The sequence below is a fragment of the Pseudomonas sp. S07E 245 genome, assembly GCF_019599025.1.
Lineage (GTDB): Bacteria > Pseudomonadota > Gammaproteobacteria > Pseudomonadales > Pseudomonadaceae > Aquipseudomonas > Aquipseudomonas shirazensis.
Genome location: NZ_CP080625.1, coordinates 113369 through 171039 on the forward strand (window position 1 = coordinate 113369; position 57671 = coordinate 171039).

Sequence of the window (57671 nt, forward strand, 5' to 3'; positions counted from 1 at the left end):
GGCATGGGCCTGGACAAGCTGATGCGCGACTGGGGCTGGGAAGGCTTTCGCCTGGACTGGCTGATCGACCCCGACCGGGTCGTGTACTGCCTGGTGATCGCTGCCGTTTGGCAAGCCTCCGGGTTCATCATGGCAATGTTTCTGGCCGGCCTGCGCGGGGTCGATCAGTCGATCATCCGCGCGGCGCAGATCGACGGTGCGAGCTTGCCGCGGATCTATTGGCAGGTGGTTCTGCCCAGCCTGCGCCCGGTATTTTTCAGTGCGGTGATGATCCTCTCGCACATCGCTATCAAGAGCTTTGACCTGGTGGCGGCGATGACCGCTGGCGGCCCGGGTTACTCGTCCGACCTGCCGGCCATGTTCATGTACTCGTTCACCTTCAGCCGTGGCCAGATGGGCATGGGTTCGGCCAGCGCGATCCTCATGCTGGGCGCGATCCTGGCGATTCTGGTGCCTTACTTGTACTCGGAGCTGAGGAACAAACGCCATGACTAGCCGCCTCGACAAACCGGCCATCAGCCTCAGTCGGCTGGCCATTCATGCGGTATTGCTGTTTGCCGTGCTGCTGTACCTGGTGCCGCTGGTGGTGATGCTGCTGACCAGCTTCAAGACCCCGGAAGACATCGGCAGCGGCAACCTGCTCAGTTGGCCGGCGGTGGTCACCAGCATCGGCTGGGCCAAGGCCTGGACCACGGTCAGTGGCTATTTCTGGAACTCGATCATGATCACCGTACCGGCGGTGCTGATCTCTACCGCGCTCGGCGCACTCAATGGCTACGTGCTGGCGATGTGGCGTTTCCGTGGCTCGCAGGTGTTCTTCGGCCTGCTGCTGTTTGGCTGCTTCCTGCCGTTCCAGACCGTGCTGCTGCCAGCCTCGTTCACCCTCGGCAAGCTCGGCCTGGCCAACACCACCGCTGGCCTGGTGCTGGTGCATGTGGTGTATGGCCTGGCGTTCACCACGCTGTTTTTCCGCAACTACTACGTGACCATCCCCGATGCGTTGGTAAAGGCGGCGCGGCTGGATGGTGCCGGGTTTTTCACCATCTTCGGGCGGATCATTCTGCCGATGTCGACGCCGATCATCATGGTCTGCCTGATCTGGCAGTTCACCCAGATCTGGAACGATTTTCTGTTCGGCGTGGTGTTCTCCAGCGGCGATTCGCAACCGATCACCGTGGCCCTCAACAACCTGGTCAACACCAGCACTGGGGCCAAGGAATACAACGTCGACATGGCCGCGGCAATGATCGCCGGCCTGCCAACCCTGCTGGTCTATGTGGTCGCAGGCAAGTATTTCGTGCGCGGCCTGAGCGCCGGCGCAGTCAAGGGGTAAGTCATGGCCACACTCGAACTTCGCAACGTCAACAAGACCTACGGCACTGGTGTGCCAGACACACTGAAAGACATCCAGCTGGCGATCAAGGACGGTGAGTTTCTGATCCTGGTCGGCCCTTCCGGCTGCGGCAAGTCGACCTTGATGAACTGCATCGCTGGCCTGGAGAGCATCAGCGGCGGGGCGATCCTGATCGATGGCGACGACGTCAGCGGCATGAGCCCGAAGGATCGCGACATCGCCATGGTGTTCCAGTCGTACGCGCTGTATCCGACCATGAGCGTGCGCGACAACATCGCCTTCGGTCTGAAGATCCGCAAGCTGCCCCAGGCAGCCATCGACGAAGAAGTGGCGCGGGTAGCCAAGCTGCTGCAGATCGAACACCTGCTCACGCGCAAGCCGGGCCAGCTCTCCGGCGGCCAGCAGCAGCGCGTGGCGATGGGCCGGGCGCTGGCACGGCGGCCGAAGATCTACCTGTTCGACGAGCCGCTGTCCAACCTCGACGCCAAGCTGCGGGTTGAGATGCGCACCGAAATCAAGCTGATGCACCAACGGCTGAAAACCACCACGGTGTACGTCACCCATGACCAGATCGAGGCGATGACCCTGGGCGACAAGGTGGCGGTGATGAAGGACGGCATCATCCAGCAGTTCGGCACCCCGCAGCAGATCTACAACGACCCGGCCAACCAGTTTGTCGCCAGCTTCATCGGCTCGCCGCCGATGAACTTCGTGCCGGTGCGCCTGCGCGAGCAGGGCGGCCGTGTGCTGGCGCTGCTCGACAGTGGCCAGGCGCGCTGCGAGCTGGCGCTGGGCGCGGCCAGCCAAGGCTTCGATGGCCGTGAAGTGATTCTCGGCATTCGTCCCGAGCAGATCAGCCTCGGTGCAGGGGAGGGCGACGGCCTGTCGCTGTTGCGCGCCGAAGTCCAGATCACCGAGCCGACCGGGCCGGACCTGCTGGTCTTCGTCACCGTCAACCAGACCAAGCTGTGCTGCCGGCTGGCGCCGGATATCAGCTGCCAGGTCGGCGACACCCTCAACCTGCAGCTGGACCCGGCACGGGTGCTGCTGTTCGACGCGCAAACCGGTGAGCGCCTGCACCTGGCTCGCCACGCCGCACCCTTGCAAGACAACGTTGCCCACATCGCGGGCCGTTGATTGGACCCTTCATAACAAGAAAAGAGGACGCACAGGGATGGAACATCGCAATCGCATCAGCACGTTGGGTTCGCTGGCCTTGCTGGCCGTGGTCGGCAGCAGCAGCGTACAGGCCGCCGAGGCCTTCTCCAGCGAATCGAAATGGATGAGTGGCGACTGGGGCGGCACCCGCACCGAGCTGCTCGACAAGGGCTACGACTTCACCCTCGACTACGTCGGTGAGGTCGCCGGCAACCTCAATGGCGGTTACAACGACGACAAGACTGCGCGCTACAGCGACCAGTTCGCCCTCGGCATGCACCTGGACCTGGAGAAAATCCTCGGCTGGCACGACACCGAGTTCAAGCTGGCGGTCACCGAGCGCAGCGGCCGCAACCTGTCCAACGACCGTATCAGCGACCCGCGCGCCGGTCAGCTCAGTTCGGTGCAGGAAGTCTGGGGCCGCGGCCAGACCTGGCGGCTGACCCAGATGTGGATCAAGCAGAAGTATTTCGATGGCGCGCTGGACGTCAAATTCGGCCGCTACGGCCCGGGCGAGGACTTCAACAGCTTCCCTTGCGACTTCCAGAACCTGGCATTCTGCGGCTCGCAGGTGGGTAACTGGGTCGGCGGCATCTGGTACAACTGGCCGGTCAGCCAGTGGGCATTGCGGGTCAAGTACAACATCACCCCGGAAGTCTTCGTGCAGGTCGGTGCGTTCGAGCAGAACCCGTCCAACCTCGAAACCGGCAACGGCTTCAAGCTCAGCGGCAGTGGCACCAAAGGCGCGATCATTCCGGTCGAGGCGGTCTGGCAGCCCAAGGTCAATGGCCTGCCGGGTGAATACCGCCTGGGTTATTACTACAGCACGGCCTCGGCCGATGACGTCTACAAGGATGTCAACGGCAACGCCCAGGGCATCAGCGGCGTCGGCTTCAAGTCGCACTCGAGCAAGCACGGCTGGTGGGTGGTGGCCCAGCAGCAAGTCACCGCACATGCCGGTGACGTCAACCGCGGCCTGAGCCTGTTCGCCAACTTCACCGTGCACGACAAGGCCACCAACGTGGTCGACAACTACCAGCAAGTCGGCATGGTCTACAAAGGCGCTTTCGATTCGCGGCCCAAGGATGACATCGGCTTCGGCATCGCCCGGATCCACGTCAACGATGACGTGAAAAAGCGCGCCGAGCAGCTCAACGCACAGAGCGGTATCAGTGATTACAACGACATGGGCTTTGTGCCGCTGCAGCGCACCGAGTACAACGCCGAGCTGTACTACGGCTTCCACGTCACCAACTGGCTGACCGTGCGGCCCAACCTGCAGTACATCAAAAGCCCAGGTGGGGTTGATGAAGTCGACAACGCGCTGGTCGCAGGGCTGAAGATTCAGTCGTCATTCTGAGGCTAAATGTTGTAAATTTACGCCATCGTAGCGACCGCACTGCGGTCGCTTGTCGCCCAGCCGTTGTCACGCAGGCTGTTTCAGCAGTGCGTGGCGACGCGTTTGGCCGGCAACCGCGGCCCTAATGACAACAAGAGTTACCAGCCATGCCCGAACATCCGCTCCACTGCTTGTTCACCCCGCAGCGGCCCAGGCCCGTCTTCGAGTGGGAGCGTCATCAACAGCGCGATGTCCTTATCATCGATCACCCGCACTGCCAGGCGGTGTTCAGCCGTCAGGGTGCGCAATTGCTGCACTTTCAGCCGAGCGGCGAACGGCCGTGGTTGTGGTGCGCCGAGCAATGGCCGCAAGTTGGCGCGATCCGCGGGGGAGTGCCGGTGTGCTGGCCCTGGTACGGGCGCCACCCCAGTGAAGACCTGTGGCCTACCCATGGTTGGGCCCGGCTACTGGACTGGAAGCTGCTGAGCAGCACATCCGACGATGATGGTGTGACCCTGGTGTGGCAGTTGCAGCTGTGTGAGTGGCAGGTCGACCTGCACGCGCGGCTCGGCAAGAACATGGAGCTCAAGCTCAGCACCGTGCATCAGGACAGTGAAACCTGCCAATTGAGTCATGCTCTGCTGGCTTACTGGCGTATTAGTGACGTTGCCAAGATAGCGCTGTCTGGGCTCGAAAACATTGAAGGTTATGACCAGCTCAGCCGGCAGAGCTGCCGGCAGAAGGGCGCCTTGAAGGTCGGTGGCGGGTGCCAGCGAGTGTATCCAGGCACCTCATCGGTGCAGTTGCACGACCCGACCTGGGACCGCGAGCTGTGCATCGATACCGGCGACAGCGACGACACTGTGGTCTGGCACCCCGGCAGCCGTCCGCTGATGGGCGTCAGTGGCCGCGAGAGTCAGCGCTTCGTCTGTGTCGAAGCCGCCAGCGGCAGCACCGCTGGCCTGAGCCTGGCGCCGGGCGAGCAGGCGCACCTGAGCCTGCAGGCGCACCGGCTCAATTGAGCTCGTCGTCCTCGATCGGGTAGCGGCTGGCGTTGAGGCTCTCTTTGATCTTGCGCAGGTGCGGCTGGAAGTCGACGCCGCGGCGCAGGGTCATGCCGGTGGCCAGGACGTCGAGCACGGTCAGTTGGATGATCCGCGAAGTCATCGGCATGTAGATGTCGGTGTCTTCCGGCAGCGGAATATGCAGGCTCATGCTGCAGGCGTTGGCCAGCGGCGAGCCGGCGGCGGTCAGGCCGAGCACCGAGGCGCCGTTTTCGCGAGCGACGCGGGCAACCTCGACCAGCTCACGGGTGCGCCCGGTGTAGGAGATGATCACGAACAGGTCGCCGGTGTGTGCTACCGAGGCGAGCATGCGCTGCATCAGCACGTCGGCGTGGGCCGACACGGCCAGGTTGAAGCGGAAGAACTTGTGCTGGGCGTCCAGTGCCACCGGGGCCGAGGCACCGAGGCCGAAGAAGTGGATCTGGCGGGCCTGGATCATCATGTCGACGGCGCGGCTGACCTGCTGCGGGTCGAGTTGCTGGCAGGCACTGTCGAGCGAGGCGATGGCGCTGCCGAAGATCTTCTGGGTGTAGGCGGCCGGATCATCATCAGCCTCGACCGCACGGCTGACGTAGGCGGCGCCGCTGGCCAGGCTCTGCGCCAGCTGCAGCTTGAGTTCCGGGTAGCCGCTGACGCCGAACGAGCGGCAGAAGCGGTTGACGGTCGGCTCGCTGACCTTGGCGGCCTGGGCCAGTGCGGCGATGCTGAAACGGGTGGCCTGTTGCGGGTTGAGCAGGATGACTTCGGCGACTTTGCGTTCGGCCTTGTTCAGCTCATCGAGGCGTCCCTGGATCTGTTCCAGGAGGTTGCGCACGCGGTCCATGGTATGTCCTTGGGTCGAGAAGACAGCCGGCTGGCGTTACAGCAGGCTTTTTGCAGGGTTGTCTATCGTACTGTCGGTAGGGGTTGATCTACCACTTGTCTGTAACACTTGTCGGTAATGTTGTGGTTTTTACTACATTACCTCTTGAAAAGTGCGGTTGAAAACGATATTCCTAGGTCAACTTTAGGAAAGAACCAACATCATGGCTGCGATCAGTGTTGAACCTTGCACCTTTGCCTTGTTTGGCGCCTTGGGCGACCTGGCACTGCGCAAGCTGTTCCCCGCGCTTTATCAGCTCGACCGTGCCGGCCTCCTGCACGCCGATTCGCGCTTGCTGGCGCTGGCCCGCGAGGCCGGTGACAGCCAGCAGCACCTGGCCAACATCGAAGCGCACCTGCGCCGGTTTGTGCCTGATGCCGATATTGAAGCGGCTACGCTTGGGCGCTTTTTGGCCCGGCTGAGCTACCTGCATCTGGATTTCCTCCAACCCGAGGGCTATCAGACCCTGGCTGAACAGGCCGCCCCAGGCGTGCCGCTGATCGCCTACTTTGCCACCCCGGCGGCGGTGTACGGCGCGATTTGCGAGAACCTCGACAAGGCCGGCCTGGTCGAGCGCACCCGGGTGGTGCTGGAAAAACCAATCGGGCACGATCTTGAGTCATCGCGGCGGGTCAACGACGCGGTGGCGCGGTTCTTCCCCGAGAGCCGGGTCTATCGCATCGACCACTATCTGGGCAAGGAGACGGTGCAGAACCTGATCGCCCTGCGCTTCGCCAACAGTCTGTTCGAGACTCAGTGGAACCAGAATTCGATCTCTCATGTGGAGATCACCGTGGCCGAAAAGGTCGGTATCGAAGGCCGTTGGGGCTACTTCGACAAGGCCGGCCAGCTACGCGACATGATCCAGAACCACTTGCTGCAGCTGCTTTGCCTGATTGCCATGGACCCGCCCAGCGACCTCTCGGCCGACAGTATCCGCGACGAGAAGGTCAAGGTGCTCAAGGCTCTGGCGCCGATCACTGGCGAGGCCCTCAGCACCGCCGTGGTCCGCGGCCAGTACATCGCCGGTTACAGCGATGGCAAGCCAGTGCCGGGCTACCTCGAAGAAGACAATGCCAACGCCCAGAGCGACACCGAAACCTTCGTCGCCCTGCGTGCCGATATCCGCAACTGGCGTTGGTCGGGGGTGCCGTTCTACCTGCGCACCGGCAAGCGCATGCCCGGCAAGCTGTCGCAGATCGTTATCCACTTCAAGGAAACCCCGCACTATATCTTCGCTCCGGAACAGCGCTTGCAGATCGGCAACAAGCTGATCATCCGCCTGCAGCCGGACGAAGGTATTTCGCTGCGGGTGATGACCAAGGAGCAGGGCCTGGACAAGGGCATGCAACTGCGCAGCGGCCCGCTGCAACTGAATTTTTCCGACACCTGGCGCAGTGCGCGGATTCCGGATGCCTACGAGCGCTTGCTGCTGGAAGTGATGCGCGGCAACCAGAACCTGTTCGTGCGCAAGGACGAAATCGAATATGCCTGGAAGTGGTGCGATCAGCTGATCGCTGGCTGGAAAAACGCCGGTGACGCGCCCAAGCCCTATGCGGCCGGTTCATGGGGTCCGATGAGCTCGATTGCACTGATTACACGTGATGGGAGGTCATGGTATGGCGATATCTGAACTGCAACTGCCAAGCGTCGTCACGACGCACCAACTGGCTGATGCCAAGGCGTTGGCTGCACGCCTGGCGGCGGATGTCGCCGAGCGTCTGCGCCAGGCCATTGCCAGTAAAGACCAGGCCTGCCTGGTGTTGTCTGGCGGGCGTAGCCCGGTGCCGTTTCTCGAACAGCTGGCCAGCGCCGAGCTGGACTGGGCCAAGGTCACCGTCAGCCTCGCCGACGAGCGCTGGGTGCCGGTCGAGCATGCCGACAGCAATGCTGGCCTGTTGGCCCGGCACCTGTTCAAAGGCCCGGCGGCCAAGGCCCGTTTCATCGGCCTGTATCAAAACGCCGGCAACCTTGAGGCCGCCGCCGAGCAGGCCGATCAAGCCCTCGCCGAGTTGCCGCCGATCGACGTACTGGTGCTGGGCATGGGTGACGATGGCCATACCGCCTCGCTGTTCCCGGCCAGCCCGTTGTTGCGTCAGGGCCTGGCCAAGGTCGGCGAGCAGCGAGTGTTGCCGATGCTTGCGCCCAGCGTCCCACATCAGCGCCTGAGCATGACCCGCGCCTTGCTGGCCAGCGCTGCCTTTACTGCTTTGTCTGTGCAGGGGGCCGGCAAGCTGGCGACCCTGCGCGCCGCGCTGGCGGGCGATGACCCCAGCGAAATGCCGATTCGCGCCTTTCTTCACGACCCCCTGAGCATCTACTGGTGCCCATGAGCCAAGGATCCACTGTCATGACCACCCTTGAACGCCCCCAGCCTTTGCTGTCGATGGCCGAAAAAACCGCGCGGATCGATGTGATCTGCGCCGCTGCACGGATCCTGCCGGTGATTACCATCGCCCGTGAGCAGGACATCCTGCCGCTGGCCGATGCGCTGGCCGCTGGCGGCATTCGCACGCTGGAAGTAACCCTGCGCTCGCAGCATGGCTTGAAGGCCATTGAAGTGCTGCGCGAGCAGCGCCCGGAACTGTGCATCGGCGCCGGCACTGTGCTCGATCGCGGTATGTTCACTGCTGTCCAGGCCGCAGGCGCGCAGTTTGTGGTGACCCCGGGGATCACTGCCGACATTCTCGCTGCCGGTGTAGAGAGTGACATTCCGCTGTTGCCAGGCATCAGCACGCCGTCGGAGATCATGCAGGGCTACGCCCTCGGTTACCGCCGCTTCAAGCTGTTCCCGGCCGAAATCAGCGGTGGCGTGGCAGCGATCAAGGCCTTTGGCGGGCCGTTTGGCGATATCCGCTTCTGCCCAACCGGCGGCGTCAATCCAGGCAATGTGCGCAACTACATGGCGCTGAACAACGTGATGTGCGTGGGTGGCACCTGGATGCTTGACAGCAGCTGGATCAAGAACGGCGACTGGAACCGCATTACCGAATGCAGCGCCGAGGCGCTGGCATTGTTCGACTGATTGAATTCGTTGTGTGCTGCACTGCTTATGGGGCGCTTGGTCAGCGCCCCTTTTTTTGGCCGATTGCACGCGAGAGCTCTGTGTAGGAGCGGCCTTGTGTCGCGAAAGGCGCGCGCAGCGGGCCCTCATTTTCAGCTTCGCCGCAGATATCCCCGGGCCCGCTTTGCGGGCCTTTCGCGACACAAGGCCGCTCCTACAGGCGGATTGGTCAGGCCAGGCGGAAGCGGCTGACCAGTTGCTGCTGATGCTCGGCCAGGCGCGCCAGTTCCTGGCTGGTGACGGCGGTCTGCTGGGCGCCGGCGCTGACCTGGATGACCAGGTCGTTGATCTCGTTGACGTTGCGGCTGATGTCTTCCGAGACCGCACTCTGCTCTTCAGCGGCCGAGGCGATCTGGATAGTACGGTCGTTGATGGTGGCCACGCCTTCGGCAATATTGCCGAGCAATTCGCCGGCCCGACCGATACGTTCGGCGCCTGACTGCGCCTTGCTCAGGGTCTCCAGCATCGAGGCGTTGGCGCGGTCCGAGCCTGCCTGCAGGTTGCTGATCATCTGCTGGATATTGCCGGTCGACTCCTGAGTGCGCTGAGCCAGCGTGCGCACTTCCGAGGCGACGACAGCGAAGCCACGGCCATGGTCGCCGGCGCGGGCGGCCTCGATGGCGGCGTTGAGGGCGAGCAGGTTGGTTTGCTCGGCGATGCCGCGAATCACGTCCAGCACCGAGGTGATGGCGTCGCTTTCGTCCTTGAGCTCATCGATGATGGTGGCGGTCTGCTGGGCCTGGCTGGACAACTCGCGGATCAGCGTGATGGTGGTTTCGATCTCCTCGCGGCCCACCACGGTGCTGCCGTGGATCTGCTGGGAGAGGTTGGCTGCATCGCTGGTGCTCTGGGCCACGTCGCGCACGGTGGCGCTCATTTCATTGATCGCGGTGGCGACCAGTTCGGTGCTCTGGCGTTGCTGTTCGACGCTGCGGCTGGTTTGCAGGGTGACGGTCGACGACTCTTCGGCAGCCGTGGCCACCTGAGCAGTCGCGCTGCCGATCTCCTGGACGATCTCGGTGATCTCCTGGGCCATGCGGTTGAGGTTGGCGGCGATCTGGCCGAATTCGTCCTGGCTGCGATAGTGGGTGCGTGCGGTCAGATCGCGGCCGGCCAGGGCATTCAGGGTGGCGTTGATGTCATGCACCGCCCGGCCCATGCTGCGGATGATCAGTGATGCCAGCAGCGCCACGCAGAGCAGCGCCAGCGCTGCACCGATAGCGGTCAGCCAGAGCGCCCGGGCGGCGCCGCTGCGGGCCTGCTCGGCAAGTTGGCCGACGGTCTGCGCCAGGCTGGTTTCGACTTCGCTCATTTGGTCGATGCGTTGGGTCGCAAGTTCAAACCAGGCTTCAGGCTTGGTATTCAGAGGCTGGCCCAGCGGTACGTCGAAACCCAGTTTCTGCAGTTTTGCCACTTCCAGCGCTGCCGGGCTTTGCAGAGCGTTCTGGTATTGGCTCAATACGCCGGCGGGTGCCTTGCGCATAAAACCTTCGCTATAAGCGGTGAATTCACCGAGGTTACGGCTAAAGCGCGATAACAGTGCCGCATCGAAGTGATCCTGATTGAATGCCAGGCCGAGGATAACGCGCTCACGGCCCGCGCGCTCCTTGAGTTCGATAAATTGATTGAGCGCGCTGAGCGCTTGTACCACGGCAGTATCGGTGACGCGGTTTTCCAATGAATGGGTATAGCCGATCAGCTGTTGAATAAGTTCGGTATAACGCAGACTGGATTGCGTGCTGTCGATGCTCAAACCGTCGACCTGGCCACGCAGCGCTGAAAGTTGCTCGAGGCTGCTTAGTGTCTGGCTCAACTCAGCGGATTTTTCCGGCAGGTTGCGCAGTGTTTCCAGTGCAGCGCTGCTGTCCTGGCGAAACTGACCAAGGCGATCGCCCATGTTCTTGCCCTGGCTACCGATGAACACGCCGCTGGCGCCACGCTCGCGTTGCAGGCGGGTGATCAGCTGGCTGATCGACTGGGCGGTGCCGCTGGCGCTGACGGTGGCCTGCATGTCCCGCAGGGTGCGCAGGTTGTCGTTCAGAAACAGGCCGGCTAGCACCAGAAAGCCGAGCAGGGGAAACAGCAATATCAACAACAGTTTCTGGCGTAGCGGTGCGTTGGTCAACATTGGCTTTGGCCTCGATATACTTGTGAGCAGAAGTAAATATGGCGAGTGCCGAAGCTGTTGTTGTCATTGGTGGCACGCAGCCACTATGTTAAATGTTTAATCAAATAAAGCGAAGGTAATAAGCGACGTATTTCGTCGGAGAATTTGCTGCCCAGCTTTAGTGCAATAAACAAAGTGTTGATCCATGTCAGTGCATGTTTAATTAGTTGTCGCGTCACAGTAAATAGCTGGACGTTTGGCGCTGCCAGGGTATGCGCGCGGGCGGTGTTTGCAGACAAATCCAGAAGCGGCCCCGGACGGGGCCGCCAGGTGGCGAGGTGTTACTGCGCTGCTTTGGTCAGCAGCGCAGAGAACGCACGCTTGGCATCTTCGACGGCGTCGGCGATTTCCTGCGCGGCTTTGGTCGACTCGGCGCGGTAGGTGGCGGTCAGGCCTTTCATTTCGCTCTGGAACTCCAGGGTAGCCTGGGCCAGGGCGCGCACCGATTCCACCCTCAGGGTCGAGCCATAGCTGGCTTTGACTGCTGCTTCCAGTTGCTTGCCGCCCGACTCGCCCAAGGTTTCCAGGCCCTTGTTGATGCCGTCGGTGGTGGCGTTCAGGGTGTGGGTGGCTTCGGCCATGCCCTTGTTGGCAGTGAACGACACGGCCAGGCTGGTGAGCACCACTTCGTTGGTGGCAAAGAACGACACCATGCGCTGGTACTGGCGCTCCTTGACCACATGCACCTGGCTGATGCGGGCAAACACCATCTCGGCGGTGTTGTAGCCCACGCGCAGATCATCGGCGATGTCCTTGATGATCTGGTAGCGCTTGTCTTCGTCCTGCAACGCCCGAACTGCCTCGTCGCGGCTCAGTTCCAGCGCGGCGCGGCGGGCAGGTTCTGCACCTTCGGCGGCCGTTACGCTGACGTTGGCTGCGTCCAGTGCCTCGGTGCGCTGCTGCAGTGCCTTGGCGGCCAGGGTGAGCACTTCCTGTGCGTCCACTTCGGCGGTTTTCATCGCCAGGCGGAAGTCCGTGTACGACTCCAGAATCTGGCTTTCGCGGCTGATCTGGTCGCTGGCGGCTGCGCTGACGTCCAGGTAGTGCTTGCGGATGTCCTCGAAGCGGCTCGGGATCGAGCCACGGACCATGTGCATCCAGCCCATCTTCAGCCGCTCGAGGGTGTCGAGGCGACCGTCGTCCATCCACGACGCCATGGCGGCGGCATCTTCACGAATCGAGGTGAAGCTGTCGGTGACGTTCATGTAGCGGTCGGAGATGTCCATGCCGGCGATCTGTTCACGCACGGTCTGGTTGAACAGGGTGGCCTGCTGCAACACTGCGGCGATGCCGGTGATGCGCTGGTTGTCATAGTGCGCGACCTTGTTCAGCAGTATCAGTACCGGCGCAGGTTGCGCTGGCTGGCCGAAGGAAATGCCAAGTTTGCGCAGGCCTTCGAGGGCGCGTTCGAGGTATTGGCTCATGGGAGTCCTTGCATGAGTAGGGGTCTGAATGGGATAGCCTAGAAACTGTCGGTGGTGCGGAATCCGCCGCCACCGGAACTGCGCGAGGTGCTGAAGCCGCTGCCGCTGCTGCTGCTGGAGCGGCCGGCAAAGCCTCCGGAGGAGTACGAGTTCGAGATGTAAAAAGATTTACGAGAGTACGGCGTCTCGTAGTCGCGGCCCTCATCGAGTATTTCTTCAACCGCCTCCTGATCCAGCGCGCCGCGCATGTATTCGCCGAGAATGTGCTTGATTGGCTGATCCAGCGTGTACTCGCATTCATCGTCCAGGAAGTCCTGGTCGCGCAGGCCGTGCTCGAGGGCCTTGGCGCGTTCGTAGTAGTGGCGTCGATCCGCTACCCGGTCCTGCAGGCTTTTCTGGCCTTGTCGGAACGCATTCAGGCGCCCGTGCAGCAGTTGCAGCTCGCTCACCAACACGTCGTCACGAGGGTCCGGCGTTTGTGCGGCGGCGGCGATCAGCTCGGCCATTGGGCGCGCCTTGAGCCGCTCGGTGATGGTCTGGCGGATGCCCGTCAGGTAGGGGTCGCGCTGTTCGGCGAATTCGATCAACTGCGCCTGCAGGGACGTGGCGCGGGCCTTGGATTCGCTCAGTAGAGTGCTCAGCGCCTGCTCCTCGGTCTGCAGTTTTGGCATGCCGAGCTTTTCGCAGGCTTGCTCCAGGTGCGGTTGATACTGCGCCTGCAGTTGCTCGCGTATCGCGCTGCGGGCTTGGCGCGCGCTTTCGTTGCGCGCCTGCATGGTCAGCAGGATCTGCTCGTTGGCTTGGTTGCGCTGAAAGTCGACGCACCTGGCCAGGTAGTTGTCGAGCGGGCGCTGCAGTGGCTTGGGGCGGTAGCGGTCGGTGCCGTAGTCGCGCGCTTTGAGGTAACTGTACAGCCGGCTGCCGGCGTAGCCTTGCAACTTGGTCTCGCACTCATCGCGAATCTCTTCGTAGCTGCTGTGGCCGCCTTGTTCGGCCTGCTGGGCGGCCTCAAGCTGCGTGAGCAACAGGCGCGCCTCAGGATTCTGTTCAAGCTGCTCCTGCACCTGCTTTTCGAGCTGGGCGATATCCTGGCGCAGCGCATCGTGTTTGGGCAGCGTATTGCCGATGACTTGCTCAGCCTGCTTCAAGGCTTGAACCAGTGCGGTCTGGGCCTGCTCGCGTTGTTCCAGCTGCTGGCGGGTGCGTGCATCCAGTGCGGCGGTGTCGTGCAATTGCAGGCTGGCGATGTCGCCCAGCTTCGAGGCTATCTGGTGTTCGAGCTGGGCCTCGTGCTCGGACCCTGCATATAGCGCCTGTTCGGCCTCGCGCAGTCGCTGTTCGGCCCGGTGTGAGTTGTCTTCGAGGGCGCGCGCGAGTTCGCTCGGTGTCATGGTTACCACTCCAGGATCATTTGAAGGGGAATGGTGCCCTTAGGGAAGTAAGGCACCAGACTGTTGACGGGTTTTATGCCCATCATCAGGTCGCTGATATGGCCGTCGTCGAGCTTGTCCTCGCGCACTTTGAGGTAGCTGTCATAGCCGACGCGCACGGCGAACAGTTTGCTCCAGCGGGTCTCACCGGTTTCTATGCTGGTCACCTCCATCAGCGCCGGCTTGCCAGCGACGTCGAGCGGCTCGACCACCAAGTACCAGGCCTTGCCGCGCGTGCTGTTGCTGCTGCAGCCAGCCGCCTCGTAGCAGCGTTCGACTCCAGACTTGACCCCAGGGCGATCAACTATTTGGATAGTCAGCGGCTGGGCAGCGTAATCGAGGTAATACTTGAGCGAATCGAGGTTGCTGTTGGCTGCCTTCAGGCGTCCCGCAGCGATGTTCTCGCTGGCTTTCTCGCTCCATCTGAAGATCCGCTGGCGGTCGCTGGCGGGCAGCGCCGTGGCGTTGAGCCGGGTAAGCAGTCGCTGCTGATAGTCCTGGCTTGCGCTGACATTGAGCGCACTGAGATTCTCGCGCCGCTCCATCAGGGCGTTGCCGCCGAGGATCAGCAGGCCAAACAGCAGTAGGGTGAAGGCCCAGGTTAGCAGCAACCGCCGTGCCATGATCAGGCGCACCAGCAGGCGTTGCTTGCGACTCAGGGGCGGTGCTTCAAACATCAGCCTGCTCGAGAAGAACTGGTGCACACCTTGTTCGATCTGGGCGTCGTTAAAGCGGATGCCGTTGTTCTTGTAGTAGGTACGGATGCGCTCGGCCACATCGGTGCGGCGTTGCGGCAGGTCGAGGTGCTCCTGGATTTCCATCTCGCGATGGCGAAGCTGGTCGACAATTGCCATTGCCGCCATCTGATCGCTTAGCGAGACACTCATCGGTAGCAGTCCTGCAGCTGGCTCATGGGGGTCCTTGCATGAGTGGGAAAAGGCTGCAGCATTATATCCAGTCTTCGCGGCAAAATGATGGCCCCGGCAATAAAACCCAAGCGCACAAAAAAGCCCGCATCGCTGCGGGCTTTTGCACAGGCCGTGGCCTTAGGCGGCTTGCGCCTCTTCCTGGCTCAGCGAGCGGTTCAGGGCACTGAACAGCGCCTTGAAGCTTGCGGTAGTGATGTTTTCATCAATACCCACACCATGCACCGGGCGGCCACCGGCAACGCGCAGCTCGATGTAGGCGGCAGCCTTGGCGTTGGTGCCGGCGCCAATGGCATGCTCGTTGTAGTCCATGATTTCCACGGCGACAGGCATGCAGGCAGCCAGCGCTTCCAGCGCGCCGTTGCCCTTGCCGTGCCAGTGCAGGTTGGTTTCGCCTTCACCGGCTACTTCCACTTCGACTTTGCTGCTGCCGTTTTCTTCCTGCAGGCGGTGGCTGACCAGGGCGTACGGGGCGTTGGCCTGGAGGTACTCCTTGTGCAGCAGCTTGTAGATCTGCTGGGCGGTCATTTCCAGGCCCAGGCGATCGGTTTCACCTTGTACGACCTGGCTGAACTCGATCTGCATGCGGCGTGGCAGGCTGATGCCGTACTCCTGCTCGAGCAGGTAGGTGATGCCGCCTTTGCCCGACTGGCTGTTGACGCGGATCACCGCCTCGTAGCTGCGGCCAATGTCGGCCGGGTCGATCGGCAAGTACGGCACTTCCCACAGCTCGCCTTCCTGCTGCTTGCTGAAACCTTTGCGAATGGCGTCCTGGTGCGAGCCGGAGAACGCAGTGTGAACCAGGTCGCCGACGTACGGGTGACGCGGGTGCACTGGCAGCTGGTTGCACTCCTCGACGACCTTGCGCACGCCGTCGATGTCGGAGAAGTCCAGCTGTGGGTCGATACCCTGGGTGTAGAGGTTCAGTGCCAGGGTCACCAGGTCGACGTTGCCGGTGCGCTCGCCGTTGCCGAACAGGCAGCCTTCGGCGCGGTCGGCACCGGCCATCAGGCCCAGCTCGGTGGCAGCAATGCCAGTGCCACGGTCGTTGTGGCAGTGCAGGCTGATGATCACGCTGTCGCGGCGATTGACGTTGCGGCAGAACCACTCGATCTGGTCGGCGTAGATATTCGGCGTGGCCACTTCAACGGTAGCTGGCAGGTTGAAGATGATCTTGTGCTCAGGCGTCGGGTTCCACACCTCGGTCACGGCGTCGCAGACTTCCTTGGCGAACTCCAGTTCGGTGGCGCTGAAGGTCTCTGGCGAGTACTGGAAGGTCCAGTGCGTCTCGGGCTGCTGCGCTGCGTATTTGACGAACAGCTTGGCGGCGTTGACGGCGATGTCCTTGACGCCTTGCTTGTCCTGGTTGAAGACAATGCGGCGGAACGACGGGCTGGTGGCGTTGTACAGGTGGACAATGGCCTTTTTCGCCCCACGCAGCGACTCGAAGGTGCGTGCGATCAGGTCTTCGCGGGCCTGGGTCAGTACCTGGATGGTGGTGTCATCCGGGATGTGGCCGCCTTCGATCAAGGTGCGCACGAAGTCGAAATCAGTCTGCGAGGCAGACGGGAACGACGCTTCGATTTCTTTCACGCCAACCTGCACCAGCGTCTTCCAGAAACGCAGCTTCTTCTCCGCGTCCATCGGCTCGATCAGCGACTGGTTGCCATCACGCAGGTCCGAGCTGCACCAGATCGGCGCTTCGGTGATGGTCTTGGATGGCCAGGTGCGGTCGGGCAAATCGATGGTGGGGAAGGCGCGATATTTCTTCGACGGGTCTTTGAGCATGGTCATGCGAATAATCCTTTTGGGTGCGGCCGAGATCGGGCCTGCCGGACGATAACGAGATGAATAGGCGAGGCGACGCGATTCACCCTGGTAGTCGGGCACTGACCAGGCAGAGGCTGCGGTGTTGGCGGAGCAAAATGAGGGTGCTAGAGGTTTTCATGGCTTCAACCCTAACCACAGCGGTGAGGGTTGGCAAGCCTTGAAAAAAAATTGAGATAAATGCTTAAAAGTCTGCTGTTGGCGAGATTTTATGGCTCTTATAACCGGATCGCTTTATTTTTTTTGCGTAGTCTATTTTCATGGCGCAACTCAAGCGCAGGGCCCTGTAGGAGCGGCCTTGTGTCGCGAAAGGGCTGCGAAGCGGCCCCAGCAATTTGCGGTGCAACACAAATCCCGGGCCCGCTACGCGCGCCTTTCGCGACACAAGGCCGCTCCTACGTCCACGCGCCGCAGCGCAGGGTACCTCTCAAGGCTGGAATGCCCCGATGAAAATCGCCGGATCAACCCGCGCATCGTTCAGGCTGACATTCCAGTGCATGTGCGGGCCGGTGGCGCGACCGGTCGCGCCGACCCGGCCAACCACGTCGCCACGGCGCAGCTGCTGGCCATTCTTCACATCGATTTTCGACATGTGGCAGAACATGCTGATAAAGCCCTGGCCGTGGTCGACGAACACGGTCTGGCCATTGAAGAAGTAGTTACCGATCAGGATCACCGTACCGTTGGCCGGGGTCTTGATCGGCGTCCCCGCAGGTACGGCAAAGTCCAGCCCGGCATGCGGATTGCGCTCTTCACCGTTGAAGAAGCGGCGCACGCCAAACTTGCTAGACAGCGGCCCGTTGACCGGTTTGTCGAGGATCAGGTTGCTCGGCAGGGCCGGGCTGAAGCTGCGGTAGGCCTTGATCTGCTCGGCCAGCTCGCGGTCGATGCGCTTGAGGTCTGCCGGGTCTGGGTTGACCTGGCGCTTGTTCTTCAGGGTGATGTGCTGCTCGGGGTACTTCTTGCTGCCGACGGTGAACGGCAGGCTGCGGTTGCCCTGGCTGAGGGTGGCAGTGCCGGGCTTCTGCGTCAGCGGGATGCCGACGATCGCCAGCCAGTTGTCCTGCTCCTTGACCACCAGCACCGGCTTGCCGTCAAAGCGCGCTTGTGGGGCGTTGGCAGCAGGGCCCAGGTCGACCACGGCGACGCCGCCCGGCACTGGCTTGTTGAGGGTGCGGGTGATGTAGCTGGCCTGGGCCGCAGTGGTCAGCAGCAAGGACAGGGCAAGCAGCGGGGCGAGCAAACGAGGCATGTGTCAATCCAATAGCGAAAGGGTGACCGGAGTCTGGTGGTTGTCTTCGACCCGCACCTGCAGCTCACCTTCGTTGAGGCGAGCGGTCAGGCGTTGACCGTTGCGCGTCTGCGCCGCGCTGCGGATGGCCTGGCCGCGCTCATCCAGGAGGATGCTGTAGCCACGCGCCAGGGTCGCCAGCGGGCTGACCACCTGCAAGGTCTGCAACTGGGCCTGGAAGCGTTGGCGGCGGTCCTTGAGGGTTTCGCGCATGGCTCGTGGCAGGCGCTCGGCGAGGCTGTCCAGGCGCTGGCCGAGCAACTTCAGCGTGCGCCCAGGGTGCTGCGCGGCCAGGCGCGTGTCGAGGCGGCCGAGGCGCTCCTGACGTGCGCGCATGTTCAGCGCAAAGGCGCGGCGCAGGCGCATGTCCAGATCGTCCAGACGCTGCGCCTGTTGGCGCAGGCGTTCGCCGGGATGTCGCAGGCGGCGGGCCAGGCCTTCGACGCGCAGGCGGTCATGGCTCAGGCGGTTCTGCATCCGTAGCAACAGCCGCCGTTGCAGGCTCTCAAGGCGCAGCTGCAAACCGCTGCTGTCCGGGGCCAGCAGCTCGGCGGCAGCGGACGGCGTGGGTGCACGTACGTCGGCGACGAAGTCACTGATCGAAACGTCGGTTTCATGGCCTACAGCGCTAACGATGGGCGTCACGCAGGCGGCAATCGCACGCGCTACCGCTTCTTCGTTGAAGCACCAGAGGTCTTCCAGCGAACCGCCGCCACGGGCCAGGATCAGGGCATCAAAGCCACGGCTGTCGGCCAGGCGCAGGGCGCGCACGATCTGGTTGATCGCCTCGCGGCCCTGCACGGCAGTCGGGATCAGGTTCAGCTCGACCTGCGGCGCGCGCCGGCCAAACACGCTGATGATGTCGCGGATCACCGCGCCGGTCGGCGAGGTGATGATACCGATGCGTTGTGGGTGCGCCGGTAGTGGCTGCTTGCGCTCGGTGCTGAACAGGCCTTCGGCGCTGAGTTTCTCTTTCAGCGCTTCGAAGGCCAGGCGCAGGGCGCCGTCACCAGCCGGTTCGACCGTATCGAGAATCAGCTGATAGTCGCCACGCCCCTCGAACAGCGAGACCTTGCCGCGCACGCGCACTGCCACGCCATCGCGCAGCGCCTGGCGCACGCGCGTGGCGTTCTGCCGGAACAGCGCACAGCGCACCTGCGCGCCGCTGTCCTTGAGGGTGAAGTAGATGTGGCCAGAGGCGGGCCGGGCCAGGTTGGAAATCTCGCCCTCAACCCAGACGTTGCGGAACACGTCCTCGAGCAGCACGCGGGCGCGGCCGTTGAGTTGGCTGACGGTGAGGACCTCGCGGTCGAGGCCGAGTCGTTCGAAAGGGTCTTTGATCATGTTCGGCATCATAAAGGACACGGCCGGCTTGTGCATCGCCCTCTGCACCGAGCATGCGCTGGAGTGCTACCTTTGCGCATTGCCCAGGGAGGGACTTGCATGCTCGCTCAATTGCCGTTTACCGGCCTCGACTGGCTACCCGTGCTGCTCGCGGTCAGCGCGGCTTACATCGTGTTCGGCATTGCCGGCTTTGGTACGGCGTTGATTGCAGCGCCGGTGTTGATTCATTTCATGCCGCTGTCCAAGGTGGTGCCGCTGCTGGTGCTGCTCGACTTCATCGCGGCGTTCGGTAACCTGCTGCCGTCGCGCAAGGACGTCGCCCGCGCCGAGTTGCTGCGGCTACTGCCGTTCATGGCCATCGGTTGCATTTTGGGCGTGGTGTTTTTGTTGCAGCTGAAATCAGACCTGCTGTTGCTGCTGATGGGCGTGTTTGTTACGGCCTATGCCATTTATGGCCTGGCGATCAAAACCCGGCCGACACGTCTGAATCCGCTCTGGGCGGTGCCCATGGGAACCGTCGGCGGGCTGTTCGGCGCCATGTTCGGCAGTGGTGGTTTCCTTTATGCGATCTACCTGAATGCACGGCTGGATTCCAAGGATGAGGCCCGCGCGACCCAGTGCGCGCTGATCAGCTGCAGCACCATCGTGCGCCTGTCGTTGTTCGTTATCGCCGGGGTGTATGCCGACCTAAGCCTGCTGTTGCTGGCGGCGTGCTTGCTGCCAGTGATGTTTCTGGGCACCTGGATTGGCCGTCGGTTGAGCTTCAAACTCTCCCGCGAGGCCTTCGTGCGGCTGGTGACCTGGCTGGTACTGGCCAGCGGTGTGGCCTTGATTGTTCGCTACCTGACGAGCTGAGCAGGGGGTAGAATTGGCCGATTATTGAAGTCCCAGGCCTGCCTTGTTCATGAACACCCAGAGCATCATCGTCCCCAAACTGTCCACCGTCCCGGTGCACGAGGCCCGCGCGCGGGCGATCCTGCGCTGGCTGGTCAGGGAGAAAATCGTCGAGGAGCAGTTGAGCACCTGTGGGCGCAGCGGCAACCGCATGGCCTACGCGCTGGCGCCAGGCGCGCGCAAGATCGCCCTGCGGCCTGAGCTGCTGCCGTTCGATCAGCCGGTCAACGGCCTGGAAGTCATGCTCAAGCGCTGCATCTATACGCCGACCGAAGGCTTTCTTGAAGAAGCCGGCTGCCCGGAGTGCCGGCGCGAAGTCGGCGAGCCGCTGTTCGACAGCCTGGAGGAGTGGATGCCGGGGGTGAGCGACAACTTCACCTGCCCGCTGTGCGCCTTCGAAGACGATATCAATGGCTTTCTATTCCTGCAGCCATGTGCCTTTTCCAACCTGGGGTTCATCTTCAACAACTGGGGCGAGGCCGGTTTTACCTCGACCTTCCTCGCCGCGTTTGCCGACTGGCTAGACCATCCGGTAGCCGTGGTGCAGGTAAAACTGCCACAGGCCTGACCGAAGGCCCTTATTTTGCATTGAGTGGCGCGCCGTGGATGAGTATAATGGCGCGCTTCCAATTTTCCCGCCCGGGAGCCCCCGCGATGCTGCGTATCAGCCAAGAAGCACTGACCTTCGACGACATTCTCCTTGTACCTGGTTATTCCGAGGTACTGCCCAATGAAGTCAGTCTCAAGACCCGTTTGACCCGTGGCATCGAGCTGAACATTCCGCTGGTATCCGCTGCCATGGACACCGTTACCGAAGCCCGTCTGGCCATCGCCATGGCGCAGGAAGGCGGTATCGGCATCATCCACAAGAACATGACCATCGAACAACAGGCCAGCGAAGTGCGCAAGGTCAAGAAGTTCGAGGCTGGCGTGGTCAAGGACCCGATCACCATCGAAGCCGACGCCACCGTGCGTGACCTCTTCGACCTGACCCGCCTGAACAACATCTCTGGTGTTCCGGTGCTGGCCAATGGCGACCTGGTCGGTATCGTCACTTCCCGTGACGTGCGCTTCGAGACCCGTCTGGACGCCAAGGTGCGTGATGTGATGACGCCAAAAGAGCGTTTGGTCACCGTCCGCGAAGGCGCCGACAAGAACGAAGTCCGCGAGCTGCTGCACAAGCACCGCCTGGAAAAAGTTTTGATCGTAGACGGCAACTTCAGCCTCAAGGGCATGATGACCGTCAAGGACATCGAAAAGGCCAAGGCCTACCCGCTGGCGAGCAAGGACGACCAGGGTCGTCTGCGCGTCGGCGCTGCGGTCGGCACCGGCAAGGACACCGGCGAGCGCGTTGCTGCGCTGGTTGCTGCCGGCGTTGACGTGGTGGTGGTCGACACCGCCCACGGTCACTCCAAAGGCGTGATCGACCGCGTTCGCTGGGTCAAGGAAACCTATCCACACGTGCAGGTGATCGGCGGCAACATCGCCACTGGTGCTGCCGCCAAGGCCCTGGCTGACGCCGGCGCTGACGCAGTCAAGGTCGGTATCGGCCCAGGCTCGATCTGCACCACGCGTATCGTCGCTGGTGTCGGCGTGCCGCAGATCAGCGCTATAGCCAACGTTGCCGCTGCCCTCGAAGGCACCGGCGTACCACTGATCGCCGACGGCGGCATCCGCTTCTCCGGTGACCTGTCCAAGGCCATCGTCGCTGGCGCCTCGTGCGTGATGATGGGTTCGATGTTTGCCGGTACTGAAGAAGCGCCAGGCGAAGTCGAGCTGTTCCAGGGTCGTTCCTACAAGGCTTACCGCGGCATGGGTTCGCTCGGTGCAATGGCTCAGGCGCAAGGTTCGTCCGACCGTTACTTCCAGGATTCCTCGGCCGGCGCCGAGAAGCTGGTCCCGGAAGGCATCGAAGGCCGCGTACCGTACAAGGGCGCACTGGCTGCAATCATTCACCAGCTGATGGGCGGCCTGCGTTCGTCCATGGGCTACACCGGCAGTGCCACCATCGAAGAGATGCGCACCAAGCCTGAGTTTGTACGCATCACCGGTGCCGGCATGGCCGAGTCCCACGTGCATGACGTGCAGATCACCAAGGAAGCGCCAAACTACCGCGTAGGCTGAGGCTTCCAGCATCATTAGCAAGCGGGGCTGTTACGACAGCCCCGTGTTGTTTCCGATTTCCACTGACGAGATTGAGTCATGGCCCTCGACATTCACGCTCACCGCATCCTGATCCTCGACTTCGGTTCCCAGTACACCCAGCTGATCGCCCGCCGCGTGCGCGAGATCGGTGTCTACTGCGAGCTGCACCCGTTCGACATGGACGATGAAGCGATCCGCGAATTCAACCCGCGCGGCATCATCCTCGCTGGCGGCCCAGAGTCGGTCCACGAAGCCAACAGCCCGCGTGCACCGCAAGCGGTGTTCGACCTCAACGTACCGGTGCTGGGCATCTGCTACGGCATGCAGACCATGGCCGAGCAGATGGGCGGCAAGGTTGAAGGCTCCGAGCTGCGCGAATTCGGCTATGCCCGCGTTGACGTGGTCGGCAAGAGCCGCCTGCTCGACGGCATCGAAGACCATGTAGACGCCGACGGCGTATTCGGTCTCGATGTCTGGATGAGCCACGGTGACAAGGTCACCCGCATGCCAGAGAACTTCCACGTTCTGGCCAGCACCCCAAGCTGCCCGATCGCCGGCATGTTCGACGACAGCCGCGGCTACTACGGCGTGCAGTTCCACCCTGAAGTGACCCACACCAAGCAGGGCGGACGCATCCTGTCGCGCTTCATCCTCGACATCTGCGGCTGCGAAGCGCTGTGGACCTCGTCCAACATCGTTGAAGATGCCATCGCTCAGGTTCGCGCCCAGGTCGGCTCTGCCAACGTTCTGCTCGGCCTGTCCGGCGGCGTCGACTCTTCGGTGGTTGCTGCGCTGCTGCACCGCGCCATTGGCGACCAGCTGACCTGCGTATTCGTCGACAACGGTCTGCTGCGCCTGCACGAAGGTGAGCAAGTGATGGCCATGTTCGCCGAGAACATGGGCGTCAAGGTGATCCGCGCCAACGCCGAAGCTCAGTTCCTGGGCAACCTGGAAGGCGAAGCCGACCCGGAGAAAAAACGCAAAATCATCGGCCGCACCTTCATCGACGTGTTCGATGCCGAAGCCAGCAAACTGGAAAACATCCAGTTCCTCGCCCAAGGCACCATCTACCCCGACGTGATTGAGTCGGCTGGCGCCAAGAGTGGCAAGGCCCACGTGATCAAGTCGCACCACAACGTCGGCGGCCTGCCAGAGGAAATGAACCTCAAGCTGGTCGAGCCACTGCGTGAGCTGTTCAAGGACGAAGTGCGCAAACTCGGCCTGGAGCTCGGCCTGCCGTACGACATGGTCTACCGCCACCCGTTCCCAGGCCCGGGCCTGGGCGTACGTATCCTTGGTGAAGTGAAAAAGGAATACGCCGACATCCTCCGTCGCGCTGACCACATCTTCATCGAAGAACTGCGCAAAGCCGACTGGTATCACAAGACCAGCCAGGCCTTCGTAGTGTTCCAGCCGGTCAAGTCGGTTGGTGTGGTCGGTGACGGCCGTCGCTACGCCTGGGTCGTGGCCCTGCGCGCCGTCGAGACCGTGGACTTCATGACCGCACGTTGGGCACACCTGCCTTACGAGCTGCTGGAAACGGTCAGCGGGCGGATCATCAACGAGATCGAAGGCATCTCGCGCGTTACTTATGACGTGTCGAGCAAGCCGCCGGCGACGATTGAGTGGGAATGATCTGCTAGCGCAGCGATTGAGAAACCGGCTTAGGCCGGTTTTTCTCTATCTGCGGGCGGTAAGCGAGGGCTACGAAGCAGCCCTGGCGTCCTCAAGTCAACCACAGCTTGAAACGACAAAGCCCGCATTCGCGGGCTTTGTCGTTTCAAGCGCAGACCTCTATCAGAAGTCGTAACGCACGTTTGCGGTAAAGGTATCCGCGTCGAACCCACTGCTGGTCAGGTAGCTGTAGTTACCGCCCACGCTCCACGCGCCGACGCGGTAGTTGGCGCCCAGGCCCAGCTCGTAGCTATCACGCGCAGGTGTCGCACCGGTGGTGGTGAACGGCGTACCGCCGAGGACGAAGGTGGAAGTGGTGGCGGTCTTGTCGCCGATGAAGTCGTGCCAGGCCATCAGCTTGGCTTCTGGTTCCAGCGTGCCCACACCTACATCGAAGGCTGCTGCCAAGCGAGCGCCGAGGCCCATTTCGCCGATTTCGTAGCGTTGGCTGCCGACGTTGAGGGCGGCCGAGCTGCCTTTTTCACGGTACGAATCAATCGACACATTGGCATAGCGTGCACCGACCTGAGGTTCCAGCAGCCATTGCTTGTCGAGCTGGAAGGTGTAGCCAGCCAGGGCGTTGACGCCGAAGATCTCACTGTCGAAGCTGGCCTTGGCGCGGGTGCCGGCAATGTAGCGTTTGGACTCGTTGTCGTTCCAGCCATACATCAGCGAGGTGTCGACGAAGAAGTTGTCGTGGGTCCAGTTGCCGTACAAGGTCAGTGCATGGCCTTCGACATCGGTTTTGCTGCCCAGGTCGGATTTGACGTCGCTGGTCAGGTAGCTGTAGGCCAGGCCCACGGTGGTGTCGGCGTTGAGCTTGCCGTCGGCACCCACGGCGATGCCGTTGGTGTTGGCGTCGTAGCCGTCGATACCGTGGCGGCGGTCCTGGTTGGCATCGCTGGTCAGCGCTTGCAGCCATACGCCTTGCTCGGCCAGCACGTCACCGGAGGACAGGCCGCTACGCGCCTTGCTGGCACGGCGGTTGATGGCACCGGCGACCAGGTTCTGGCTGTTGGTGGCGGCGTGGATTGCGCCACCGCTGACGTCTGGGGTCAGGGTTTCGGCCAGTTTGGCCAGCTCTTCACTGGTGGCGGCGTTGGCGAAACGCTGGAACACCGGGTCGCTTTCGTCCAGTTGGCCCATGACGGTGTTCTTGAACGGCTTGATGGCGTTCACTGCGTTGCGCGAACCACGCGCTTCCAGCAGGTTTTCCGTGATCACCTCATCGCTGCGGGTGGCAACCAGAGCTTTCACATCCTGGCCTTCGATGCCGAAGTTCTTCACTTCAAGCAGTGCCGAGGAGGAGACCACCGAGAGGTTCTCTGGGTCTTCCCAAGTGCCGGAGTTGAGCAGGGTGTAGCGGGTGCCCTGGGCCGAAGTGCGGAAGTCGTCGGAGCGCGCCTGCAGTTCGATCTGGCTGCCGGCGGAGAAGAAGGTATTGCCGGTGACAGTCAGGATCGGCCTGTTCGGCAGGGTGTCGTTGTCCAGCAGCAGGCGCAGGCGGGCGGTGTCGCTGTCCATGTCGAGGTCGCCGTCAATCGTCGTCTGCGGGCGCAGCAGGGTCAGGCGGCCGCCGTCGATATCGACGAAGCCGGCGCGGATGGTCGAGCCATCGAACATCGCCTCGCCTTGCACCAGCACGCCACTCAAGCCCAGTACATCACCCTTTACCTGGCCGCCTTGCCAGTAAAAATACGACGGAGCTGCATCGTCATTGGCCTTGATTGCAGCCTCGCCGCCTTCGATCAGGCCAGCTGTCTGGGTGATGGCGAAGGTGTCGAAACCGGCAGCTGGATCCAGGCCGACGAAGTGAATGCCAAAGCCTTCGCCCGAGATGGTCCCGCTATTGTTGACGTCGGTCTTGAAGACGTCGGTGATCTGACCGGTGAACTGAGCGTGGTCGATCTCGATACCGGCGGAGTCGAGTCCGCGCGCGGTAATGATGCCGGTATTGTTGATGCGTGCCTGAGTCGAGGTGATCATCATGCCGTTGGCGTTTTCACCCGTGACGCTGATGTTGCCGCTGTTGTTCACTTCACCGGCGATGACCGCTCCGTACAGATCCAAGCCCATCGCGCCGGGGCCGTCCACCGTGATGTTGCCCTGGTTTACCACGTCACCAGCGACGGTGGAACTCAGGGTCATGGAGATACCGCCCGCGTAGTCGGTCAGGCTCTTGGTTGTCAGGTTGATATTGCCCTGATTGACCAGATTGCCACCCAGGGTCACATCTTGCAGGTATACACCCGCGCCCGTCGACGTTCCGGTGAAAGTGGCGTTGCCAAAGGTCTCATGGATGCTGATGAATTGGCCGGTGCTCAGGTCGTAATTGACGTCGGCCACGGGAACGGCATTGGCTGCGGTAGTCGTGGTAGCTGCAATGGCGAGCGCGAGCAATGAGCGACGCATAGGAGAAATGTTCAAGGCAGTATCCTTACAGGGCAGAAACTGACACGGGAGGACCTACGCGTCAGCGTCTGTTTCAGGCATCCCTGCCAGCTTGTCAGTGAAGTGCTGAGTCAAGCGCGAGCGAATTTACACCAAACCATTAGAATGATTCATCCTTGATCGGGTTTTTTAAGGGGAAAAATCCAAGAAATGCGACCAACTAGCTATTTTTTAGAGAAATACAGGATTAATCAGCAATAAGCGGAACTTTGCCGTTCGAGAGATGGTCAACAGTAGTCTTTTTTTGCCAAGCCTCATTTGTCAGCGGAGTTTCAAGCCACTCAGACCATGCCGCTTCCCAACCCTGGTCATGGCTGGCGCCGTCAATGCGGACTGTGTGGGAGAGTGGGGAATCAAGCGCTTGTTGGTATTTGTCAGCCAGAGTCGCTGGAATGATCTGGTCCGCTGTTCCAACCAGATGCCGCTGTGGAACAGCGGCGAGCTGAGACCGGTAGTCCAGTGGCTCCAGCGAGCCGTCGAGTGGCGACAGGTTTTTCATTGCGGCCCACAAGCGCGGGCTGAGATTGCCAGCCAGTGTCTGCACCTGGGTCACATCAGTCCGCTGGGCTGCCAACAGCAAGGCAAGCGCGGCGCCACCTGAATACCCCACCAGTTCGAATTCCTGGTTGCCATAGCGCTGTTTCAATTGGTCCAGCGCCTGGCTGAGGCGAGTGACCACGTCCTGAGAAAACCGTTTGTTGGTCCACAGTTCTGGGCGGCACGCCGCGCTCATGACGAACTGGCAAGGGCGTGCCAGGTAGGCGTTTGGTGCCGGGTCGGCCAGCGCCAGCCGGGCCACCAACAGATTGTGCGGGCTCGGATCCAGGCTGGGTTGACTGGCCGTGGCCCAGGCATGGCCGTCGCCTTCGAGGTAGACGCGCAGGCGAGTCTGGTTGCCTGCAGCGTGCGGTGTCAGTACCAGCAGCGGGAAGGCGCGTCCCGGCAGCACCTCAACCTGGCGACCCTGTGCGTCAGCCAGGTGCTGCAACGCCTCGCGTGGCGATTGGCAGGCCACAAGCAGCGCGCTTATGACCACCAGCCAGGCTTTACCGAGGTAGACCAGTGCCTGAGAGTAGGGGGCGTATCTATTGCTCATCGGTTGTGGATTACCATGGCTGATATTTAATAGCTCGCCGGCTTCCAGATCGAGGTGGCCTCTGCCGTAGCCAAGATATTGATACTTCTATGGTTGCTTGGAGTGGCAGTCTGGCTCGGTTGGTGCAAGTTGCGCGACGTCTACCGATACTACAGAGCCAGATGATCCCTGGCACGCCAACACGCCCCGCTCAGGATGAAATAAACAGCCCGCCACGGCCTTCAGGCTTGCTGGGAACGGTCGATAGCCTGACGATGCGCCCGCCGCGGCGATCGCAGCTCGTTCTCCCCCGTGCAGGTCCGTATATGAACTGGTTCCACGACGCCAAGATTTCAACCAAGTTGTATGTTGCATTCGCGCTATGCGCTTCCATCACGTTGATCGTTGGGATTATCGGTAGCCAGGGAATTGGCTCGTTGTCTACAAACTTGCAGTTGGTCTTCAGCAACAACCTGGTGTCGGTGGCCAAGACCGCAGAGGCGCGGTCCGATGCCATTGCCCAAAACCGCGATTTGTATCGTCTGCTGGCAGCTTCCATCGCAGGCAGCGACGCCGCTGAACGCAGCGCCATTGTTGCTTCCATGAATGAAAACCGCCAAACCAGCGAGCGCGCCTTCGCCGTTTACCGCGCCACACCGCTGGCGGATGACGAGCGTGCCGCGGGCGATCGCATGGAAAAGGACTGGCCAGCGTATCAGGCCATCATTGAGCGTGTGGCGGCGACCATTGAGCGTGGTGATCTGGCCGCAGCCAAGCAGCTGATGGCTGGAGAAATGCACCAGGCGTATCGCACCGTGATGGACGAGTTGGAGATCATGGTCAAGTCCAACAACCGGCAGATCGGTGAAGGTGCACAGGATGCTCGCGACAGCGAGGCTGCTGCCAAGCTCAACCTCTACCTTGGCATCGGTGCCTCCTTCATCACTGCGCTGCTGCTGGGTATTTTCATCAGCCGGGTGATCAGTGCGCCGATCGCATTGGCGGTTGGCAACGCGCAGCGAATTGCCGGTGGCGATCTGAGCAAAACCATTGAAAGCGGCCATCGTGACGAAGGCGGCCAGTTGCTCGCGGCGTTAGGCGCGATGCAAAGCGGGCTCAAGGGCACTATCCAGCAGATTGCCAGTGCGGCAGATCAACTGGCCTCGGCGGCCGAAGAGCTCAACGCGGTGACCGAAGAGAGCAGCCGCGGCCTGATCCGTCAAAATGACGAAATCCAGCTGGCGGCTACCGCCGTCACCGAAATGAGCGCTGCGGTTGACGAAGTGGCGCGCAACGCCACATCGACCTCCGAGGCTTCCCGCCACACCAGCAATGAAGCAGCCAGCGGCCGCGATCAGGCGCGTGAGGCGGTCAAGGCGATCACCAGTGTGAATGCCGAGATCGGCCAGTCGACCGTGATTGTCGATGAGTTGGCAGGCAGCGTGCGCGATATCGCCAAAGTCCTTGACGTCATCCGTGGTATCGCCGAGCAGACCAACCTGCTCGCACTCAACGCGGCCATCGAGGCGGCACGGGCAGGTGAGCAGGGCCGCGGTTTTGCTGTGGTGGCCGACGAAGTCAGAGCCCTGGCCGCGCGCACCCAAGCCTCCACCGGCGAGATCGAAGCGATGATCGCCAGCGTGCAATCGCGCGCCGACGACGCGGTCAAGGCCATGGGCAACAGCCGTGCCCTGGCCAGTAATACTCAGGAACTGGCCAAGGCCACTGGCGAATCGCTTGAGCGTATCGCTCAGAACATCGCTGGCATCAACGATCGCAACATGCTGATCGCCACCGCGTCCGAAGAGCAGGCCAACGTCGCGCGGGAAGTGGATCGTAACCTGGTCAACATTCAGGATCTTTCCACCCAGACCGCAGCAGGCGCCAACCAGACCAGCGCATCCAGCCAGGAGCTGTCGCGCCTGGCGGTATCGTTCAATCAGCTGGTCAGCACCTTCAAGCTGTAAGCCGCGAACATCAGGGCTTGAGCCTTGCCAGTCACTTGCATGGAGGCATGCAGGTGACTGGCAAGCGCTTGTCGGCCGCGTTTTCAATTAAGCTTGAGCCGCCACTCCCTACCGGAACCCTCGCAATGACGCTGACAATCCGCCCTGCCGAGCGCGCCGATGCTGCGCTGATCCTGCGTTTTATCACTGAACTGGCGATCTATGAAAAGGCCGAACACGAGGTCAAGACCGACGTCGCCGGGATCGCGAGCAGCCTGTTCGGCGAGCACAGTACGACCCATGGCCTGATCTGCGAGCTGGACGGCGAGCCGATTGGTTTTGCCGTGTATTTCTTCAATTACTCGACTTGGCTGGGCAAGCACGGCTTGTATCTGGAGGACCTGTACGTGTCGCCGCAACAGCGTGGTGCAGGCGCGGGTAAAGCATTGCTGCGCCATCTGGCGAAGATGGCAGTGGCACGCGGGTGCGGACGCTTTGAATGGTCGGTGCTGGATTGGAATACCCCTGCGATCGAATTCTACGAAGCCATTGGCGCCAAGGCGCAGGATGAGTGGATTGGCTATCGCTTGAGCGGGGAGGCGTTGGTCGCGTTTGCCAGCGGTAGCCGGTCTGTGTAGCGGCCTCAGGATTTGTGCAGCACCGTAAAATCGCCGGGCCCGCTTTGCGGGCCTTTCGCGACACAAGGCCGCTCCTACAGGGGACGGTGTGCAGGCATAAAATTTATTGTGGATTGTTATGTTATAACAACCGTAGAATCGCGCCTCATCTTTAGCCGCACTTGTGCTCGATCAGGAGTTGTAATGAGAACCGCCCCGCTATCACTTGCCGCGCTGACCGCGCTGGTCATGACCGACCTTCATGCCAATCAAACCGGTAGCTCGATCATCACCCTGGGCGAGATCAAGGTCTCGCAGGCAGCCGGCACCGCGCTGCGCACCGAGAATGTGCTGACCTCGGTCGATGTGCTGGGCGGCGATCAGGTCGAAGACAAGAACGTGATGAACAGCTGGCAGTTGCTCGGGCAGATGCCGGGCATCCAGTTGACTGAGACAGGGCAGGGCGCCGAGTCGGGCAAGGCGACTTTCCGCGCCTTCAACGGTGAGGGTTACATCAACGGCATCAAGATGCTCATCGATGGCATCCCGAGCAACGTCAACAGCGGTAACCAGCGCTTTGTCGACATGGTGTTCCCGCTCGACATCAGCTACATCGAAGTGGTCCGCGGTACCAACGACCCGCGCTACGGCCTGCACAACATCGGCGGCAACATCAACTACGTCACCCGCCAAGGTGGCAACTACATCGACAGCCGAGTCACTTACGGCAGTTTCGATACCCGTGAAGTACAGCTGGCGATCGGCCATGAAGAGGGTAACTTCGCCCAGAACTACATTCTGGCCAAGCAGGACTCGGACGGCTTTCGCGACAACAGCAACTCCAATAAATACGCCCTCGGCGGCAAATGGTTCGTTACTGATGACGCGCAGACCCTGCGCGTTGGCCTGATCGCCCGGCTGTATCACCACCAGGCCGAGGAGAGCGGGTTTCTCACCCGCGATGAGCTGCGCGCCAGCCGCACCCAGTCGCCCGCCAAGAACGCCAACGACGGCGACGACCGCGACATGAAGCAGCTGAGCCTGCACATGGACTGGCAACTCAGCGATCAATTGAGCATGAGCAACAAGCTCTATTACAACAGTTACAACGATGATCGCACCATCACCTTCACTGACTACCCGCTGGGCAACGCCCCGCGCCAGCGCCGCATGTGGGACGAGCAGCAGACCGGCCTGCTGAGCACGCTGACCTGGCGCGCCAACGACCTGTTGACCCTGGACGGCGGTATTAACGTAGAAGAGCAGGACAACACTTATCGCCGGCAACGCTACAGCTTTGGCGTGCCGACCGATTTCGATGCAGCCCCCGCGCGCATTCAGGACGACGACCACTACACCTTGCGCAACCTCGGTGGCTATGTGCAGGCGATCATCCAGCCGACCGAGTCACTGAAGATCATCCCGGCCATGCGTGTCGACAAGTTCGACGGCAATACCACCACCCTCGGCGGCCAGAAGGCCTCGTTGCAGGACTACGGCTGGATCCAGCAGCCGAAGTTGAGCGTGGTCTACAGCGTCAGCGAAAGCGTCGACGTCTACGCCAACTGGGGCCGCACGTTCCAGATTCTTACCGGTAGCAGTTTCCCGGCCTACTTGAGCGCCGGCCAGGCCAGCTATGCCCCGTCGATCAATACCGGCAAAGAACTGGGGGTCAAGTTCCGCCCGTTCGACGGCGCTGAGGCGCGCGTTTCCGTGTGGCAGCAGGATGCTACCGATGAAGTGGCCAATATGCCGGCCACCGGCACCTCGGTGGGGCTTGGCGAAACCCGTCGGCGCGGCATCGACCTGCAGCTCAACGCGCAATTGAACGAACAGTGGACGTTGTGGGGCTCGCACTCGATTCAGGAGGCCAAGGTGGTCAAGGCCTTCGCCGCCACTGGCGAGTCGCTGGCGGGCAAGGAGGTGTTTTCGACGCCGCGTTACATCAGCAACCTCGGCGCCGACTACCAGTACAACGATGACTGGCGCTTTGGCCTGCAGGCCCGCGCCCAGGGCGACTACTACATCGATGCGCAGAATCAGCAAGGCAAGTACGGTGGCTTTGCCGTGCTGGATGCCAGCGTGCGCTACCGTATCTCCAGCGCGACCAGTGTCGACCTGCAACTGAAGAACCTTACTGATCGCGAGTACGAATACGTCTGGTACGACAACTTCTTCTGGGGCGGCGACGATCAGCCGATGTTTTCGCCAGCGCCGGGCCGCTCGGCGTTTGTCTCGCTCAACATGAAGTTGTAAAGCCTGACCAGCTGGGGTTCGAAGGTTAAGACCATCAACACTTCACTTAATCTTTCGCATTTGCAGGTGTATCGTATTCGCCCTTCATTGCCCGCCCCGTGCTGGCAGACTGATCGCGTATAACGAGGTACCTGCACCGATGTCCTTTACCCGTCGACAAATGCTCAAGGGCCTGACTGGCCTGGTCGTGGTTGGCCTGGGCGCTGGAGGCGCAGCGCGCTACTGGCTGGGCAAGGTCGAGGACGACAACGCCGGACATGACTACGAGCTGATCGCCGCGCCGCTTGAAGTCGAGCTGGTAGCGGGCTTCAAGACCGAGGCCTGGGCCTTTGGCCCATCGGCGCCGGGCACCGAGCTGCGGGTCCGCCAGGGCACCTGGCTGCGGGTGCGCTTCATCAACCACCTGCCGGTCGAAACCACCATCCATTGGCACGGTATCCGCCTGCCGCTGGAAATGGACGGCGTGCCCTATGTCTCGCAACTGCCGGTCAAGCCCGGCGAGTACTTCGACTACAAGTTCCGCGTGCCGGACGCCGGCAGCTACTGGTATCACCCGCACGTGAGCAGCTCCGAGGAGCTTGGTCGGGGCCTGGTCGGCCCACTGATCGTCGAAGAGCGCGAGCCCACCGGCTTCAAGCATGAGCGCACGCTGAGCCTGAAAAACTGGCACGTCGACGAGCAGGGCGGGTGGCTGCCGTTCAGCATTCCTCGTGAAGCTGCGCGCAATGGCACCGCTGGGCGCTTGATCACCATCAACGGCCAGGCCGATTCGGTCACCGAGCTGCCGGCCGGGCAGGTCGTGCGCGTGCGCCTGCTCAACCTCGACAATACCTGGACCTACCGCATCAACCTGCGTGGCAACTGCGAGGCGATGATCTACGCCCTCGATGGCAACCCGGTCACGCCGCGGCCATTGGACGATGACTATTGGCTGGGCCCTGGCATGCGCATCTGCCTGGCGATCCGCATCCCTGAAGCCGGCGAGGAGATCTCCCTGCGCGACGGCTTTGTGCGTCTCGGCACCCTGCGCTCGGTTGCCAGCAGCGACGCCCCCGGTGAATGGCCGCCGGCATTACCGGCCAACCCGATCGCCGAACCAGACCTGGCCAACGCCGAGAAGATCAACTTCAATTTCGAGTGGGTCGGCAAGGTTTCGGTCGACACCGACAGCGGCCGCCCGCCAAGCCTGTGGCAGATCAACGGCAAGGCCTGGGACATTACCGACAAGACCTGCGCCGACCGCCCGATCGCCACATTGGAAAAGGGCAAGAGCTACATCTTCGAGCTGAAGAACATGACCCAGTACCAGCACCCGATTCACTTGCATGGCATGAGCTTCAAGGTGCTCAGCTCCAACCGGCACAAAATCACCGAGCCGTGGTTCACCGATACCTACCTGCTGGGCAAGAACGAGCGCGCCCAGGTGGCCCTGGTGGCTGATAACCCGGGCACCTGGATGTTCCATTGCCACGTCATCGACCACATGGAAACCGGCCTGATGGCCGCGATTGCGGTGGTCTGATGCGCGCGCAGATTATTGATCGCAGCCGTGATCAGGCTTTTATGCAGATGGCCCTGGAGCTGGCTGCGCAAGGTGCGGCGTTGGGCGAAGTGCCGGTTGGCGCGGTGCTGGTGCAGGGTGGCGAAGTGATCGGCAGCGGCTTCAACCGACCGATCACCGACAGCGACCCCAGCGCCCACGCCGAGATGGTCGCCATTCGCGCTGCAGCGCAGGCGGCCAGCAACTACCGGCTGCCCGGCAGCACGCTGTACGTGACCCTGGAGCCGTGCAGTATGTGCGCAGGTTTGATCGTTCATTCGCGGGTGGCGCGGGTGGTGTATGGGGCGCTGGAACCGAAAGCGGGGATCGTGCAGAGCCAGGGGCAGTTCTTTACCCAGGGCTTTCTCAACCATCGGGTGCTGTTCGAAGGTGGGGTGCTGGCGCAGGAATGCGGGCAGATACTCAGCGATTTCTTCAAGGCGCGGCGGGCAAAAGCCTCGAGCTGAGCCGGTTACATCGGCGGAGACTGTTCCGCTGGCTTGTCCTTGTTGACCCCTGGCACATGCAGGTTGCCTTCGGCGACCTGACCTTCGAGCTGCGGCTGGGTCACCCAGGTCAGGATGTCGTAGTAACGGCGGATGTTGGCGACAAAATGCACAGGCTCGCCGCCGCGGGCGTAGCCATATCGGGTCTTGCTGTACCACTGCTTCTGCGACAGGCGCGGCAGCATCTTCTTCACGTCCAGCCATTTGTTCGGGTTCAGGCCTTCGCGCTTGGCCAGGGTGCGGGCGTCTTCCAGGTGGCCGCTGCCGACGTTGTAGCCGGCCAGGGCGAACCAGGTACGGTCCGGCTCCTTGATGCTGTCGTCGAGCTGTTCCTTGACCAGCATGAAGTACTTGGCGCCGCCGGTGATGCTCTGCTTGGGATCCAGCCGGTTGGACACGCCCATCGCCTGCGCGGTGCGCTGGGTCAGCATCATCAGCCCGCGCACGCCGGTCTTGGAGGTCACCTCAGGCTGCCACATCGACTCCTGATAGCCGATTGCCGCAAGCAGGCGCCAATCGACCTGCTCGACCTTGGCCGAGGCCTTGAAGTGCTTTTCATACTTGGGCAGGCGCTGCTGCAAATGCTGGGCGAAGGTGTAGGCGCCGACGTAACCGAGGACGTCGACGTGGCCGTAGTAACGATCTTTGAGGCGCTGCAGGGTGCCGTTCTTTTGCGCTTTGTCGAGGAACTCGTTGACCTCGTTGAGCAGGCTGTTGTCTTCGCCCGCGGCGACTGCCCAGCGCTGATCACGACTGTCGCCCAGGTCAAAGGCAACCCGTACATTGGGGAAGTACACCTGGTTCATCGCCAGCTCGTTGGAGTCGACCAGGGTCAGGTCGATCTGGCCTTCATCGACCATGCGCAGCAGGTCGACTACTTCAACGGCGTCGGATTCTTCGTATTCCAGCGTCGGGAACTGTTTTTTCAGCGCTGCCAGTTGCTCTGCATGGCTGCTGCCCTTGAGCACCATGATCTTCTTGCCGATCAGGCCCTTGGCCTGGGTCGGCCGCGAACGCCCATTGCGGTAGATGACCTGCGGGGTGACTTCGAGGTACGGATGCGAGAATTTTGCCTGGATGTTGCGCTTTTCGCTGCTGACCAGGCCCGCCGCTGCCAGCACTGGGCCGGACGGTTTGCCCAGTTGATCGAACATTTCGTCGATATTGTCGGCGGTTTCGATCTCCAGCTTCACCCCCAGGTCATCGGCAAAACGCTTGACCAGCTCGTATTCGAAGCCGGTTTCGCCGTTGCGGTCCTGGAAGTAAGTGGCCGGGCTGTTGCGGGTAATCACGCGCAGCACGCCGTCTTCCTTGACGCGCTCGAGAGTGCTGGGTTTTTCAACACAGGCACCGAGCATCAGGAAGAGGCCGGTTGCGAAGAGCCATTGGGCGCAACGCTTGCGCAAAGCAGTGGGGGCGAACATAGCTTGCAGTATACGCAAAGGGCCGCAACTGCCATATCTCGACAACGCTGGGCAGGTCTGCTAGCAGATTGGCCAGGGATTTGTTGATGGCCGAGCAAAAGCGGTAAAAAGCCCCGACTTTTCTGACCCCGGAGTCCGGTTCAGCCGCCCGGCAGCATTGCCTTGCAGCGGGTGCCCAATCGCGCGAATTACGCTAGAATGCACGGCCTCTAAGCACACCCCCTTCCTGAGGCTGTCCCGACGATGTTGATCCTGCGCGGCGCTCCTGCCCTTTCTGCCTTTCGCCACGGTAAGCTACTCGAGCAACTGAGCCAGAAAGTCCCCGCTGTTACCGGCTTGTATGCCGAATTCGCCCACTTCGCCGACGTCGATGGTGAATTGACCGCCGACCAGCAGCAAGTGTTGGCCCGTCTGCTCAAGTACGGGCCGAGCGTGCCGGTACAAGAGCCGACTGGCCGCCTGTTCCTGGTAGTTCCGCGCCTGGGCACGATTTCGCCCTGGGCCAGCAAGGCCAGCGACATCGCCCACAACTGCGGCCTGCAGAGCATTCAGCGCCTGGAGCGCGGCATTGCCTTCTACGTGGCCGGCGACCTCAGCGAGGCCGACGCGCAAGAAGTTGCCGCCGCGCTGCATGACCGCATGACCCAGCGCGTGCTGACCCAACTGGAGCAGGCAGGCGATCTGTTCAGCCATGCCCAGCCCAAGCCGATGACCTCGGTCGACGTGCTCGGCGGTGGCCGTGCAGCTCTGGCGCAGGCCAACATCGACCTCGGTCTGGCCCTGGCCGAAGACGAGATCGATTACCTGGTCAACGCCTTCCAGGGCCTCAAGCGCAACCCGAACGACATCGAACTGATGATGTTCGCCCAGGCCAACTCCGAGCATTGCCGACACAAGATCTTCAATGCCACCTGGGACATCGACGGCCAGGCGCAGGACAAGAGCCTGTTCGGCATGATCAAGAACACCTACCAGATGCACAGCGAAGGCGTGTTGTCGGCTTACAAGGACAACGCCTCGGTGATCGTCGGCAGCGTGGCCGGGCGCTTCTTCCCGAACCCCGAAACCCGCCAGTACGGCGCGGTGCAGGAGCCGGTGCACATCCTCATGAAGGTCGAGACGCACAACCACCCGACCGCCATTTCGCCATTCTCCGGCGCTTCCACCGGTTCTGGTGGCGAGATCCGTGATGAAGGCGCGACCGGTCGCGGCGCCAAGCCCAAGGCTGGCCTGACCGGCTTTACCGTGTCCAACCTGCGGATCCCAGGCTTCGAACAGCCGTGGGAGAAGCCATACGGCAAGCCAGAGCGCATCGTCAACGCCCTCGACATCATGGTCGAAGGCCCGCTCGGCGGCGCCGCGTTCAACAACGAATTCGGCCGTCCGGCCCTGACCGGCTATTTCCGTACCTTCGAGCAGTCGATCCAGACCCCGCACGGCGAAGAAGTGCGCGGCTACCACAAGCCGATCATGCTGGCCGGCGGCCTGGGCAACATCCGTGAAGATCACGTGCAAAAGGCCGAGATCACCGTTGGCGCCAAGCTGATCGTGCTCGGCGGCCCAGCCATGCTGATCGGCCTGGGTGGCGGCGCGGCGTCGTCGGTTGCCACCGGCGCCAGCTCGGCTGACCTCGACTTCGCTTCCGTTCAACGGGAAAACCCGGAAATGGAGCGCCGTTGCCAGGAAGTCATCGACCGCTGCTGGCAGCTGGGCGACGACAACCCGATCGCCTTCATCCATGACGTCGGCGCGGGCGGCATTTCCAACGCCTTCCCTGAGCTGGTCAACGACGGTGGCCGTGGTGGCCGCTTCGAACTGCGCAACGTGCCCAACGACGAGCCGGGCATGGCCCCGCACGAAATCTGGAGCAACGAATCGCAAGAGCGTTACGTGATGGCGGTCGATGCGGCCAACTTCGAGCGTTTCAAAGCCATCTGCGAACGTGAGCGCTGCCCGTTTGCGGTGGTCGGCGAAGCCACTGCCGAACCGCACCTGACCGTTACCGACAGCCACTTCGGCAACACCCCGGTCGACATGCCGCTCGACGTCCTGCTCGGCAAGCCGCCGCGTATGCACCGTTCGGTCACTCGCGAAGAAGAGCTTGGCGATGAGTTCGACCCAAGCACGCTGGACCTGGCCGACTCGGTCGAGCGCGTGCTGCACCACCCGGCGGTGGCCAGCAAGAGCTTCCTGATCACCATCGGCGACCGCACCATCACCGGCCTGGTTGCACGCGACCAGATGGTCGGCCCATGGCAGGTTCCGGTAGCGGATTGCGCCGTGACCGCGACCAGCTTCGACGTCTACACCGGCGAAGCCATGGCCATGGGTGAGCGCACGCCGCTGGCACTGCTGGATGCTCCGGCCTCCGGCCGCATGGCGGTCGGTGAGGCGCTGACCAACCTGGCTGCTGCGCGTATCGACAAGCTGTCCGACATCAAACTCTCGGCCAACTGGATGTCGGCAGCCGGCCACCCGGGTGAAGATGCCCGCCTGTTCGACGCCGTCCGTGCCGTCGGCATGGAACTGTGCCCTGAGCTGGGTCTGACCATTCCAGTGGGCAAGGACTCCATGTCGATGAAGACCCAGTGGAGCGAGCAGGGCGCGCAAAAAAGCGTGACCTCGCCGATGTCGCTGATCATCAGCGGCTTCGCTCCGGTGGTCGACGTACGCCAGACCCTGACCCCGCAACTGCGCATGGACAAGGGCGAAACCGACCTGATCCTGATCGACCTGGGCCGCGGCAAAAACCGCATGGGCGCGTCGATCCTGGCGCAGACCCACGGCAAGCTGGCTGCGCAAGCGCCGGACGTCGACGACGCTGAAGACCTCAAGGCCTTCTTCGCCGTGATCCAGGGCCTCAACGCCGATGGTCACCTGCTGGCCTACCACGACCGTTCCGACGGCGGACTGCTGACCACCGTGCTGGAAATGGCCTTCGCCGGCCATTGCGGTCTGGACCTTGAACTCGACACCCTGACCAGCAAGCGCGAAAAAGTCGCGGCGATTCTCTTCAACGAAGAGCTCGGCGCGGTCATCCAGGTTCGCCAGGATGCCACCCCGGACGTGCTCGCGCAGTTCAGCGCTGCTGGCCTGGGCGAGGATTGCGTAGCCGTGATCGGTCAGCCGATCAACAACAGCGAAGTGCTGATCAAGCTCGCCGGCGAAGCGGTATTCACCGGTGATCGCGGCCAGCTGCAGCGCGAGTGGGCCAAGACCAGCTATCAGATCCAGCGCCTGCGCGACAACGTCGACTGCGCTGATCAGGAATACGCCGGCCTGCTGGTTGAAGACAACCCAGGCCTGAGCGTGAAGCTTGGCTTCGACGTCAACCATGACATCGCGGCGCCGTACATCAAAAAAGGCATCCGCCCGCAAGTGGCAGTCCTGCGTGAGCAGGGCGTCAACGGCCAGGTCGAGATGGCTGCGGCGTTCGACCGTGCCGGCTTCAACGCCGTCGACGTGCACATGAGCGATATCCTCGCCGGTCGTGTTGACCTGGAAGCGTTCAAAGGCCTGGTTGCCTGCGGCGGCTTCTCTTACGGTGACGTGCTCGGTGCCGGTGAGGGCTGGGCCAAGTCGGCGCTGTTCAACAGCCGCGCGCGGGATGCCTTCCAGGCATTCTTCGAGCGTGACGACAGCTTCACCCTGGGTGTGTGCAACGGTTGCCAGATGATGTCCAACCTGCACGAGCTGATCCCGGGCAGCGAGCTGTGGCCGCACTTCGTGCGTAACCGCTCCGAGCAGTTCGAAGCCCGTGTGGCGATGGTCGAGGTGCAGAAGTCCAACTCGATCTTCCTGCAGGGCATGGCCGGTTCGCATATGCCGATCGCCATCGCCCACGGTGAAGGCCACGCCGAGTTCGCCGACCCGGCCGCGCTGCTTGCAGCCGACCAGTCTGGCTGCGTGGCGCTGCGCTTTGTCGACAACCACGGCAAGGTCACCGAAGCCTACCCGGCCAACCCGAACGGCTCACCGCGTGGCATCACCGGTCTCACCAGCCGCGATGGCCGCGTGACGATCATGATGCCGCACCCTGAGCGGGTGTTCCGCGCAGTGCAGAACTCGTGGCGTCCAGACGACTGGCAGGAAGATGCGGCGTGGATGCGCATGTTCCGCAACGCGCGGGTTTGGGTGAACTAAGCGGTGTACAAGCTCGCCTTCTTCGTCCCGGCCAGCCATGTCGAAGTGGTCAAGGCCGCCGTGTTTGCCGCCGGTGGCGGCCGTATCGGTGGCTATGAGCACTGCGCCTGGCAGACCCTTGGCCAAGGCCAGTTCCGGCCGATGGCCGGCAGCCAGCCGTTTCTCGGGCAGGCTGGCGAGGTCGAGCAGGTCGAGGAGTGGAAGGTCGAGCTGGTGGTGGCCGACGAGCTGATTCAGCAGGTTGTCACTGCCTTGAAGCACAGCCACCCGTACGAAACGCCTGCTTATGAGGTTTGGCCGTTGGCTGACTTCTGAGCTGTTGTTGTCGCACCGTTACACGCGAAAAGCCCCGGCAGGCCACTGCCGGGGCTTTTCAATTTACAGTGACACGCTGCTGCACGTGCCTCAGTCGCCACTGCGCCTCGTGGGCAGCGAAGTGCAGGCCAACAGCCCGACTTCAAACAGGACCCACATCGGCACCGCCAGCATCGTCTGTGAGAACACATCCGGCGGCGTCAGGATCATCCCCACCACAAAGCAGCCGACGATCACGTAGGGCCGACTCTTGCGCAGCGTCGCCACATCGGTCAAACCGGCCCAGACCACGATGAAGGTCGCCACCGGGATCTCGAACGCCAGGCCAAACGCCAGGAACAGCGCCATGATGAAATCCAGATACAGGCTGATGTCGGTCATCATCGCCACGCCATCAGGCGTCACGCTGGCGAAAAAGCCGAACATCATCGGAAATACCAGAAAGAACGCGAAGGCCATGCCGCTGTAGAACAGGACGATGCTCGACAGCAGCAGTGGCAGGGCGATGCGCCGCTCGCGCTGGTACATGCCGGGCGCTATGAAGCCCCAGGCCTGATGCAGCAGCAACGGCATGGCCACGAACAACGCGCACATCGCGGTCAGCTTGAACGGCGTCAGAAACGGCGAGGTGACGCTGGTGGCAATCATGCTGGTGCCTTCCGGCAGGTACCGGCGCAGCGGCTCGGAAATCAGCGTGTACAGCGTCTGCGCAAACGGGAACAGCGCGGCGAACAGCAGGCCGATCATCAGCAGGGCGCGCAGCAGGCGTTTGCGCAGTTCGCGCAGATGCTCGGTGATCGGCATGCGAGGCTGCTCAGGCACAGCAATGCTCATGATGCATTCTCCTTGGCGATGACCGGCGCAGCGGCGTCATTGGCCGGCTGCGTGTCGAGGCGGATACCCTGGCGCAGGTCCTGTTCCAGGCGTTGCAGCGGCGCGCTGTCCAGTGCCGGCAGGTCGATCTCGCGTTCGACCTGGGTGCGCAGCGTGTGCATCGCGCGACGGGCCTGGCCCAGCACGCGGCCGACCGCGCGCGCCGCCACCGGCAGCCGCTCGGGGCCGAGCACCAGCAGGGCGACGATGCCGACCAGCATCAGCTCGGTGAAGCCGATCTCGAACATCAGGCCTGACGGTCCGTGTGCGCCTGCGGCACGCTCTGCCCGTTCAGCGTTGGCGCCTGCTCGGCCTGAACATTGGCAGCGTTGTTGGCATCGGTATCGCCGCCCATGGATTTGCGAAAGCCCTGGATCGCCTCGCCGACATCGCTGCCCAGGCCCTTGAGGCGCTTGGTGCCAAACAGCAGAAACACGATCAACAGCACGATCACCAGTTGCCAGATTCCAATACCACCCATGTCAGCGCACTCCTGTAAGGCCATGAAAGAGAAGCAATCCTGCCTGTCCTAGATGACGCCTGGATGACGGTGGAACGGCTGCCATCTGCCTGCAACACGCACGGTGTTGACTGGCGGCTTTCGGTGATGAAAAGGCAGGCGGCAATGGGCGGTAAGCAACAGCAGGGCGCGGCACTGTTGATGGTCATGGTGGCGCTGGCGATGCTGGCTGCGGGCTTGACCTGGCTGGTCGAAGGTGGCCGTCGTCAGGTCGATGAAGTGCGCCTGCTGCAGCAGCGGGTGCAGGCGCGGGCGATGCAACAGGCCGGTCTGGCCTATGCCAAACAAGCCCTGCGCGATCCCGCTTGGCGGCTCAGCCCGCTGTTCTGGCAGGCCCTGCGCGGGCAGCCACTGAATTACGATTTTGCCGGCGGTACGGCGCAGTTGCGGGTACGCGATCAGCACACCTGCTTCAACGTCAATGCCCTGCTTGGCAACGACGCCGAGCGCGCCGAGCGCCAGCTGCGCTACTTGCTGGGCGACAACATGGCGGCCGAACGGCTGGTGCACGGCCTGGCGGACTGGCTCGACAGTGACAGCGATGCCCGCCTGCAAGGCGCCGAAAGTGCCCAGTACCTGCGCCAGCAGCCACCGCGGCTGGCGGCCAATCAGCCGATGCTCGACAGCAGCGAGCTGAACCTGCTGCTGGAGCCGGACGCGACCCGCCAGCGCCGCTATCCGATGTTGTGTGCGATCGCGCAGACCAGCGGCTGGCGCTTGAACGCCAACGCCTTGGGCCTGGAACACCTGGAGCTGCTCGATGCGTTGTATGAAGGCAAGTATCCGCGCTCACTGCTTAGCCGCATTGTCAGTGGCCGGCCTGCGACCGGTTATGCCGATGCAGCGGATCTGCGCCAGGCGCTGGGTGCGGTCGATGATGAAACGTTCGAGCGCTTGAGTGAGGGCTTGCTGCTCAACAGCGGCCATTACCTGTTGCAGCTGTCGTTCGAGGAAGAGGGGCTGAGCTTGCGCAGTCAGTTGCAGATCGAGGCTCTGGGTGTGGTGCAGTGGCATGCGCGGGTGCCGGCGCAGCAGGTGCGCGTCAGGGCGCGCGAACCGTTGTTGTGAGCCCACAATCGAGAACGCCCCGGTCGCAGTGCCAGGGCGGCGCTGCAACCGGGGCGTTGATCAGGTTCGATCAGGCAGTGCCGATCTCGCCGCCATCATTACGCTGAATGACTACCGTCGAAGCTCGCGGGCGCACCGTGGCACCTGCCGGAGTGGCGTCGGTAGCGACGTCGTTGTACGGCCAGTTGCCCGGATGCTGGATGTTGACGAACATCGACTTGTTGTCTGGGGCAAAGGCAATCCCGGTCACTTCACAGCCGTTCGGGCCGACGAAGAAACGGCGCAGGGCCGACTGGTTCTGCGCGTTCACCGGGACCTGCTTGCCGGCAGCATCGACCAGATCGGTCGGGATCACCGCCAGCAGCTGGTCGTTGGTGTAGTCGGTGAGGGTCGACTCGCCGTTGTCGGTTTCGATCCAGAGCACGCCGCGGCTGTCGAAGCTCATGCCATCGGGGCTGGCGAACTGGTTCAGTTCGGTCAAGCCGGAGCGGTTGATATCGGCAGTGCCGGCAGCGTTGGCGCCAAACACGAAGATGTCCCAGTTGAAGCTCAACTGGTCGTCGCTGTCGTGCCAGCGGATCACGTGGCCATGACGGTTCGGCCCGCGTGGGTTGGCAGCATCGACCTTGTCCGCAGTGCGCGCGCTGTTGTTGGTGAGGGTCAGGTAGACGTCACCGTTGACCGGGTGTACCGCGGTCCACTCGGGGCGGTCCATCGGCGTTGCACCAACGGCATCGGCGGCGCCGCGGGTATTGATGATGATCCCCGGCAGGTCACCGAACAGCGCGCCCAGGGTGCTGCCGCCGGTGGTGGCGGTGGCCACGTCGAGCAGCAGCCAGTTGCCGCTGCCGTCGGCATTGAAGCGAGCCACGTACAGCTTGCCTTGGTCCATGTACTTGGCACCGGTAGCCAGGCGGTCGGCCGGGGTGGCGTCCGCCGGGTCCCAGACCGCGTCTGAGACGAACTTGTACAGGTATTCGTTGTTGGAGTCGTCGCCGGTGTACCAGACCAACGGCTTGCCCGCGACCGGCAGGCCCGGGCAGCAGCCCTCGTGGCGGAAGCGGCCCAATGCGGTGCGCTTCACTGCCAGGGTGCTGGCGTTGTACGGGTCGATCTCGACGATGTACCCGTAGGTGCTGGCTTCGTTGCGGTAGTCGTCAGTGGCGCTGGCGCCGCTTGGGGTGATGTTGAAACGGCCGAACTCATCGTCCACTTCGCTGGCATCACCGGCACAGGTTTCCCAGCGGTACTGGCCACGGGTGGCGCTGACGCCGATGCGCACCTGATCCGCCGGGCGGGTCGCAGTGTTGACGAAGATGCCTGGCCAGTTTTCTTCGCAGGTCAGGTAGGTGCCCCACGGCGTGTAGCCATTGCCGCAGTTGTTGTTGGTGCCGCGGCACTGGGTGCCGGCTGGGGAGAATTTGGTCTTGACGTGGTCGCTGCCGCGCAGTGGTCCGGCGATATCCATCAGCGACACCGTGGTGAAGCGGCGGTTGAGCGGGTCGTTGTCGACCACCTGCCAGCGCCCGCTGACCTTGCTCAGGCGGACCACGCCGGCGCCGTGGGCGTTGATTTCCTTGCGTGCTTCTTCCACCGGGCGCTTGCCGCTGCCGTCGGTGGTGGGGCCGGCCGGGTGCAGTGCGGCGGCATCGATGTACTCGAAGTTGATCGCCAGCAGGCCGTCATCCGAGCTGCCGTTGATAGGGAAGAAGTGCATGCCGTCGTGGTGCATGCCCATCGCGTTGGCCTGGTCGGTGGAGGTGTTGCTGCCATCGGACTTCCACGGATTGGCGTTGCTGTTCAGCGGAGTGCCCCAAGGCGCCAGCACGTAGGCGCTGTAACCGGCAGCGACGACGCAGGCATCGGTGCGCGAGCCGGCGATGGAGTCGAAACCGAGCTTGAGCTTGACCGGCTCCGGGGTAGACGGCGAGTCGTTGTCGGAACCGCCACCACTGTCGAAACAGCCTGTCAGACCGGTGCCGGCGATCATTGCGATGGCTGCGCCAAGGCTGCCGCGCATCACGGTGCGACGGCTCAGGTAAGTGTCCATGACGCTAGCCATCGGCAGGTTGCCGCTTTGGTTGCGGTCCAGGTTGTCGCCGGTGTCTCGACTCATCAGGGTGTCCTTATAGTGGCTGAGTTGGAGGAAACCGCGACTGTAGTGCTCAAGTGTGATGATTCCTTGGCAGAAATATTAAGGTCTGCTTAAAACCAGCAGTTCTTACCACTACGTATTGACAGAACAATCGGCGATTACTGTCGGATATCTGCCATGAAACTGTCATCTGAGCGCCGCAATATCCGAACCCCAACGTGAACTCGGAAAAGGATGCGGGCCTGATGGTTAGCAGTGTGGGCAGACGCGAGGTAATCAGCTGGATGGGTGTCGCGGCGTTGACGCCGTTGCTTGGCGCCTGCTCGGCGCTGCCCGGCCAGCGTGGCGGCGGTGCGCCGCTGGACCTGCTGTATCTCGCCGACACCCTGGATGCCCGCCAACCCGGCCAGGCGGTGGTGCCGGCGACGCGCCTGGGGCCGGTCAGCCACCTCGGCCGCGCGCCGTGGATGACCGGCGCCAGCGCCAGTGCCGCATCCCCGGAGCTTGCGCCTTTGCTGGATGCCAGCCAGAGCAGCCGCGCACAGCTGGGTGGGTACCCGGTGCTGGCCGCGTTGCTCGAGCAACTGCGCAACGAAGCCGGCGCAGACAACTGCCTGACCCTGGAGAACGGCCAGGGCTGGAATGGCAGCGGCCTGGCTTATCTGAGCCAGGGCGAAAGCGGCGTGCAGGGCAGCCAGCTACTGGGCAGCGATGTCCGCGTCAGCAGCGATGAACGTGTGCTCTGGCCACAGCGCTGTGCGGCGCTGTATCAGCAGTCTGCCGCGACGACACTGGGTGCAGGCCTGTCTGCCGAGCAGAGCAAGGCGCTCGGCATCGACAGCCTGCGGGTGTTCCAGCGCGCAGGTGTGCGGATTGCTGTGGTGGGGGTGACCGACCCTTATGCGCAGGATCAAAAAGCCTCTCTGAAGCAGTGGTATCAGTCACTGCAAGCGGTCTTTCAGCAGGCGCGGGGCGAGGCTGATCTGGTCGTCGCGCTGGCCGATGTCGGCACCGGCCCGGGCCTGTGGCTGGCCGAGCGCGTGGCTGAAATCGACGTGCTGCTATGCGCCCGTGGCCAGGACCTGTGGCCGGCGCCAGTGCTGGCCAGCCAGGCCAGCGGCCGGCAGGTGCCGGTGCTGTTCGCCGGTTGCCGTGGCAGCGGCGCGTTCCGTTTGCGTTGCCAGCAGGTGGCGGGTCAATGGCAGTTTCAGGCGCGTTTCTTTCCCGCCTTCGAGCAGCAGTTGACGCCCGTTGCCCAGGCGCGCGCCGCACAACTGCGCAGTGTGGTGCGGGCGCAGCGTGCCGGCCATGCCGCTTGGCTCGATCTACCGTTGGCGCGAGCGCCGCAAGCCCTGTGGCGGCGCGATACGCGCGGCGGCAGTTGGGATGCCTTGCTCCAGCAAGCGTTGTCTGACAGCAGCGCCATGCCGGTGTTGTTGCCGGGGCTGCGCTACGACTATCCGTTGGCAGGCGGTGAAATGATTACCCGCGAGCACCTGATAAGCCTTACCGGTGGCTACCCGGCGCCCGTGGTCGAGGCGCCGGCACGGCAGGTTGAACAGGTGCTGGAAAACGCCGCCGAGCAGTTGTTCGGCGACCCGCTGCTGCTCGACAACAGCCAGGATCTACCACGCTGGCAAGACCAGGCCTGGCGCGTCAGTTATAGCCCGCAAGGCAAGCGTATCGCTGACTTTGCGACCGTGCAGGGCCAGTGCCGCACCTTCGGCCTGCAGTTCGCCGCCGATGCCGGTGAGCCGCTGTGGCAAACCCTCGAAGCCTGGTTGCGTCGTCAGCCCAGCGACTGGCGCCTGGCACCGCTGCAGTTGCCTGAGGTGCGCTATGTACAGGGGCATCCCGGCTGGCACCCACGGCAGGCTAAGACGTGAGCTGGAGCAGTCGCCTCGGCGCTTTTTTGCTGTTGACCCTCGCCGGCTGGCTGGCGGCGCAATGTGTGCTGCAGCTTAGCCGTCAGCCGCAGCCGGCCACGACGGCGCAGCCTGAACACGCGGCCATTCCAGGGCTGATGGCGGGGCACTGGCAAGCCCCGCTCGACACCGGCGAGATCCCTCTGACCCGGCTGCCCTTGCAGTACCTCGGCGGGCTGCGTGCCCAGCCGCTGTCGGCGACGGTGGTGGTGCTGCGTTTCGGCGAGCAGATTCGCACCTTGGGCCGCGGCCAGCGGCTGGCGCCGGGGATCGTGCTGCAGGACATCGATGGCGCAGGCCTGATTATCGACAACCAGGGGCGGCGCGAACGCCTGCCCTGGCCGCCACGGCCCGCCGTGATCGGCTTCAAGCGGCAAGGATGAGTTGATGTTTGCTAGATACTGCGCAGCGGCTGCATTGAGCCTGAGCCTGAGTTTGTCATTGGCCTGGGCTGAAGAGCCCGAGGTGCTCGACGAAGGCGGCACGCCGATGTACGAAGTGAATTTCGTCGACACTGACCTGGTCGAGTTCATCGACAGCGTGTCGCGGATCACCGGCACTACGTTCATCGTCGACCCGCGGGTCAAAGGCAAGGTCACCGTGCGCACCGTCGACCGGCATGACGCTGACGCCATCTACGATATCTTCCTCGCCCAGCTGCGTGCGCAGGGTTACGCCGCCGTCGACCTGCCCAATGGCAGCGTCAAGATCGTCCCCGATCAAGCCGCGCGGCTCGAGCCGGTGCCGGTCGAGAACGCCGCCAGCAAGAATACCGGCAGCGATGGTGTCGCCACCCGCGTGTTCAATGTGCGCAATGCGGGCAGCGAGCAGATACTTGGCATCATCAAGCCGCTGATCGATCCCCGGGTGGGCGTGATCACGCCGTACCCTGCGGCCAATCTGCTGGTGGTGACCGACTGGCGCAGCAACCTCGAACGCATCGACAGCCTGCTGCGCGAACTCGACCAGGTCAGCGAGGAGCCACTGCAGGTGATGAAACTGCAGCACGCCAGCGCTGCCGATACCGCCCAGTTGGTCACGCGGCTGCTGGCCAGTGAACAGGCCGCCGACCGTGCCCAGGTGGTGGCCGACCCGCGCAGCAATGCCTTGCTGGTGCGCGGCAGCGCCGACAGCCGTGAGCGCGTGCGCGCCTTGTTGGCGCAGCTGGATCGGCCCGGCGACAACCTGCACAGCAGCAATACCCAGGTGATCTACCTGCGCCACGCCAATGCCAGCGAAGTGGTCAAGGTCTTGCGCGGCCTGAGCCAGACCGGCGCGGTGCCGGCCGAAGGGCAGGGCGAGGGCAAGGATCAGCCGGTGGCGATGGCCAGTGAGTCCGGTATTCGCCTGGAATACGAGGAGGGCACCAACGCTGTGGTGATGGTCGGCCCGGACAGCGAGCTGGCGGCCTATCGCAACATTGTCGAGCAGCTGGACATCCGTCGTGCGCAGGTGGTGGTCGAGGCGATCATTGCCGAGGTCTCGGACATTCAAGCCCAGGAGTTGGGTGTGCAGTGGCTGTTTGCTGACGAGAAGTTTGGCGCTGGCGTGGTCAACTTCGGCAGCAACGGAGTGAACATCGCTGGTATTGCCGGCGCGGCCGCCGAGGGCGATACCAGTGCGCTGGGCAAGCTGCTGTCGGCCACCACTGGGGTGACTGCCGGCATCGGCAACTTCGGCGGCGGCTTCAACTTCGCCATGTTGGTCAATGCACTCAAGGGCAAGAGCGGCTTCAATCTGCTGTCGACGCCAACCCTGTTGACTCTGGACAACGCCGAGGCGTCGATCCTGGTCGGTCAGGAGGTGCCATTCGTGACCGGCTCGGTAACCCAGAACAACGCCAACCCGTACCAGACCATCGAGCGCAAGGAGGTCGGGGTCAAGCTGCGGATCAAACCGCAGGTCAACGTCGACAACAGTGTGCGCCTGGATATCGTCCAGGAAGTTTCGTCGATTGCCGACAGCAGCAGCGCCAGTGACGTCATTACCAACAAGCGCGAGATCAAGACCAAGGTCATGGTCGAGGACAACGGCCTGGTGATTCTCGGTGGCCTGATCAGCGATGAATTGAGCACCAGCAACCAGCGTGTGCCGCTGCTTGGTGATGTCCCGGTGCTGGGCCGCTTGTTCCGCTCCGATGCCAGCCGCAATACCAAGCAGAACCTGATGGTGTTCATCCGCCCGCGCATCCTGCGTGACGGCCCAAGCCTCGCCGGTCTGAGTCAGGACAAGTACCGCAGCCTGCAGCAGAGCACGCCGCTGCAATTGCCAGCGTTGGCCGAAGGCTCGCAGTTGTTGCAGGTGTTTCCGGCCAGCCGCGCGCGGCTCGAAGGCGGTAACTGGTGATGCTGCCCTATCGCCTGGCGCGCCAGTCCGGCCTGGCCCTGGCGCCACTCGCCGAAGGTTGGCAGCTGTGGCTGCGGACCGACGCCGACAGCGCGCAGTTGCAGGAACTGCTGCGCGTGCACGGCCAGCCGGCAGCGGTCGAGTACCTGCCGGCGGCAGACTTCGATCAACGCCTCGGCCAGCTTTATCAAGCCGGCAGCGCGGCCAACCAGGCGTTGATCGAAGGCATCGGCGAGCAGGTCGATCTCGACAGCCTGATGAGCGAAATGCCACGCATCGAAGACCTGCTCGAAAGCGATGACGAAGCGCCGGTGATCCGCCTGATCAACGGCCTGTTCGGCCAGGCCATGCGCCTGCGTGCATCGGACATCCACATCGAAACCTTCGAGCAAAGCCTGGTGGTGCGCCTGCGCGTCGACGGCCACCTGCGCGAAGTGCTGCGCCCACCGCGGGCACTGTCGGCGATGCTGGTGTCGCGGATCAAGGTCATGGCCCGCCTCGATATCGCCGAAAAACGCCAGCCACAGGACGGCCGGATCACCCTGCGCGCAGCTGGTCGCGAGATCGATGTGCGGGTCTCGACCTTGCCTGGCATCCACGGTGAGCGGGTGGTGATGCGCGTGCTCGACAAGCAGGCCAGTCTGCTGGCGCTGGACAACCTGGGCATGCCCACCGCCGTGTTGCAGGGCTTGCGCAATTGCCTGGCGCGGCCCAATGGCATTGTCCTCAGTACCGGCCCGACCGGCTCGGGCAAGACCACCACCCTGTACGCCAGCCTCAACAGCCTCAACGACGGCAGCCGCAACATCCTCACCGTGGAAGACCCGGTCGAATATGCCATCGCCGGCATTGGCCAGACCGCGATCAACCCACGCGCCGGGCTGACCTTTGCCGCCGGCCTGCGGGCGATTCTGCGTCAGGACCCGGACGTGATCATGCTCGGCGAAATCCGCGACCAGGAGACTGCACAGATTGCCGTGCAGGCCAGCCTCACCGGCCACCTGGTGCTGTCGACCCTGCATACCAACAGCGCCGTGGGCGCCGTTACCCGTCTGCGCGACATGGGCATCGAGCCGTTTCTGATTGCCTCGTGCCTGCGCGGCGTATTGGCCCAGCGGCTGGTCCGGCAACTGTGCAGCTGCGCTGTCGCGCAGCCGCTGCAGGCCGCAGAAAAACAACTGTTCCCCGAACTGGGTGCGTTGCGCGAGACCTTTCACGCGGTCGGCTGCGAAGCCTGCCAGGGCAGCGGCTATGCCGGGCGGATGGGCCTGTACGAATTCGTTGAACTGGATGCCGGGCTGATTGCCTTGCTGTACGAGGGCGCCAGCGAAGTGGCCATGCACGCCTACCTGAACGACCGTCGGCGCAGCCTGGTGAGCATGGCCAGTGACTGCCTGCAGCGCGGCCAGACCAGCCTTGCCGAAGTGTTGCGCGTGGTCCAGGGCTAACCTATGCCGACCTATCGCTACCAGGCCGTCGACCTTGCCGGCAAACGCCACGCCGCCACTTTGCAGGCCGACAGCGAGCGCCATGCACGGCAGTTGTTGCGCGAGCAGGGGTTGTTCGCCAAAGACCTCAAGCGCCACGACAACGCGACCGGTCGCTCCCGTCACCAGCGCCTCAGCCGGGCGCAGCTGTGCGAGCTGACCCGCCAACTGGCAACCCTGACTGGCGCCGGTATCCCTCTGGTCGATGCCCTCGCCACACTGGAGCGGCAGTTGCGCCAGCCGGCGCTGCAAGCGGTACTGGTCGGTGTGCGCGGGGCGTTGGCCGAGGGCCTTGGGCTGGCCCGGAGTTTGGCAAGGCAGGGCGCGCCGTTCACTGGTCTCTACTGCGCGCTGGTCGAAGCCGGTGAGCGTTCCGGGCGGCTGGCGCAGGTGCTGACGCGGCTGGCAGATCACCTCGAACAGGTCCAGCGCCAGCAACACAAGGCGCGTACGGCGTTGATCTATCCGGCGGTGCTGATGGGTGTATCGCTGGCCGTAGTGGTCGGCCTGATGACCTTCGTGGTGCCCAAACTCACCGAACAATTTGCCCATTCCGGACAGAGCCTGCCGCTGGTGACCTCGATCCTCATCGGCCTCAGCCAGGGCCTGGTCAGCGCCGGGCCCTGGCTGTTGGCGGCGGTCCTGCTATTCAGCGTGATCAGCCGCTGGCTGCTGCGCAAAGCGCACTGGTGCCTGCGCCGCGATCAATGGCTGCTGCGCCTGCCGCGTGTCGGCGGCCTGCTGCAAGTGCTGGAAAGCGCGCGGCTGGCGCGCAGCCTGGCGATTCTCAGCAGCAGTGGCGTGGCCCTGCTCGAAGCGCTGCAGGTGGCCACCGAAACGGTTGGCAACCGGCGCATTCGCCAGGCCATGGAGCAGGTCCGCCAGCAGGTCGAGGGCGGCACCAGCCTGCACCGGGCACTGGACGCCAGCCAACAGTTTCCGCCACTGCTGGTGAACATGGTCGGCAGCGGCGAGGCCAGCGGCACCCTGGCCGACATGCTCGAGCGCGTGGCCGACGACCAGGAGCGTGGCTTTGCCCGTCAGGTCGATACCGCGATGGCGCTGTTTGAACCTTTGATGATTCTGGTGATGGGCGGCGTGGTGCTGTTCATCGTACTGGCGGTCTTGCTGCCGATCATGCAACTCAACCAGGGCCTGCAACTGTGACAAGGAGAACCGGCAATGCAGCATCGACGTAAGCGCCAACAAGGCTTCACCCTGATGGAAATCATGGTGGTGATTTTCATCATCGGCCTGCTCATCGCCGTGGTCGCTCCGAGCGTGCTGGGCAATCAGGACAAGGCCATGCGCCAGAAGGTCATGGCCGACCTGGCAACGCTCGAGCAGGCGCTGGACATGTATCGGCTCGACAACCTGCGCTTTCCCAGCAGCGAGCAGGGCTTGGCGGCGCTGGTTACAAAACCGGTCGCCGAACCCGTCCCGCGGGCCTGGCGCAGCGACGGTTATATCCGCCGCTTGCCAGAAGACCCTTGGGGCACTCCGTACCAGTACCGCATGCCCGGCGAGCATGGTCGGGTCGACGTGTATTCGCTGGGTGCCGATGGCGTAGCGGGCGGCGAAGACCTGGATGCCGACCTGGGCAACTGGGCGCTGTGACCGATGCTCGCTCAGCGTGGCTTCAGCCTGATCGAACTGCTCGTGGTGCTGGCGATTGCCGGCTTGATGAGCGGCCTCAGTGTGGCCTGGCTCGACAGTGGCAACAGCAACGTCAGCCAGACGCTCGAGCGGCTGGCTGCACAGACCCGCGAGCAAGCTGCGCTGGCGCGCCATGCCGGGCAATTGCGCGGGCTGCGTTGGAACGGCCGGCAGCCGGAGTTTGTTCGCCGCGAGGGCGACGCCTGGGTGGTCGAACCGGTGCGCCTCGGCCAGTGGCCAAAGACGCTGCGCCCGGACTGGTCCGCCAGTGCTACGCCGCAATTGCTGTTCACTCCCGAGGGCTGGGCACAGCCCGGCACGCTGCTGTGGCGCTGGCCGCAAGGCAGCCAGCGCTGGCAGTGGGGGCGCGACGGTCGCTTGCTGACCCAGGCCGCGCCATGAAGTCGCGCCAGGCGGGCTTCACCTTGCTTGAGGTCGTGGTGGCGCTGGCCATCGCCTCGGTGCTGGCGGTGATCGCCAGTCAGGTCCTGCGCCAGCGCCTGGCGGTGCAGGAGACCGTACAGCAGCATCGCCTCGGGCTGCTCTGCGCGCGTGAATTGCAGGCGCGCTTTGTCGTCGAGCAGTACTGGCCTGCGGCCAATCAGGGCAGCGGAGAATTGCAGCAGGGCGGGCAGACCTGCCATTGGCAACTGCAATTGCGCAGCACCGGTGTGCGTGACCTGCGCCGTGGCGAGCTGCAGTTGTTCGCAGACCGCGAGCAGCGCCTGCCGCTGGGTTTGTACAGCGTGTTTCTGGAGCGGCCATGAAGCGTCGCCAGGCAGGCTTGACCCTGATCGAGCTGATGGTCGCGCTGGCCCTGACTGCCGTGCTCGGGGTCATGCTCGCCGCGCTGGTCAACGGCTGGCTCAAAGTTCGCGAACGTCTCGACAGCACCAGCAACGAACGCGGTGTGCTGGAGTTTTGCCTGGCCCTGGAGCGGCGTTTCGACAGCCCGGTGCTGCGCCGTCTCTATGAGCAGCGCTTGCCCTTGGCCGTGCGCTGGCTCGATTGGCAACCGCAGGCGCAGCAGTTGCTCTGGGTGGCTGCCGCCGCCTGGCCGCAGGCCGAGGGCGGCTCGCGGCTGCAACGTCAGCGCCTGCGCTTCGATCCGCGCGAGCAGCAGTTGCTGTTGGAAAGCTCGGCAGACCTGTATGCCGTCGGCATGCCGCATTGGGTCGTGCGCGAGCGGTTGCAGCGGGTCAGCAGTTGGAGCGTTGTCTATTACCAGGGCGGCCGCTGGCTGGCCTGGCCTTCCGATCAACCGGCACACCCCGGCGCCGGTGTGCGGCTGCACCTGCAGCGTGATGGAGCACCTTATGTCTGTACATTCGCTTTGCCCCATGGGCTGTCCTGAAGGTGGCGCTGATGGCTGTTGATTGGCGTCGCAAGCGCAGCCCCCGGCCTTGGTTGCTGTTGCGTCCGGGCAACGTTGATCAGCCGTGGGACTGGCTGCTGGTGCAGGGTAACCAGCCGTCGCGCCACGGCAAAGGCCAGCCCCCGACCGATCTTGAGGCGCGGGTTGCGCTGATCATTCCTGCCGCGTCTTGCAGCCATTTTCACATGTCCGCGCCACCCGGCTTGAAGCGCGACGAATGGCCGCTGCTGCTTGAAGACCGACTGTTGCAGGCAGCTGATGAGGTGTTGTGTGCCTGCCTCGGGCGTTCGCCAAGGCAGTTGCGCCTGGCAGTGGTCGCGCGTGCGCAGTTGCAAGACTGGCGCGAACAATGCGCGGGGTGGGCGTTGAACATCGAACGCTGCTGGACTGAGATGCAATTGCTGCCTGCGCCTGCTGTCGGCAGCGGCTGGCGCTGGCAACGTGGCGATGGCCTCGAACTGTTGCGCGCTGTCACCGCCGATGGCCTTGAACACTGGCTGTGTTGGCCGCAGCGCCTTGGCCAGGCACCGTCCAGCCCGTGGGCCGAACTGCAGCTCAATTCACTGCAAGGTAGTTGGCCGACCCAACTGCAATGCCTCGATAGCTTGCCCGATCTGTTCGCCGCGCCGCGTCAGCGTCAGCCGCTCAAGCTGCCACGTGGCCCGTTGCGCCTGGCCGTTGCCTGTCTCGCCATGGCCACGCTGTGGGCCGGCATCTGGCTGAGCCAGCAGTGGCGCCAGGCTGAGGTGTATCGCCAGCAGGTGCTGGCCGTAACCGGCGAGCAGGCCACGCTGCGCCAGGCGAGTGTGGCACTCAAGCGCTTGGGCGAGGTGCACAGCGAGCGTCAGTTGCGCCTGCGCAAGCTGCAGGACTTGCAGGCCCAGCTGGACCTTTGGCTGGGTGAGAATCCCGGTTGGCGCCTGCAAGCGGTGCGCTTCGATGGCCAGCGCTGGCAACTGCGCCTGGACGGGGAGGGTAGTGCCCCGGACTGGCAGGCGCTAGCCAAATCCGTCGGCGCCAGCGTCGAAGTCGGCGCTGCAGGGCAGTGGCCGGTGGTGTTCGATCTGGGAGCCGCATGATGGACCGTCAATGGTTGCACCGAAACCGTATGCCGCTGGCTTGCGGCCTGATCGCGCTGTTGCTGCTGGCGCTTGCGAGCCGTACCGCGCTGGCGCACTGGGGGGAGATGCGCCAATGGCAGGCCTTGGCCGAGTCGGCGGCCAGCTTGCAGCAAGGCGCGCCGGTGAGTCTTGAGCAACTGCGCCAGTCAGCGCAGGTGCGGCAGGTCAAGCTGCTCGATGTCGAGCCGCGCGATGGCCTCTGGCAGTTGCGCGGCCAGGTGGCTGATGAGCAGCATCTGCAACAGTGGCTGGCGGCCTTGCAGGCCGATGGCGTGCAGTTGCTGCAATGGGGTTTGGAGCAAGACCCGAGCGGGCTGCGTTTCGAGCTGCAGGTGCAGCCATGAGCAAGCGCGCTGGGCTGTGGCTGGTGATGGTGTTCTGCGTGAGCGTGCTGGCGCAACTGCCCGCCAGCTGGGTCGTCAGTGGCCTGGGCCTACCTGCAACGGGGGTTGCCGGCAGCATCTGGCAGGGCCAGGCGACGCAGTGGGGGCAGCTTGGGTTGGTACGTTGGCACTTGCAGCCGTGGCGCATCAGCGGGCAGGTGCAGGCGGGCTTTCAAGGCCAGGACTGGCAGGCACAGGTGTCCGGCTGGCCCTGGGCGTGGCGGGCAGAGCTGGCCGCGCTTGGCGCGCAGGCACGGGTGCCGGTCGGCTACCGCCTGGTCGGGCAATGGCAGGGCGCGATAAGCATGCAGGGCTCTGGCTGGGGCTGCAGCGCGGCGCAAGGGCAACTTCAGGCACACGACCTGGCACTGGTCGAGCCATGGTCGCTGGGGCTGGGCCGGGCGACGCTGCAGATGGACTGCAGTGACGGCTGGAATCTGTCGGGAACACTGCAGGCAGACGGGCAGCACCACGGCCGTGTGGACGCTGACCTGTTGCGCCGGCAAGCTAAGATCAACCTCGCGCTGGAGCCTGACACTGGCCTGGTGCCGATCTTGCGCGGGGCGCAGTTGCTGGGCATGCAGGCATTACAGATGCAGCGCCGTGTCAGCTGGTAGCAACCCACCCGCGCAGGCCCGTCCGTTCTGAACCGAACAGGCCAGCGCAGCCCTTACTTACGTGGCGTGCGTGTGTCTTGAATACTCGATGCGAATACCTCGCTTCGATCATGCCCGCTGGTGCGCAGCAAACCCAGGTTCAAGGCATTCTCACCATCAGTGCGAGTGCTGTTCTTGATCACGTCAAGCAATGCCGTGCCCAGATCGACCGGCGAATTTGACGCATCCACAGCCACATCGCGGCGGTAGTCGCGGCCATATAGGGTCTGCTCGGTGACGGATGCAGCCTGCACCTTCCCCTGGCCTTTGCCTGACTGCAGCTTGGCACCTTCCAGTTTCAGATTGCCGCCGACGTTGAGCTGGACTTCATCGCGTCCACTCAAACTCGCTTGCTCGCTGACGGTGTCGCGCTGAACCTGCGACACGTCCAGTTTCAGCGTAGGCGACAGGCTTGGGTCGACCTTGCTGACCTGCTTGCCGAACTTGCCGGTGAGCTTGTCGCCCGCGGGACCTGCCAACGCAGCCAGGGCATTGTTGAAGCCCTGCGGATTGCGCTCGCGGCTCAAGCGCGCATCAACATCGACGCTGAGGTTGTTGACTTGGTCCTTGCGGCTGGCGACCAGTAGGTCGCCACCGATGTCGGCGTCGATGCGTCCTGCATCCAGGCGCGCGCTCAGCAAGCGACTGTCGCCGCTGCTGGTCAGGACGATGTGGTCGGCGCGCAGGTTGCTGGTGTTCCTGGTCTGGTTATCGCGTTGGTCGAGGTTGACCTTGACCCGGCCGTGCAGGCCTTGGCTGTCGAGGCTGCCGCTGGATTGGGCAAAGCCGGCGCCGGCAGTGACGGCGAGGTTGTCGCGCCGCTCGCTGTTCGATGAGCCTTCCAGCAGCAGGCCGCCGTTGTCTGCGGTGATCGCGATCTGCCCCGCCGTCGCCTGCAGCCCTTGCAGGTGCATGGCAGTTTCTTCGCGTGCGCTGCTGGCCAGGGCCAGCTTGCCGGTGGCGTCGATCTGCGCATCCACTGCCTGGCGCGAGGACTCATCCACACGACCATTGTTGAAGTGGCCGCCGACTGCGCCACCGCGGCTATCGCCTTGCTTGAGGGCCAATTCCAGGCCGCCGCCGAGGGCGTTGCCGTGGGCCTCGTGACTTGAGGTAGCGGCCTTGACCTGTAACAGCCCGGCGCTGTTCATATCGACGTTGGCGACCTTGGCCGCTCGGCTGCCGATACGTGTGCCTTCCAGCAACAGGTCGCCAGCACTGCTCAGGCTGACATCGCCCTTGGCGTCGATCTGGGCCACCTGCGCAGTCGTATCGTCGAGCGAGCGTTGCTCGCTCTTGAGATAGCCGCGCACTTCACCCCCCGTGCTGCCGGGGCGGTTGCCGCCTTTGGCCCAGGCGTTGCCCTCGATGGCATTGATCTGCTCGCTGTGCCGATCAGTGACCTGCACCAGGCTCAGTTGCCCGCCGCTGTGCAGGCTTACCCCCGCATCGCCACCGTCGAAGCGGCTGCCCTCATAGCGGCCTTCGCTGCCCAACTGAACCTGAATGCCTTGCTTGCCGTAGAGGCTGCCTGGGCGGGCCGTGTCCTTGCTGACAAGACTTGCCAGTGAGTCACCCTTGGCCGAGGCGCGCACATTGATGTCTTCGCCAGTGCTGGTGTCGACCCGCAGGTCGCCGCCATAGGCCAGGCGGTCGACCTTGCTCTGCTGCTGATCAACCGCCGCCGCCATGTGATGACGGTTGGCATCGATCTGCAGGGTGCCGGTATTGGCTCGCCATGCCGTACCTTGATCATCGATGCGATCTGCCTTGACCACCACCGAGCCACCACTCAGCTCGCTGACCTGCGCATAGCCGCGGCGCTGGTTTTCCAAGCGTTTGAGGTGCTCCACAGTCATGTCGGCGCCGGCGCTCGGGGCGACCAGCGCATCCTCCACAGAGGCCTGCTGGAAGCGCTGACCCTCACCGC

Annotated in this window: 48 protein-coding genes and 2 pseudogenes (2 of these 50 running past the window's edge); 33 read left to right on the top strand and 17 right to left on the bottom strand. The window is 63.2% G+C overall.

The features are described 5' to 3' along the window. From K3F44_RS00535 to K3F44_RS00555, 5 genes are all read left to right on the top strand, one after another. Positions 1–495 carry the 3' portion of a carbohydrate ABC transporter permease gene (locus K3F44_RS00535; RefSeq protein WP_101316973.1) on the top strand. The gene continues 414 nt to the left of window position 1, outside the view, so only the last 495 of its 909 coding nucleotides appear in the window; its start codon lies off the left edge, out of view; it ends in the stop codon at positions 493–495. Further along, positions 488–1333 carry a carbohydrate ABC transporter permease gene (locus K3F44_RS00540; RefSeq protein ID WP_220633166.1) on the top strand — a complete coding sequence of 282 codons (846 nt, stop codon included), beginning with the start codon at positions 488–490 and terminating at the stop codon, positions 1331–1333. The genes K3F44_RS00535 and K3F44_RS00540 overlap by 8 nt, the downstream gene beginning before the upstream one ends. A gap of 3 nt (positions 1334–1336) precedes the next feature. Continuing rightward, positions 1337–2491 carry an ABC transporter ATP-binding protein gene (locus K3F44_RS00545; protein WP_150571064.1) on the top strand — a complete coding sequence of 385 codons (1155 nt, stop codon included), beginning with the start codon at positions 1337–1339 and terminating at the stop codon, positions 2489–2491. A 37-nt stretch (positions 2492–2528) separates the two neighbouring features. After that, positions 2529–3872: a carbohydrate porin gene (locus tag K3F44_RS00550; protein WP_220633167.1), complete on the top strand. Its 1344-nt coding sequence runs from the start codon at positions 2529–2531 to the stop codon at positions 3870–3872. A gap of 146 nt (positions 3873–4018) precedes the next feature. Continuing rightward, positions 4019–4873 (top strand): D-hexose-6-phosphate mutarotase, encoded by an 855-nt coding sequence (locus tag K3F44_RS00555; RefSeq protein ID WP_103436230.1) that lies wholly within the window; start codon positions 4019–4021, stop codon positions 4871–4873. Here the strand turns inward: K3F44_RS00555 and hexR are convergent. Beyond that, on the bottom strand, positions 4866–5729 hold the full coding sequence (hexR, locus tag K3F44_RS00560; RefSeq protein ID WP_178080816.1) for a DNA-binding transcriptional regulator HexR: 864 nt from the start codon (positions 5727–5729) through the stop codon (positions 4866–4868). The two genes, K3F44_RS00555 and hexR, sit on opposite strands and share 8 nt — an antisense overlap. Before the next feature lie 211 nt (positions 5730–5940). Here hexR and zwf point away from each other — a divergent pair, with 211 nt between their 5' ends. The 3 genes from zwf to K3F44_RS00575 are packed head-to-tail and all read left to right on the top strand — an operon-like array spanning position 5941 to position 8802. After that, positions 5941–7410, top strand: a complete 1470-nt coding sequence (gene zwf, locus K3F44_RS00565) for a glucose-6-phosphate dehydrogenase (protein ID WP_101316985.1) — start codon at positions 5941–5943, stop codon at positions 7408–7410. Next, positions 7397–8110 (top strand): 6-phosphogluconolactonase, encoded by a 714-nt coding sequence (gene pgl / locus K3F44_RS00570; protein ID WP_220633168.1) that lies wholly within the window; start codon positions 7397–7399, stop codon positions 8108–8110. Before zwf ends, pgl begins: the two co-directional genes overlap by 14 nt. Before the next feature lie 17 nt (positions 8111–8127). Then, positions 8128–8802, top strand: a complete 675-nt coding sequence (locus K3F44_RS00575; protein WP_188035479.1) for a bifunctional 4-hydroxy-2-oxoglutarate aldolase/2-dehydro-3-deoxy-phosphogluconate aldolase — start codon at positions 8128–8130, stop codon at positions 8800–8802. 208 nt (positions 8803–9010) lie between these two features. Here K3F44_RS00575 and K3F44_RS24995 read toward each other — a convergent pair whose 3' ends face one another. From K3F44_RS24995 to xseA, 8 genes and pseudogenes are all read right to left on the bottom strand, one after another. Then, positions 9011–9877 (bottom strand): methyl-accepting chemotaxis protein, encoded by an 867-nt coding sequence (locus K3F44_RS24995; protein WP_371918913.1) that lies wholly within the window; start codon positions 9875–9877, stop codon positions 9011–9013. Further along, positions 9872–10969, bottom strand: a pseudogene (locus tag K3F44_RS25000) (nitrate- and nitrite sensing domain-containing protein); the annotation flags it as partial. The pseudogene K3F44_RS25000 and the gene K3F44_RS24995, both read right to left, overlap by 6 nt. Before the next feature lie 320 nt (positions 10970–11289). Beyond that, positions 11290–12432, bottom strand: coding sequence for a merozoite surface protein 3b (locus K3F44_RS00585; protein WP_220633169.1), 1143 nt, complete (start codon positions 12430–12432; stop codon positions 11290–11292). A gap of 38 nt (positions 12433–12470) precedes the next feature. Then, positions 12471–13823, bottom strand: a complete 1353-nt coding sequence (locus tag K3F44_RS00590) for a hypothetical protein (protein ID WP_220633170.1) — start codon at positions 13821–13823, stop codon at positions 12471–12473. Positions 13824–13825: 2 nt separating this feature from the next. Next, the gene (locus tag K3F44_RS00595) at positions 13826–14749 is read right to left on the bottom strand and encodes a DUF6384 family protein (RefSeq protein ID WP_150571056.1); all 924 of its coding nucleotides are present in this window, start codon (positions 14747–14749) and stop codon (positions 13826–13828) included. A 159-nt stretch (positions 14750–14908) separates the two neighbouring features. After that, the gene (leuA, locus tag K3F44_RS00600) at positions 14909–16582 is read right to left on the bottom strand and encodes a 2-isopropylmalate synthase (RefSeq protein WP_220633171.1); all 1674 of its coding nucleotides are present in this window, start codon (positions 16580–16582) and stop codon (positions 14909–14911) included. Positions 16583–17042: 460 nt separating this feature from the next. After that, complete coding sequence (locus K3F44_RS00605) at positions 17043–17867, bottom strand: M23 family metallopeptidase (protein ID WP_220633172.1); 825 nt, start codon at positions 17865–17867, stop codon at positions 17043–17045. 3 nt (positions 17868–17870) lie between these two features. Further along, a complete protein-coding gene (xseA, locus tag K3F44_RS00610; RefSeq protein WP_220633173.1) occupies positions 17871–19250 on the bottom strand; it encodes an exodeoxyribonuclease VII large subunit in 1380 nt (459 codons plus the stop codon). Positions 19251–19349: 99 nt separating this feature from the next. On the opposite strand from xseA, the gene K3F44_RS00615 reads away from it, so the two are divergent. The 4 genes from K3F44_RS00615 (at position 19350) to guaA (ending at position 23924) form a co-directional block, all read left to right on the top strand. Next, positions 19350–20105: a sulfite exporter TauE/SafE family protein gene (locus tag K3F44_RS00615; RefSeq protein WP_150571053.1), complete on the top strand. Its 756-nt coding sequence runs from the start codon at positions 19350–19352 to the stop codon at positions 20103–20105. Positions 20106–20154: 49 nt separating this feature from the next. Next, positions 20155–20712 (top strand): sugar ABC transporter ATPase, encoded by a 558-nt coding sequence (locus K3F44_RS00620; protein ID WP_101317006.1) that lies wholly within the window; start codon positions 20155–20157, stop codon positions 20710–20712. 86 nt (positions 20713–20798) lie between these two features. Further along, complete coding sequence (gene guaB, locus K3F44_RS00625) at positions 20799–22268, top strand: IMP dehydrogenase (RefSeq protein ID WP_101317008.1); 1470 nt, start codon at positions 20799–20801, stop codon at positions 22266–22268. Between the two features lie 78 nt (positions 22269–22346). Further along, positions 22347–23924 (top strand): glutamine-hydrolyzing GMP synthase, encoded by a 1578-nt coding sequence (guaA, locus tag K3F44_RS00630; protein WP_150573591.1) that lies wholly within the window; start codon positions 22347–22349, stop codon positions 23922–23924. A 162-nt stretch (positions 23925–24086) separates the two neighbouring features. Here guaA and K3F44_RS00635 read toward each other — a convergent pair whose 3' ends face one another. Then, the gene (locus K3F44_RS00635) at positions 24087–26390 is read right to left on the bottom strand and encodes an autotransporter outer membrane beta-barrel domain-containing protein (RefSeq protein ID WP_220633174.1); all 2304 of its coding nucleotides are present in this window, start codon (positions 26388–26390) and stop codon (positions 24087–24089) included. Between the two features lie 211 nt (positions 26391–26601). Continuing rightward, positions 26602–27510 carry an alpha/beta hydrolase gene (locus tag K3F44_RS00640; protein ID WP_259407018.1) on the bottom strand — a complete coding sequence of 303 codons (909 nt, stop codon included), beginning with the start codon at positions 27508–27510 and terminating at the stop codon, positions 26602–26604. A gap of 305 nt (positions 27511–27815) precedes the next feature. On the opposite strand from K3F44_RS00640, the pseudogene K3F44_RS25005 reads away from it, so the two are divergent. The 6 genes and pseudogenes from K3F44_RS25005 to tadA form a co-directional block, all read left to right on the top strand. Next, positions 27816–28598 (top strand): annotated as a pseudogene (locus K3F44_RS25005) (MCP four helix bundle domain-containing protein); the annotation flags it as partial. Beyond that, positions 28593–29456, top strand: coding sequence for a methyl-accepting chemotaxis protein (locus K3F44_RS25010; protein ID WP_409077681.1), 864 nt, complete (start codon positions 28593–28595; stop codon positions 29454–29456). The pseudogene K3F44_RS25005 and the gene K3F44_RS25010, both read left to right, overlap by 6 nt. Before the next feature lie 125 nt (positions 29457–29581). After that, the gene (locus K3F44_RS00650) at positions 29582–30073 is read left to right on the top strand and encodes a GNAT family N-acetyltransferase (RefSeq protein ID WP_220633175.1); all 492 of its coding nucleotides are present in this window, start codon (positions 29582–29584) and stop codon (positions 30071–30073) included. 183 nt (positions 30074–30256) lie between these two features. Next, the gene (locus K3F44_RS00655) at positions 30257–32308 is read left to right on the top strand and encodes a TonB-dependent receptor (protein ID WP_220633176.1); all 2052 of its coding nucleotides are present in this window, start codon (positions 30257–30259) and stop codon (positions 32306–32308) included. Between the two features lie 139 nt (positions 32309–32447). After that, on the top strand, positions 32448–33830 hold the full coding sequence (locus K3F44_RS00660) for a multicopper oxidase family protein (RefSeq protein WP_101317023.1): 1383 nt from the start codon (positions 32448–32450) through the stop codon (positions 33828–33830). Beyond that, on the top strand, positions 33830–34315 hold the full coding sequence (gene tadA, locus K3F44_RS00665; RefSeq protein ID WP_101317025.1) for a tRNA adenosine(34) deaminase TadA: 486 nt from the start codon (positions 33830–33832) through the stop codon (positions 34313–34315). Before K3F44_RS00660 ends, tadA begins: the two co-directional genes overlap by 1 nt. Before the next feature lie 5 nt (positions 34316–34320). Here tadA and mltF read toward each other — a convergent pair whose 3' ends face one another. Next, positions 34321–35778, bottom strand: a complete 1458-nt coding sequence (mltF, locus tag K3F44_RS00670) for a membrane-bound lytic murein transglycosylase MltF (RefSeq protein ID WP_186697580.1) — start codon at positions 35776–35778, stop codon at positions 34321–34323. A gap of 243 nt (positions 35779–36021) precedes the next feature. Here mltF and purL point away from each other — a divergent pair, with 243 nt between their 5' ends. Both purL and cutA read left to right on the top strand, forming a co-directional pair. Beyond that, positions 36022–39921 carry a phosphoribosylformylglycinamidine synthase gene (purL, locus tag K3F44_RS00675; protein ID WP_150571048.1) on the top strand — a complete coding sequence of 1300 codons (3900 nt, stop codon included), beginning with the start codon at positions 36022–36024 and terminating at the stop codon, positions 39919–39921. A gap of 3 nt (positions 39922–39924) precedes the next feature. Further along, entirely contained in the window at positions 39925–40236 is a 312-nt protein-coding gene (gene cutA / locus K3F44_RS00680; protein WP_103436248.1) for a YqfO family protein, read from the top strand. Positions 40237–40326: 90 nt separating this feature from the next. On the opposite strand, the gene tatC is transcribed toward cutA, so the two are convergent. Genes tatC through tatA form a run of 3 tightly spaced genes read right to left on the bottom strand, consistent with a single transcriptional unit; the run spans position 40327 to position 41590 of the window. Then, a complete protein-coding gene (tatC, locus tag K3F44_RS00685; protein WP_150571047.1) occupies positions 40327–41070 on the bottom strand; it encodes a twin-arginine translocase subunit TatC in 744 nt (247 codons plus the stop codon). Beyond that, positions 41067–41357, bottom strand: a complete 291-nt coding sequence (gene tatB / locus K3F44_RS00690) for a Sec-independent protein translocase protein TatB (protein ID WP_101317037.1) — start codon at positions 41355–41357, stop codon at positions 41067–41069. The genes tatC and tatB overlap by 4 nt, the downstream gene beginning before the upstream one ends. Next, entirely contained in the window at positions 41357–41590 is a 234-nt protein-coding gene (gene tatA / locus K3F44_RS24935) for a twin-arginine translocase TatA/TatE family subunit (RefSeq protein WP_101317039.1), read from the bottom strand. Before tatA ends, tatB begins: the two co-directional genes overlap by 1 nt. Before the next feature lie 144 nt (positions 41591–41734). On the opposite strand from tatA, the gene gspK reads away from it, so the two are divergent. Beyond that, a complete protein-coding gene (gspK, locus tag K3F44_RS00700; RefSeq protein ID WP_150573881.1) occupies positions 41735–42697 on the top strand; it encodes a type II secretion system minor pseudopilin GspK in 963 nt (320 codons plus the stop codon). Between the two features lie 70 nt (positions 42698–42767). On the opposite strand, the gene K3F44_RS00705 is transcribed toward gspK, so the two are convergent. Continuing rightward, positions 42768–44813 (bottom strand): PhoX family phosphatase, encoded by a 2046-nt coding sequence (locus tag K3F44_RS00705; RefSeq protein WP_101317043.1) that lies wholly within the window; start codon positions 44811–44813, stop codon positions 42768–42770. 224 nt (positions 44814–45037) lie between these two features. Between K3F44_RS00705 and K3F44_RS00710 the strand changes: the two genes are divergently transcribed. Genes K3F44_RS00710 through K3F44_RS00765 form a run of 12 tightly spaced genes read left to right on the top strand, consistent with a single transcriptional unit; the run spans position 45038 to position 55702 of the window. Next, a complete protein-coding gene (locus K3F44_RS00710) occupies positions 45038–46678 on the top strand; it encodes a lipoprotein UxpA (protein ID WP_220633177.1) in 1641 nt (546 codons plus the stop codon). Next, complete coding sequence (locus tag K3F44_RS00715) at positions 46675–47100, top strand: pilus assembly protein PilZ (protein ID WP_220633178.1); 426 nt, start codon at positions 46675–46677, stop codon at positions 47098–47100. The genes K3F44_RS00710 and K3F44_RS00715 overlap by 4 nt, the downstream gene beginning before the upstream one ends. Positions 47101–47104: 4 nt before the next feature. Next, a complete protein-coding gene (gspD, locus tag K3F44_RS00720) occupies positions 47105–49063 on the top strand; it encodes a type II secretion system secretin GspD (protein ID WP_220633179.1) in 1959 nt (652 codons plus the stop codon). Next, a complete protein-coding gene (locus tag K3F44_RS00725; protein WP_220634123.1) occupies positions 49063–50511 on the top strand; it encodes a GspE/PulE family protein in 1449 nt (482 codons plus the stop codon). The genes gspD and K3F44_RS00725 overlap by 1 nt, the downstream gene beginning before the upstream one ends. Positions 50512–50514: 3 nt before the next feature. After that, positions 50515–51717, top strand: coding sequence for a type II secretion system inner membrane protein GspF (gene gspF, locus K3F44_RS00730; RefSeq protein ID WP_181088601.1), 1203 nt, complete (start codon positions 50515–50517; stop codon positions 51715–51717). A gap of 15 nt (positions 51718–51732) precedes the next feature. Continuing rightward, complete coding sequence (gspG, locus tag K3F44_RS00735; protein WP_101317055.1) at positions 51733–52167, top strand: type II secretion system major pseudopilin GspG; 435 nt, start codon at positions 51733–51735, stop codon at positions 52165–52167. A 3-nt stretch (positions 52168–52170) separates the two neighbouring features. Further along, the gene (gene gspH, locus K3F44_RS00740; protein ID WP_150571041.1) at positions 52171–52608 is read left to right on the top strand and encodes a type II secretion system minor pseudopilin GspH; all 438 of its coding nucleotides are present in this window, start codon (positions 52171–52173) and stop codon (positions 52606–52608) included. Further along, positions 52605–52973, top strand: coding sequence for a type II secretion system protein (locus K3F44_RS00745; protein WP_207072487.1), 369 nt, complete (start codon positions 52605–52607; stop codon positions 52971–52973). Before gspH ends, K3F44_RS00745 begins: the two co-directional genes overlap by 4 nt. Then, positions 52970–53560, top strand: a complete 591-nt coding sequence (locus tag K3F44_RS00750) for a Tfp pilus assembly protein FimT/FimU (protein WP_220633180.1) — start codon at positions 52970–52972, stop codon at positions 53558–53560. Before K3F44_RS00745 ends, K3F44_RS00750 begins: the two co-directional genes overlap by 4 nt. Positions 53561–53571: 11 nt before the next feature. Beyond that, on the top strand, positions 53572–54660 hold the full coding sequence (locus tag K3F44_RS00755; protein WP_220633181.1) for a GspL/Epsl periplasmic domain-containing protein: 1089 nt from the start codon (positions 53572–53574) through the stop codon (positions 54658–54660). Next, complete coding sequence (gene gspM / locus K3F44_RS00760) at positions 54660–55046, top strand: type II secretion system protein GspM (protein ID WP_101317066.1); 387 nt, start codon at positions 54660–54662, stop codon at positions 55044–55046. The genes K3F44_RS00755 and gspM overlap by 1 nt, the downstream gene beginning before the upstream one ends. After that, entirely contained in the window at positions 55043–55702 is a 660-nt protein-coding gene (locus K3F44_RS00765; protein ID WP_101317068.1) for a general secretion pathway protein GspN, read from the top strand. The genes gspM and K3F44_RS00765 overlap by 4 nt, the downstream gene beginning before the upstream one ends. Positions 55703–55755: 53 nt before the next feature. On the opposite strand, the gene K3F44_RS00770 is transcribed toward K3F44_RS00765, so the two are convergent. Further along, positions 55756–57671, bottom strand: partial view of a hemagglutinin repeat-containing protein gene (locus K3F44_RS00770; protein WP_220633182.1) — the 3' end only. 2389 nt of this gene lie beyond the right edge of the window; 1916 of the gene's 4305 nt are visible here — the last part of the coding sequence; the start codon falls outside the window, past its right edge; it ends in the stop codon at positions 55756–55758.

What these genes read in the sequence shown, in the direction of transcription:
- K3F44_RS00540 (WP_220633166.1), top strand. Translation starts at nt 488, where the DNA reads ATGACTAGCCGCCTCGACAAACCGGCCATCAGCCTCAGTCGGCTGGCC.
- K3F44_RS00545 (WP_150571064.1), top strand. Translation starts at nt 1,337, where the DNA reads ATGGCCACACTCGAACTTCGCAACGTCAACAAGACCTACGGCACTGGT.
- K3F44_RS00550 (WP_220633167.1), top strand. Translation starts at nt 2,529, where the DNA reads ATGGAACATCGCAATCGCATCAGCACGTTGGGTTCGCTGGCCTTGCTG.
- K3F44_RS00555 (WP_103436230.1), top strand. Translation starts at nt 4,019, where the DNA reads ATGCCCGAACATCCGCTCCACTGCTTGTTCACCCCGCAGCGGCCCAGG.
- zwf (WP_101316985.1), top strand. Translation starts at nt 5,941, where the DNA reads ATGGCTGCGATCAGTGTTGAACCTTGCACCTTTGCCTTGTTTGGCGCC.
- pgl (WP_220633168.1), top strand. Translation starts at nt 7,397, where the DNA reads ATGGCGATATCTGAACTGCAACTGCCAAGCGTCGTCACGACGCACCAA.
- K3F44_RS00575 (WP_188035479.1), top strand. Translation starts at nt 8,128, where the DNA reads ATGACCACCCTTGAACGCCCCCAGCCTTTGCTGTCGATGGCCGAAAAA.
- K3F44_RS24995 (WP_371918913.1), bottom strand. Translation starts at nt 9,877, where the DNA reads ATGGCCCAGGAGATCACCGAGATCGTCCAGGAGATCGGCAGCGCGACT.
- K3F44_RS00585 (WP_220633169.1), bottom strand. Translation starts at nt 12,432, where the DNA reads ATGAGCCAATACCTCGAACGCGCCCTCGAAGGCCTGCGCAAACTTGGC.
- K3F44_RS00590 (WP_220633170.1), bottom strand. Translation starts at nt 13,823, where the DNA reads ATGACACCGAGCGAACTCGCGCGCGCCCTCGAAGACAACTCACACCGG.
- K3F44_RS00595 (WP_150571056.1), bottom strand. Translation starts at nt 14,749, where the DNA reads ATGAGTGTCTCGCTAAGCGATCAGATGGCGGCAATGGCAATTGTCGAC.
- leuA (WP_220633171.1), bottom strand. Translation starts at nt 16,582, where the DNA reads ATGACCATGCTCAAAGACCCGTCGAAGAAATATCGCGCCTTCCCCACC.
- K3F44_RS00605 (WP_220633172.1), bottom strand. Translation starts at nt 17,867, where the DNA reads ATGCCTCGTTTGCTCGCCCCGCTGCTTGCCCTGTCCTTGCTGCTGACC.
- xseA (WP_220633173.1), bottom strand. Translation starts at nt 19,250, where the DNA reads ATGATCAAAGACCCTTTCGAACGACTCGGCCTCGACCGCGAGGTCCTC.
- K3F44_RS00615 (WP_150571053.1), top strand. Translation starts at nt 19,350, where the DNA reads ATGCTCGCTCAATTGCCGTTTACCGGCCTCGACTGGCTACCCGTGCTG.
- K3F44_RS00620 (WP_101317006.1), top strand. Translation starts at nt 20,155, where the DNA reads ATGAACACCCAGAGCATCATCGTCCCCAAACTGTCCACCGTCCCGGTG.
- guaB (WP_101317008.1), top strand. Translation starts at nt 20,799, where the DNA reads ATGCTGCGTATCAGCCAAGAAGCACTGACCTTCGACGACATTCTCCTT.
- guaA (WP_150573591.1), top strand. Translation starts at nt 22,347, where the DNA reads ATGGCCCTCGACATTCACGCTCACCGCATCCTGATCCTCGACTTCGGT.
- K3F44_RS00640 (WP_259407018.1), bottom strand. Translation starts at nt 27,510, where the DNA reads ATGAGCAATAGATACGCCCCCTACTCTCAGGCACTGGTCTACCTCGGT.
- K3F44_RS25010 (WP_409077681.1), top strand. Translation starts at nt 28,593, where the DNA reads ATGCAAAGCGGGCTCAAGGGCACTATCCAGCAGATTGCCAGTGCGGCA.
- K3F44_RS00650 (WP_220633175.1), top strand. Translation starts at nt 29,582, where the DNA reads ATGACGCTGACAATCCGCCCTGCCGAGCGCGCCGATGCTGCGCTGATC.
- K3F44_RS00655 (WP_220633176.1), top strand. Translation starts at nt 30,257, where the DNA reads ATGAGAACCGCCCCGCTATCACTTGCCGCGCTGACCGCGCTGGTCATG.
- K3F44_RS00660 (WP_101317023.1), top strand. Translation starts at nt 32,448, where the DNA reads ATGTCCTTTACCCGTCGACAAATGCTCAAGGGCCTGACTGGCCTGGTC.
- tadA (WP_101317025.1), top strand. Translation starts at nt 33,830, where the DNA reads ATGCGCGCGCAGATTATTGATCGCAGCCGTGATCAGGCTTTTATGCAG.
- mltF (WP_186697580.1), bottom strand. Translation starts at nt 35,778, where the DNA reads ATGTTCGCCCCCACTGCTTTGCGCAAGCGTTGCGCCCAATGGCTCTTC.
- purL (WP_150571048.1), top strand. Translation starts at nt 36,022, where the DNA reads ATGTTGATCCTGCGCGGCGCTCCTGCCCTTTCTGCCTTTCGCCACGGT.
- tatC (WP_150571047.1), bottom strand. Translation starts at nt 41,070, where the DNA reads ATGAGCATTGCTGTGCCTGAGCAGCCTCGCATGCCGATCACCGAGCAT.
- tatB (WP_101317037.1), bottom strand. Translation starts at nt 41,357, where the DNA reads ATGTTCGAGATCGGCTTCACCGAGCTGATGCTGGTCGGCATCGTCGCC.
- tatA (WP_101317039.1), bottom strand. Translation starts at nt 41,590, where the DNA reads ATGGGTGGTATTGGAATCTGGCAACTGGTGATCGTGCTGTTGATCGTG.
- gspK (WP_150573881.1), top strand. Translation starts at nt 41,735, where the DNA reads ATGGGCGGTAAGCAACAGCAGGGCGCGGCACTGTTGATGGTCATGGTG.
- K3F44_RS00705 (WP_101317043.1), bottom strand. Translation starts at nt 44,813, where the DNA reads ATGAGTCGAGACACCGGCGACAACCTGGACCGCAACCAAAGCGGCAAC.
- K3F44_RS00710 (WP_220633177.1), top strand. Translation starts at nt 45,038, where the DNA reads ATGGTTAGCAGTGTGGGCAGACGCGAGGTAATCAGCTGGATGGGTGTC.
- gspD (WP_220633179.1), top strand. Translation starts at nt 47,105, where the DNA reads ATGTTTGCTAGATACTGCGCAGCGGCTGCATTGAGCCTGAGCCTGAGT.
- K3F44_RS00725 (WP_220634123.1), top strand. Translation starts at nt 49,063, where the DNA reads ATGCTGCCCTATCGCCTGGCGCGCCAGTCCGGCCTGGCCCTGGCGCCA.
- gspF (WP_181088601.1), top strand. Translation starts at nt 50,515, where the DNA reads ATGCCGACCTATCGCTACCAGGCCGTCGACCTTGCCGGCAAACGCCAC.
- gspG (WP_101317055.1), top strand. Translation starts at nt 51,733, where the DNA reads ATGCAGCATCGACGTAAGCGCCAACAAGGCTTCACCCTGATGGAAATC.
- gspH (WP_150571041.1), top strand. Translation starts at nt 52,171, where the DNA reads ATGCTCGCTCAGCGTGGCTTCAGCCTGATCGAACTGCTCGTGGTGCTG.
- K3F44_RS00745 (WP_207072487.1), top strand. Translation starts at nt 52,605, where the DNA reads ATGAAGTCGCGCCAGGCGGGCTTCACCTTGCTTGAGGTCGTGGTGGCG.
- K3F44_RS00750 (WP_220633180.1), top strand. Translation starts at nt 52,970, where the DNA reads ATGAAGCGTCGCCAGGCAGGCTTGACCCTGATCGAGCTGATGGTCGCG.
- K3F44_RS00755 (WP_220633181.1), top strand. Translation starts at nt 53,572, where the DNA reads ATGGCTGTTGATTGGCGTCGCAAGCGCAGCCCCCGGCCTTGGTTGCTG.
- gspM (WP_101317066.1), top strand. Translation starts at nt 54,660, where the DNA reads ATGGACCGTCAATGGTTGCACCGAAACCGTATGCCGCTGGCTTGCGGC.
- K3F44_RS00765 (WP_101317068.1), top strand. Translation starts at nt 55,043, where the DNA reads ATGAGCAAGCGCGCTGGGCTGTGGCTGGTGATGGTGTTCTGCGTGAGC.